The sequence below is a fragment of the Agrobacterium sp. genome (genome assembly GCF_032092815.1).
Taxonomy (GTDB): domain Bacteria; phylum Pseudomonadota; class Alphaproteobacteria; order Rhizobiales; family Rhizobiaceae; genus Agrobacterium.
The window spans coordinates 1-48,558 of the sequence record NZ_DAMDBP010000019.1 but is presented as its reverse complement, the minus strand read 5'-3'; the positions used below and the strand labels follow the sequence as shown (position 1 = coordinate 48,558).

Below are 48,558 nucleotides of genomic sequence, written 5' to 3'. Positions count from 1 at the left end.
CATAGAGCAGACGATTATCGGACGTGCGGCGATAATAATCGAGAATGTAGTTGGCATCTTCGACGCAATAATTTGCCGGCAAAAGGCTTTCAATCAACTGCGGATCGAGCGGCTCGGTTGCCATCACCTGGCTGGAAACCGGCATCATGCGGTCACCGATCTCTGGCAGCAACTTACCGAGATAGGCGTTGCCGCACACCAGCACATATTTCGCAGTAACCTTGCCGCTTGCTGTGCGCACGACCGGATTTGCACCAAACTCGACGGAGGTGACGCGCGATTGCTCAAAGATACGCGCACCGAGACTTTCAGCCGCCGCCGCCTCGCCAAGCACCAGATTAAGCGGATGAATATGGCCACCCAGCTTGTCGATCATGCCGCCGGCATAACGGTCGGTCTTCACGTATTTCGCTACATCGGCCTTGGACACCATCTCAAGACCGCTATGGCCAAGTTTTTCCCAATGCGCCTTGTGCGCTTCCATTTCACGGATCTGTTTGTCGGTGAAGGCGGCGAAGAAACCGCCATGCACCAGATCGCAGGCGATTGAATATTTTTCCACGCGGCTGCGGATGATATCGCCGCCTTCCAGCGACATCGCCGCCAGCTTCAGCGCCTTTTCCTGTCCGTAGCGGCCGGCAATGGTCTGCAGATCGCGGCTGTAACCATTGACGATTTGTCCGCCATTGCGGCCAGACGCGCCAAAACCGATCCGCTCACCTTCCAGAACAACGACGGAATAGCCGCGTTCGCTCAGTTCAAGTGCGGCAGATATGCCGGTGAAACCCGCGCCGATTATGCAGACATCGGCTTCAACATCACCCTGCAGGGCAGGCCTGACGTGTTTGTCATTGGCAGAGGCCGCGTACCATGAGGTGGTGTGCCCCGGATTGGGGTTGGCGGAATTGGAGTGGGTAGAAGAAACCATGCTCATGTCACACCGTCCTGATATAGGCGTCATATTCTACGTCGGTTACGCGCAGCGAAAACTCAGAGAGTTCCTGCTGTTTGCAGGCGGAATACAGCGTGCGATATTTCTGGCCAAAGGTCGCGTAAGCGAAGCTCGACCGGGCAAAGCGCTGCAGGGCATAGTCCCAGTTGGTGGGCAGGGGTTCGTGGTTGATGGCGTGGCTGTCACCGGCAATCGCACCGCCCGGCTGGCGTTTTTCCTTCATGCCTGTCAATGCCGCATTGAGGATCATTGCCAGCACCAGATAGGGGTTGGTGTCAGCGCCTGCGACCCGGTGTTCGATGCGGGTGGCTGGCAGGCTGGCGGTGATGACGCGCACGGCAGCGGAGCGGTTGTCAAAACCCCATGATGCATAGGTCGGCGCATGTTCGCTGGGCCGCAGACGACGGTAGGAATTGGCATGTGGCGCAAACACCGCCATGCTTTCCCCCATGTTTTCCAGAAGTCCGCCAACTGAATGCATCAGCGCATCGGACGGGCCATTGGGCCCGATGAAGATGTTGTTGCCGTTTTCATCCAGCACGGAAAAATGCACATGCATGCCATTTCCAGCCTGGGTGCCGTAGGGCTTGGCCATGAAGGTGGCATCGAGATCGTGCTTGCGCGCAACACCTTTGACGATGCGTTTCAGGAACACCGCGAAATCTGCCGCACGCAGCGCGTCGGGTACGTGGTTCAGGTTGATCTCGTATTGGCCGGGGCCGTTTTCACGCAGGGTCGTATCGGCGGCCACCTTCTGTTCACGACAGGCCGTTGCCACCTCATGAAACACGTTTTCGAAATCCTGCAATTCCGAGATCGACAGAACCTGCGTCTGGCCGGTATGCCAGCGACCTTCACGGCTCTTGGGTGGACGCACCGGATCAAGCGCAGACCGGACCGGGTCGATCAGATAAAATTCCAGTTCGGTTGCGACAACCGGTGTCAGACCCAGCTTTTTGTAACGTTCCAGCACCTGTGCAAGCACATGGCGCGGATCAGCATAAAAACCGTTCCCATCAGGGTTTTTCATGGCCAGAAGCACTTGCGCGGTCGGGCGACCGAGCCAGGTTACACGCGACAGACTTTCCGGTACGGGGTAGCAGATGCCATCCGGGTCACCGGTTCCTTCGGCAAGGCCGGCGGCGTTGACGTCACGTCCCCAGATATCCAGCGCATAAACCGACCGTGGCACGGCCATGCCCTTTTCCAGAATATCCAGCGCTCGTTCGCGCGGTATCCATTTGCCACGCGGAACACCGTTCACATCGATGACAAAGGCTTCGAGAATTTCAATGTCGGGATTGTCGTTAAAAAATGTCTTTGCGTATTCAATATTATCCATTCAGGCACCAAAGGTCTGTTTCCGTTCATGCGACATGTTCGCCTGCCGCTAACGAAAGACATCTCTTTGCTGGTAGATCAAAAACCGCGCCACCATACCCTTTAGTACCCCATTACAGACAGGGTTGAAGAAGCCCCGCCTTTCTTGATTGAGGGTATGTTACGTGCACTGCGTGCAGAAGGCCAGCCATAAAGCGCATGACGAGAGCGAGAGATCGACGATCTCTGCAATCGAAACTTTAAAAAGCAACGCCCGCAGCAATTGATATGCTACGGGCGCGCAAAGTCAGTGAAGTCGTTTAGTTTACTTCATGGTTGGCATGACAAACTCGGCACCAGACTTGATGCCTGATGGCCAGCGCGCGGTGATCGTCTTGGTTTTGGTCCAGAACTTGATGGAATCAGTGCCATGCTGGTTCAGGTCACCGAAGCTGGATGCCTTCCAGCCGCCGAAGGAGTGGTAGGCCAGCGGAACCGGGATTGGAACGTTGACGCCGATCATGCCGATGTTGATACGCGAGGCGAAGTCACGTGCGGCATCGCCGTCACGGGTGTAGATGGCAACGCCATTGCCGTATTCATGTTTCATCGGCAGGTCGAGAGCTTCTTCGTAGTTCTTGGCGCGAACAACGGAGAGCACCGGTCCAAAGATTTCCTGCTTGTAGATGTCCATGTCAGTTGTGACGTGGTCGAACAGGCAACCGCCAACGAAATAACCCTCTTCGTAACCCTGCAGCTTGAAGTTGCGGCCGTCGACGAGGAGTTTTGCGCCCTGTGCAACACCGCTGTCGATCAGACCCTTGACGCGCGCCTGGGCTTCCTTGGTGACCAGCGGGCCCATATCGGCCTTGTCGTCGGTGTAAGGGCCGATCTTGAGAGCTTCGATCTGCGGGATGAGCTTTTCAACCAGACGATTTGCAGTGTCTTCACCGACTGGAACAGCAACGGAAACAGCCATGCAGCGTTCACCGGCCGAACCGTAACCTGCACCCATCAGCGCGTTGACGGCCTGGTCGAGATTAGCGTCCGGCATGATGATCATGTGGTTCTTGGCGCCGCCAAAGCACTGGGCGCGTTTGCCGTTCATGGCGGCCGTACCGTAAACGTAACGGGCAATCGGTGTGGAACCAACAAACGACACTGCACCAATATCTGGATCGGTCAGAATGGCATCAACCGCACCCTTGTCACCATTGATGACGTTGAGGATACCGGCTGGCAGGCCAGCTTCGATCATCAGTTCTGCAAGGCGCAGTGGCAGCGATGGATCGCGCTCCGATGGCTTGAGGATGAAGGCGTTGCCGCAGGCAATGGCTGGCGCAAACATCCACATCGGGATCATGGCCGGGAAGTTGAACGGCGTGATACCGGCACCGATGCCAACTGGCTGGCGGATGGAATACATGTCGATGGCAGGACCGGCACCTTCGGTGAACTCGCCCTTGGACAGGTGCGGAATGCCACAGACGAATTCGCAGACTTCAAGACCGCGAATGATGTCACCCTTGGAATCTTCAACCGTCTTGCGTGTTCGCTTGAGATCAGGGTCGCAAGCTCATCCATATGGGTGTTGAGCAGTTCCACGAATTTGAAGAAAACGCGGGCGCGGCGCTGTGGGTTGGTGGCAGCCCATTTTGGCTGTGCCTGCTTGGCATTTTCAACGGCTGCACGGATTTCAGCTTCGCTGGCCAAAGCCACGGTTGCCTGAACTTCACCGGTCGCCGGGTTGAAGACATTGGATGTGCGCCCACTGGTGCCAGCGACGTGCTTGCCACCAATAAAATGACCGATTTCCTTCATGATAATCCTCCAGATTTTTGTGGCGGCAGCATTACGCTTTGATTTGCACAAATCAATGGCCTGGAATAATCATCTGTTGTGCAAATTTCGACATAAGGCAGGTCAATGAACTGGGATGATGTGCGCTGTTTCCTAAGCGTGGCCCGTTCCGGGCAGTTTCTGGCGGCCGCAAAACGGCTGGGTGTCAACCACGCCACCCTCAGCCGCAGGGTTTCAGCACTTGAGACAGCATTGGGCAGTCAGCTTTTTTTGCGCAGCACCAATGGCTGCGAGTTGACGGAGCAGGGTGCCCGTTTTCTGGTGTCTGCCGAGCGCATGGAAGCCGAAATGATGAACGCGCAGGCCGATCTCGGCCGCGTCGACGCCGCCGTGGCAGGCACGGTGCGCATCGGTGCGCCTGATGGTTTCGGTGTCGCGTTTCTGGCGCCGCGCCTTGGTGCATTGATTGCCAGATATCCGGCACTCCGGGTTCAGCTCGTGCCAGTGCCGCGTTCGTTTTCCCTGTCTCAGCGCGAAGCAGATATCGCCATCACCATCGAACGGCCGGAGCAGGGGCGATTGGTATCTGCCAAACTCACCGATTATTCGCTCGGCCTTTATGCCTCGCGCAGCTATCTGGACACGAAGGGCTGGCCGGAAACATTGGAGGCGCTTAAGAATCATCTGCGCATCGGTTATGTGGAAGACCTGATCTTTGCGCCGTCACTCAACTATACCGGTGAGATCATGCGCGATTGGGACGCGGCATTCGAAATCTCAAGTGCTATCGGCCAGACGGAGGCGGTGCGCTCCGGTGCCGGCATCGGTATTCTGCATGACTATATTGCCCGACAGTACCCGGAACTCGTCAGGCTCTTTCCACAACACAGTATTTTGCGCTCCTACTGGACGACCTATCATGAATCGGCCCGTGAACTGGTGCGTGTGCGCACGGTTGTGCAGTTTTTGCAGGAACTGATTGCCCAGGAGAAACGAAACTTCACCTGAAAGCAGTCTGCAACACATCAACTGCCGGTAATTCAGCGACGAAACGAGCTTGATTTAAAAAATATTACTTTTGTTGCGCACCGCAATCATCGTTGCCTTGACAGGACGGCATTAGAAAGAGACTTCTAGCGCCAAAGCTGAACATTCCTGTGCGAAACGACCGGAGGATCAATTGGCATTTGGGATTTGAAGCGTGATATGGGGGGAAATCGCAGAATTTAAGCGACAGAACCACTGGTGGGTCCACGATCCATCATGGTGTGATGACGTCTGAACCTGCGACCTCTCTCATATGCCTTCAATAGGGCGGATACCGCCTCTGAACATGCCAATATCCGCGTGGAGATCCTCTCCATCCAGTCGTTTTCCGTGTTCGGCTACAAAATCCGGCTTACGCCGCGCCTGAAACACAAATGTCGATTGGTCTGATCATGACTGCATTTTTGAACCGTTTTTCCCCATCCAGCCTTGGCGTCTGTGCCATGCTGCTTGGCATGTTGATGTTCGCGCTGAACGACGCGATGGGAAAATGGCTGGTTTCCACCTATTCGCTCGGTCAGGTCATTCTTATCCGCAGTGTCGCCGCCATCATCATCCTTTCACCGATCCTCTGGAAGGTGGGTGTCAGCGGCCTTATCAATATTGAGCGACGTGGCCTGCAGTTCGCCCGCGTGTTTTTCTCCACGGTGGAAATATTCTGTTTTTATTACGCGGTCATTTCGCTGCCCTTGGCAGATGTCATGACCTACTGGCTGGCAGCCCCGATCTACGTTGCTGCTCTCTCGCCCTTCATTCTGGGTGAAAAGGTTGGCTGGCGTCGTTGGACCGCCATCGTCATCGGTTTCATCGGCGTGATGATCGCGCTGAAACCCAGTTCCGCCAGTCTGACACCCGCGGCCTTTTCCTCGATCATCGGCAGCGCCGCCTTTGCCTTCATGATGATTTCCGGACGCCAGCTGCGCAACACCGCCGATACGACTTTGGCCTTCTGGCAGATCGTTGGTGCCCTGCTTGCCGGTGCGGTTGCACTATTCGTCTCGTCGGAAGGCTGGGTACCGCTTGAATCTACTTTCGACATGTCGTTGCTATGCCTGCTTGGCATTGTTGCCATGGGTGCGCATGTGCTTGTCAACCGTGCCTTGAAGCTGGCCGATGCGGCAGCCGTTGCGCCGTTGCAATATACGCTGCTGTTATGGGCCGTTGTATTTGGCTGGCTGTTCTTCAACGACATTCCACAAGTGTCGATTGTCATAGGTGCAGCATTGATCGTCATCTCAGGCCTTTACATCTTCTTCCGCGAAAATGCGCTGAAGCGTAAAAAGGCAATTGCCGAATATCCCAATGATCTTGTGTAAGCACATTGAGTGGTCACACCCGTAAAACGGGAAATGCTGGATAAAATGAGGCGGGAAACAGACCGGAAAACGGTTTGTTTCCCGTTTTTGATGATATGCCTTCTGCTGGGGGGACTTGACGAAATCCCAAACTTGGCAGAGTACATAGAGGCTCGCATCACGATTTGATGATCGAGCAAGAGGAACAATGGTGCCGGGCCCCTCTGGCGAGAGTTTTACGGCGCTCTCGCGATGTCGGTACCGCCTGCAAAAGTAGCCGGCGGATTTTATCCCATGAAGACAACAACCACGCTTACTGCGCGTGCCTTTTTTGGCATGGCGTTTTTTGCTGCGCATGCCAGCATGTCCATTCACGGAGAGATTTGAACATGAGCCTCTCCACCACTCAAAAAACCACGATGTCCTATTTTAAATGGGCGTTCATCGTAACCGTCATCGGCCTCATCCTTGGCGGCTATCTCGGCTGGGAGATGACAGGCACCGTCAGCGGCACTGCAACGATCTTTTTCATCTGCGCAGTTCTGGCTGTTCTTGAAATCTCGCTTTCCTTCGACAATGCCATTGTGAATGCCAACAAGCTCAAGGACATGACGCCGGAATGGCAGCATCGCTTCCTGACCTGGGGTATTCTGATTGCCGTGTTCGGCATGCGTATCGTCTTCCCGTTGCTGATTGTGGTTATCGCTGCCAATGTCGGTCCTTGGACTGCCATGGTGATGGCTGCGAGCGAGCCGGATCGATATGCGCAGATCATGCAGGACGCACATCTGCCAATCGCGGCATTTGGCGGCACCTTCCTGATGATGGTTGGCCTGAGCTTCTTCTTCGATCATGAAAAAGATGTGCACTGGGTGCGTTGGCTTGAAGAGAAGATTTCCACCTACTCTTCCATCAAGGGCATCGAGATTGCCTTCGTTCTGGTCATCATGCTGATATTTTCGCGTGTCATCGCTGACAGCACTGACCCGAAACTCGGGCCTGAAGCAGCGAACGTCTTCTTCAGTTCGGCAATCTGGGGTCTGCTGACCTTCTTGCTGGTGGAAGTTCTCGGTGGTGTGCTCGACCGTAGCCAGCAGATGATGCAGGGTGCAGCAAAGGGCGGCTTCGGCGCATTCCTTTACCTCGAAGTGCTGGATGCCAGCTTCTCCTTCGACGGTGTTATCGGTGCTTTTGCGCTGACCTCAAATCTCTTCATCATTGCCATCGGTCTCGGCATTGGCGCCATGTATGTGCGCTCCATGACGATCATGCTGGTTGAGAAGGGCACGCTGGCCGAATACCGTTACCTTGAGCACGGCGCGTTCTACGCGATCCTGATCCTCTCGGTGATCATGTACATGCAGAGCCTGTTCCACATTCCGGAAGTCATCACCGGTCTTGGTGGTGCAGCCCTGATCGGTATCGCGCTGTGGTCTTCCATTCGCTACAACCGGACCGAACGTGCCCATGAGGCCGCTGAAGAAAAACAGGCTGCTGAAGCCTGATTTTTCAAGAACAACGGACTGAAATGAAAATCCCGCCGCATTCCGGCGGGATTTTTTTAGGCAAATGCTTTTGCACTGCACAATTTTTGCCCTGTCAGATCTCGGGCATGTTTTGTCATGTGTTATGATAGTGAATTGAAAATATTGTGTTTTCTTAATCCGCTTAAAACTGGCACGGATTCTGCTTCGTAAGATGCAAGTCCAGAGGGGACGTTAAAACGCCCAATAAAAGGGTGAAATAGGCCGCCGTCGATACTTGCTTGTCGCAAGAACATCGGCGGCGGTTTTGTTTTGCTTTTTGCGCTTATCTGCGCAATCAAGAAAAACACGAACGAAGAGCCGTACCTCGATGATTGGAGGGATATTTGCCGGTCGAATTTTCCGCTTCCGAAGCGTTGGGCCTTTGGCACCGGGTCACGCTCAAACAGGTAGAAACCGAAGCGCGTGATCTCAGCCTGCGCCAGATGGCGGTTCTGCTGCATGTCTATCTCGTCCCGCCACCCCACACGGTCAGAGGCCTTGCCTCGGTCCTTGGCGTGACCAAGCCAGTGATAACCCGCGCCTTGGACACGATGGGTGACATGGGACTGATTGATCGCGTTCGCGATGACAAGGATCGCCGTAATGTCGTCATCAAAAGGACTGTTGCTGGCGCTCTTTTTCTTGAAAAATTTGGCGATATGATTATCGAGCAGGCAAGACTGCAAACAAGCCCGGAACAACATCATGATACTGGATCGTCGCCTACACGCATTTCGCCCTGATCTGGCTGATAGCAGGCTGAAGGGACAGGTCGAAGCGACCTGTTTTGTCGTCGGCGATCCCGCGCGTATTGCCGTGCCGGTCTGCGCCTTGCGTCCGTCGCCCGATCTGACCAAAGGCATCGATACCGAGCTTTTGATGGGTGAAACGGTGCGGGTTTTTGAGCGCAGCAATGGCTGGGCATGGGTGCAGGCCGATACGGACGGTTACACCGGTTATCTGCCGGAAAGCGCACTCGGGCAGGTGGAGGTGCCCACCCATCGGATCATCGCACCAAGAACATTTCTCTATCCGGAAGCAGAACTGCGCAAGCCGCCGGTTGCGGCATTGTCCATGGGCAGTGTCGTGCGTTTCGTTGGTGAAGCGGAAACCCGTGGCACCCGTTATCTCTTGACTGAAAAAGGTGAGGGGGTCATTGCCACACATTGCCTGCCAGTTGGAGAACTTGGCGGTGATGACTACGTGTCGGTTGCGGTCAGATTTATCGAAACGCCCTACCTGTGGGGCGGGCGTTCCGGCTTCGGCATCGATTGCTCCGGTCTGGTGCAATTGTCACTGGCTATGACCGGCAAGACGTCGCTGCGCGATACCGACATGCAGGTGAAATCGCTGGGCGTCGAAATCGAACGCGACGAACTGAGCCGTGGTGATCTGGTGTTCTGGAAAGGCCATGTCGGCATCATGGAAGATGCAGAAACGCTGCTGCATGCCAATGGTCATAGCATGACCGTGGCGCGGGAAAATTTTGACGAAGCCGTCAAACGCATCGGCTGGCTTTACGAGTTCCCGACCGCATACAAGCGGCTGGTGTAAACGGCAGCCGTCGTTCACGAAATCGTTGTTGCCGGCACCCTGTTTCTAACCACACCGCACCCTATATTGCGGATATGAGACGTATTGTTGAAGGTGATGACAGGTGGCCGGAATGTTCATGAAAATCTTGTCGGTTTTGCCGCTTGCCGCGACCATCGCATTTTCGTCTGGCAGCGCCAGTGCCCAGACCATCTATCAGGACGGCTTCGAGTTAAGTGCACCGGATGCCTATCACGACCTGCCTGGTGTCAAGGATCCTGCCACCGCCAAACCGAAGGTGCGTTATACCTGCCGCACCGAGTTGCAGACGGGATCTTTCGACAAACGCCGTTATCGCAACATTTTTGAAGAGGACCTTCCGGTGCGTGGTTATCGCTGTGAAGGTGGCGGTTTGACCTATTGGGGATCGCAAAATCCGATTTCAAAAGACTGGTATCCGGGCGTCAATCCAGCCGATACCTACAACTAATATGATTTATTGATGCCATTATCTCGTCCGATGGCTTGTTTCCGGCCTATGGACTTTAGTATGTCTTGTCATGTTGAGTGACTGCGAAGGCCGTTTTGCTTTCGCGATGCAGAGGGAACCGGCCCACCAGCCGGGAGAGGGAAGCCGCAGACATGACAATGACGGATATCGCCACCCGCGTTCACAATCACGCCTGGAAGCTCGATCCGATCATCCGTAGTCTGATCGACACGGACTTTTATAAACTTCTGATGTTGCAGATGATCTGGAAACTTTATCCGGAAGTCGATGCAACATTTTCCCTGATCAATCGCACCAAGACTGTGCGCCTGGCCGACGAGATCGACGAGGCTGAATTGCGTGACCAACTGGATCACGCCCGCACATTGCGCCTGACCAAGAAGGAAACCATCTGGCTGGCCGGTAACTCGTTTTATGGCCGTTCGCAGATTTTCGAACCGGAATTTCTGTCCTGGCTGTCTAGCTATCAGCTGCCGGAGTACGAACTGTCCAAGCGCGACGGCCAGTATGAACTGAATTTCCACGGTCGCTGGATGGACACGACATTGTGGGAAATTCCCGCACTGGCAATTATCAACGAACTGCGTTCACGCAGTGCCATGAAGTCCCTCGGTTATTTCACGCTGGATGTTCTCTACGCACGGGCCAAGGCCAAGATGTGGTCGAAGGTCGAACGCCTGCGCGAACTGCCAGGTCTGCGCATTTCCGATTTCGGCACACGCCGCCGGCACAGCTTCCTGTGGCAGCGTTGGTGCGTGGAGGCCTTGAAAGAGGGCATCGGTCCGGCCTTCACCGGCACCAGCAACGTGCTTTTGGCGATGGATTCCGACTTGGAAGCGGTTGGCACCAACGCGCATGAGTTGCCGATGGTGGTGGCAGCGCTTGCCAACAATGATGAGGAGCTGGCTGCAGCACCCTATCAGGTAATGAAGGATTGGAACCGCCTTTACGGCGGCAATCTGCTGATCGTTCTGCCTGACGCCTTTGGAACTGCGGCATTTCTGAAAAATGCCCCGGAATGGGTGGCCGACTGGACGGGTTTCCGCCCCGACAGCGCACCGCCGATCGAAGGCGGTGAGAGGATCATCGCCTGGTGGGAAAAGATGAACCGTGACCCGAAAAAGAAGCTGCTGATCTTTTCGGACGGTCTCGACGTCGATGCGATCATCGACACCTACAAACATTTTGAAGGTCGGGCCCGCATGAGCTTTGGTTGGGGCACCAACCTCACCAATGACTTTGCCGGTTGTGCGCCGAAAGAAATAGACGGTCTGAAACCGATCTCGATTGTCTGCAAGGTCAGCGATGCCAATGGCAGACCGGCGGTAAAACTTTCCGACAACCCGCAAAAGGCAACAGGTGAAGCGTCGGAAGTCGAGCGTTATCTGAAGTTTTTCGGTCAGGAAGACCGCAAGAGCCAGGAAGTGCTTGTTTAAGCCGGCTACCTGTCCACTGTTCAATTGAGCTTATGCGATACGCCTGCTCTTGGCAGGCCTCATTGACGTTCCTATATCGTGTTATGTAACAATAAAAGTGTCGTAATGCGGATGGGGTACGCAGATGAGTGAAAAGACCGAGACATCCTTCAAGGGACCGGCGGTAAATTCCTACAATGAAGGACCGCCGAGACAAGTGCCAGGTTACGGTGATCTGCACCGCATGATTTCGTTGCTCCTTGCGGAAGTCACGCCGCTTGAAGGTCGTGTGCTGGTTTTGGGCGCAGGAGGCGGGCAGGAAATCAAGGCGCTGGCAGATGCCCATACCGGCTGGTTCTTTGATGGTGTCGATCCCTCGGCCGACATGCTGCAACTGGCAAAGACGGTGACCGCGGCCCATGAAAATAGGATACGCCTGTTCGAAGGCTATATCGAAGATGCACCACAACAGCCATATGATGCGGCCACCTGCATTCTGACTTTTCATTTCATAACACGGGAACATCGGGCCGAAACGCTGAGGCAGATACGCAAGCGCTTGAAACCCGGCGCGCCATTTGTGGCGGTGCATCTGAGCTTTCCACAGAACGAGCCGGAGCGTTCGACATGGATCGCCCGTCACGTCGCCTATGGTCTGGCAAACGGCACGGACCCGTCAAATGTTGAAAGCGCACGACAGGCCATTGGTACCCGACTGTCAATCCTGTCGCCAGACGAGGATGTCGCCATGATGCAGGAGGCGGGGTTTTCAACCGTCTCGTTGTTTTATGCCGGCCTCAGCATCAAGGGCTGGGTGGCCTATGCGGCATAGATCGGAACACGCAGCCGTCGAAAATGGGTGTATCGGAGACCTCAAGTCTCTTTTTTCAGCACGGACGTGATGTCGGAAAACATCGAGGCCCATTCATCGTCGGAAATGTCCATCAGGCCAAACCAGCGCAATGCAAAAGCGCCTTCAGTCGCCAGAAATGCCAGCCGTGCAGCGCGTCCTTCAGGTGTCGACACATCCAGACCCGCTGTGCGGCTTTCATACCATTTTTTGGTCGAGGCCAGATATTCCGGTGAAAGCATCAGCGCCGCCATCAAGCCAGCTGCCTTGTAGTTTGCCGGTTCGTCGGCCTGCCGTGTGGCCTCCACATGTGCCCAGACCCTGGACGCTGGGTCTGCATTGTCACCTGCGATGTCCGAGAATTTCTGATCGTAACTGACGAACCAGCGCGACACCATCGCATCGATGATCGCATCCTTGCTGGAGAAGCTGTACTGAATGCCACCCTTCGTCACACCAAGGGATTTTGCCAACGCATCAATCGTCAGCGCGGCCGCGCCACGCGAGCGCACAATGTCTTCGGCGGCATTCAGAATGATCTCCCGATCGATGGTTTTCTTTCGTCCCATGCCTTGCCTCTTTTTAATTCCATACGTATGTATTTAAATAATTCACAGCTATCATTCAACTCGCTCTTGGCGACCATGGAGTTTTTATGCAGTCCAAAGCACGATGGGGTATTCTCGCGATTGTATCGAGTGCCTTGTTCATGATCGTGATCGATATGACGGTGTTGTACACGGCATTGCCGCGTCTGACTCATGATCTCATGGCATCGTCCTCGGAAAAATTGTGGATCGTGAATGTCTATGCACTGACCGTCGCCGGATTGTTGCCGGCCTCAGGTGCACTCGGTGACAAATTCGGTGCGCGCCTGTTGTTCCTGATCGGGCTGATTGTGTTTGGGGCGGCATCACTGTTCGCTGCCTTTTCGCCAAACCCCGCAATGTTGATTGCCGGCCGGGCACTGCTTGCCGTTGGCGCAGCGATGATGATGCCGGCCACGCTGTCGATCATCCGCCAGACATTCACCGAACCCAGTGAACGGGCCTTCGCCATTGGTGTTTGGGCTGCGGTTGCCTCAGGCGGTGCCGCTTTCGGGCCGGTTATCGGCGGATTTCTGCTGGAGCATTTCTGGTGGGGTTCGGTGTTCCTGATCAATGTGCCAATCGTGATCATCGCCTTTGCCGCAACAATCGCTTTTGTTGGGCCGGGTCTGCGAAACCCGGAGCGATCTTTTGATGTGATCTCGGCCATACAAATCATGATCGGCCTCGTGGCATCGACCTATGCGATCAAGGAACTCGCCAAACAGGACATTTCTCTGCCGTCCCTTGCCGTATCGGCTGGCGTCGGCGTGGCGTTTCTTGTCCTGTTTTCGCGTCGCCAGAACCGCATTCCATCACCGCTGATCGACTTCAGCCTGTTTGCCAACCGGAACTTTCTGGCTGGCGTCATTGCCGCTGCGGTCGCATCGGCTGCTCTTCTCGGCTTTCAGCTTGCCGTAACCCAGCGTTTCCAGCTGGTGCTCGACATGTCTCCATTGCAGGCCGGTCTGATGGTGGTGCCCATTCCGCTTGGCGCATTCATTGCTGGCCCATTGTCGGGCATATTGGTGGCAAAGGTCGGAGAGCGGGCGGTCATGTGGGTGTCGATGGCCATCGGCGCGGTGAGCCTCGCCGCCTATTACGGTTTCATCAATGACAGTCTGTTATTGCAGGTCGGCGCATTGTTCCTGCTCGGTATCGGCCTTGGTGCCACCATGACGGCAGCGTCAACCGCCATCATGATAAACGCGCCGGATCACCATGGCGGCATGGCAGCATCAATTGAGGAAGTGTCGTTTGAGCTTGGTGGCGCTATCGGCATCGCAACACTCGGGAGTGTGCTTGCAGCCATCTATAGTGCCTCGTTTGAGACGCCTGCCGGCATCAGCGAGGGGGCAGCCTCTGCCCGCGATAGTCTTGATGCGGCGCTGCTCTTGGCTGAAACGCTCAGTGGCAATCTCGCTGTTGCAGTTCGCACCGCTGCTGAAACCGCTTTTGGCAACGCCTTTGCTGCCGTGTCGATCACTTCAATTGTGTTGCTCGGCCTGACCAGTCTTCTGGTGCGATTGCTGGGCCAGCACAAACACGCGGACTGAGGACGAAACGACACCGTTTTGCTCGGCCCGCTGGCGCCCAAAATGGACAAAAGCCCTTGAAAAGGCGGTAGCCTTTTCAAGGGCTCTTTTTTGTCTTCATGTCTGGACAGACAAGACCGCCCGTTCAGCACTCAGCCATAGGTTCTGGCAATATAGTGGTAAAGCGCACGAATGGCCTGTGCTTCGCCACCAACCGACGAATGCGGACGTTCATTCGGCGACCAGCCGTAAATGTCGAAGTGGGCCCATTTCTTGGTTTTCGACACAAAGCGCTTGAGGAACAGGGCGGCGGTGATCGAACCGGCCATGCCGCCAGATGGCGCATTGGTAATGTCGGCGGCGCGGGAACGGATGTCCTTGTCATATCCCATGTAAAGCGGCATGCGCCACATCGGGTCATCCATGTCCATGCCGGCTTCGGCAATCTCGTGGGCGAGATCTTCGTCATCGGTGTAGTAGGGCGCAATATCCGGTCCGAGCGCCACGCGGGCAGCGCCGGTGAGTGTCGCCATGTCAATCATCAGATCAGGCTCGTCTTCGTCGGCATAGGCCAGCGCGTCGGCCAGAATGAGCCGGCCCTCGGCATCGGTATTGTCGATCTGCACCGTCAGGCCCTTGCGGCTCTGATAGATGTCGCCTGGACGGAAAGAGTTGGCGGAAATCGAGTTTTCGACAACAGGCACGATGACGCGCAAGTTAACCTTGAGTTTGGCCTCCATGATCATCAGGGCAAGGCCGAGCACGTTCGCCGCACCCCCCATGTCCTTTTTCATCAACGCCATAGAGGAAGCCGGCTTGATGTCGAGACCACCTGTGTCGAAGCACACGCCCTTGCCAACCAGCGTAATGGCGGGGTTGCCCTTTTTGCCCCAGCGCATTTCAAGCAGGCGTGGCTCACCTTCACTTGCGCGGCCGACTGCATGGATCAGCGGGAAGTTTTCGCTCAGAAGCTTGTCACCGGAAATCGCCGAGACCTCTGCCTTGTAGTGGGCGGCAAGCGCGCGGAAAGCCACTTCCAACTGATCCGGGCCCATGTCATTTGCCGGCATGTTGATAAGGTCGCGCGCCAGGAACACACCAGCCAGCGTTCGCTTGATGCCGGTTGCATCTGCATCCTGCGGAATGAGCATTTTCGCAGACGATGATTTGACGGTGCGGTAACGATCAAACTTGTAGCTGCCGAGACCAAAACCTAGCGCGAGACGATTCACGGTCAGCGGCGCGGTTTCAATATGCCAGTCTCCCTCCGGCAGTTCACGCGCCAGCTTGCCGGTTAAGAAAGGCAGTTCCGATGGGTTTCTGCCGAGGCCGAACAGCGCGCCGCCCAACGAACCATCCGCTGATGGGATCAGCAGGATCGCACCGCTTTCGGCCTTGAAACCGGCCTTGCGCGCCCAGTCCAATGCAATGGGGTCAATCGCCCCTTGCTCGATATGAGCCGGCGTTACCGCGAAAACCGGCAGGGTTTTTCCTGCCTTGGTACTGAACGGTGTTGCTCGTTCGATGAACTGATAAGGAGCCATGATCTGCTTTCGTCAACGTGGAGAATCAGTAAATTAACACTCTGTTAGGGTTAACAGATTATTGCTGGAGCGAAGATTGCGCCGCTTGAGGTGCAAAAACTCCGTTCAACGCACGCAGGGGCCATGCCATGACTGCTGTTCACTCTGTAGCCACAGCGCGAAAAGCCATAATCAACGGCGGGCTTGTGCTGGCTCTGACGCTGGCCTTGAGTGCATGCGCCTCTGGCAACAAACATGACAAGCTGACCACAGGCTCCATTCCGTCGACATCGACAGCCTCTTTGCAATCTTACGACAATCTCAATCAGTCTCAATTGCGGCAAGCGGAAGAGACCGCTGGCAAGGCCTATGAGCGCAATCCCAAGGATGCGCGGACCGGCATGAATTACGCCAACCTGCTGATGATGACGGGCAAGAGCACGCAGGCCCTTGCCGTGATGCAGCAGATTGCCATCGCCAACCCGGCCGATCGCAACGTTCTGGCCGCTTATGGCAAGGCGCAGGCCAGCGCAGGCCAGCTTGAGCAGGCACTGTCGACCATTGGTCGCGCCCAGACCCCGGACCGGCCCGATTGGCGCCTCTATTCTGCCGAAGGTGCGGTTCTTGATCAGCTTGGCCGCTCGCCGGAAGCGCGCGCAAAATATCGCATGGCGCTCGACCTGCAGCCCAATGAACCCAGTGTGCTGTCCAATCTCGGCATGTCCTATGTGCTGTCGAATGATCCGCGCACAGCCGAAACTTATCTGAGATCGGCATCACAACAGCCGGGTGCCGATAGCCGTATTCGTCAGAACCTGGCACTTGTTGTTGGTCTGCAGGGCCGTTTTGCCGAAGCAGACAATATCGCGCGGCAGGAATTGACCCAGCAGCAGGCCGAAGCAAATCTTAGTTACCTGCGCGGCATGTTGTCCCAACAAAGCTCATGGAAGCAGCTTGCGGACAAGGACAAAACTGCAACCAATTAAGCTTTTCGTTTAAGATGGGACGTGGGTTATTTCCTCGAAAAATCAAATCACTGCAATAGCTTGGCGAAACCATCAAGGGTTGTCTTTAAGTCGCTTTCGGCGCGAGGCAGATAAAAAATTACAGCCAAAAGTCGTAAGGATTTTTTAAGCACTAGGCCGTTGCGCGTTTAAAAATATTCGCTTACGTTCCTCCTGCAACGTTTCAGTGAGGGAGGAGACTCATGCGTACGCGTGCTATTGCGGCTGCTTTTGCGGCCAGTGTTATGTTGCCTGCAGGTTGGGCTGGTGCAACAGATCTTGAAGTCACACATTGGTGGACGTCGGGCGGTGAGGCAGCCGCAGTTGCCGAGCTGGCAAAGGCGTTTGATGCGACCGGTAACAAATGGGTTGATGGTGCCATTGCCGGTTCCGGCAGCACCGCGCGTCCGATCATGATCAGCCGCATCACCGGCGGTGATCCGATGGCTGCTACACAATTCAACCACGGCAGACAGGCGGAGGAGCTTGTTCAGGCCGGATTGATGCGTGACCTGTCCGACGTTGCTGAAAAGGGCAAATGGAAAGACGTTATCAAACCGGCAAGCCTGCTCGATAGCTGCACGATTGACGGCAAAATTTATTGTGCACCCGTCAATATTCACTCATGGCAATGGCTTTGGCTTTCCAACGCTGCCTTCAAACAGGCCGGTGTCGACGTTCCCAAGAATTGGACCGAATTTGTTGCCGCCGCACCTGCATTGAAAAAGGCCGGTATTCAGCCGCTGGCCCTGGGCGGTCAGGCATGGCAGGCCAACGGCCTGTTTGACACGATGGTTCTGTCGCTGGGCGGCAAGGACCTCTATGAAAAGGTCTACAAGGACAAGGATGCCGATGCTGCGGCCGGGCCTGAGATGGCCAAGGTTTTTGCTGCAGCGGTAGAAGCGCGTGAGATGTCACGTGGCACCAATGTTCAGGACTGGAACCAGGCCACCAACATGGTCATCACCGGCAAGGCTGGTGGCCAGGTCATGGGTGACTGGGCGCAAGGCGAATTTCAGATTGCCGGCCAGACCGCCGGAACGGATTATTCCTGCCTGCCGGGTCTCGGTGTCAGCGATTACATCACGACAGGCGGTGACGCTTTCTACTTCCCGCTGTTGAAGGATGACGCCAAGACCACGGCACAGGATGTTTTGGCTGAAACGATCGTTGATCCCAAGACGCAGGTTGCCTTCAACCTGAAGAAAGGTTCCTTGCCGATCCGTGGCGATGTGGACCTCGGCACGGCAAATGATTGCATGAAGAAAGGCCTTGAAATCCTGGCCAAGGACCATGCCCTCACCAGCACCGACCAGCTTGTGTCGGCCGATACGCAAAAGCAGAAAGAAGACCTGATGGCCGAATTTTTCGCCAGCACGTCGATGACTGCCGAAGATGCGCAGAAGCGTTTTGCAGGCATTATCGGTTCGGCCGATTGATCTGGCAGGCAGTCTGTAGCGCCTGATTTGGCTCTGTAGACTGCCGTTTACTCCTGTCCGGTGATGTCAGGTTTTTCTGACATTGGCGGCGACAACGCGAGCGCGGGCGGCTTGATGGCCACCCGCCTTGCGATCAACGGCAACGTTTGATGAGGAGTGATCCATGGCGGGTCAAACGCGCTCCAAGCGCCCCAATCAGTTATTCCGCAATCTCAATTCGAAGATTGCGTCCATCCCGATGATCCTGACTGCGGTCGTGATCTTTCTGGGAGGAACGATCTGGACGGTTGTTTATTCCTTCACCAACTCCAAGCTTCTGCCACGTGCGACCTTTATCGGCATCGAGCAATATGAACGGCTCTGGGCCGCACCGCGCTGGATCATCTCGATCCAGAATCTGGCGATCTACGGCGTTCTGTCTTTGATTTTCAGCCTGGTGATCGGTTTTGTACTTGCCGCCTTGATGGACCAGAAAATCCGTTTCGAAAATACATTTCGTACGATCTTTCTTTATCCCTTTGCGCTGTCCTTCATCGTCACCGGCCTTGTTTGGCAGTGGATACTCAATCCGGAATTCGGCGTTCAGTCCGTAATCCGCTCGCTCGGCTGGACAAGCTTCACCTTCGACCCGCTCTATAATCCAGACATCGTCATCTATGGCATTCTGATTGCCGGTCTGTGGCAGGGGACGGGGCTGGTCATGTGCCTGATGCTGGCAGGCTTGCGCGGTATCGACGAGGATATCTGGAAAGCTGCCCGCGTTGACGGCATCCCCATGTGGCGCACCTATATTTTCGTGGTCATCCCGATGATGCGCGCCGTGTTCATCACCACGCTGGTCATCATCGCCAGCGGCATCGTCAAGGTTTACGATCTGGTGGTAGCGCAAACCAGTGGTGGTCCCGGCATCGCCTCGGAAGTCCCGGCAAAATATGTCTATGACTACATGTTCCAGGCGCAAAACCTCGGTCAGGGATTTGCGGCATCGTCGATGATGTTGCTGACCGTCGCCATCATCATCATCCCATGGGCTTACCTCGAATTCGGAGGGCGCAAACGTGGCTAATCTCAGCACCTTGAATACAGTCGCCGCCAGCATGGATCCGGTTGCCAGAGACCTCTCCGGACCACGCGGCAAAAAGCCGAGAAAAACCCTGTCGCGTCGCAATATCGTGCTCTATGGCACCCTGTTTGTTGCCGCCGCCTATTACCTGCTGCCGCTTTATGTGATGTTCGTCACCTCGCTCAAGGGCATGCCGGAAATCCGTCTTGGCAATATCTTTGCGCCCCCGATGGAAATCACCTTTGAACCCTGGGCCAAGGCCTGGGCCAGCGCCTGCACCGGCCTCAACTGCGATGGGCTTTCGCGCGGGTTCTGGAACTCCGTGCGCATCATGGTGCCATCGACTTTGGTGTCGATCTTCATTGCATCGGTCAGCGGTTACGCCATGGCCAACTGGAAGTTCAAGGGATCGGAACTGTTCTTTTCCATCCTGATCATCGGTGCCTTCATCCCCTATCAGGTGATGATCTATCCCATCGTGATCGTGCTGCGTGAAGTCGGTATCTACGGCACGCTGACTGGCCTGGTCGTGGTGCACACCATCTTTGGCATGCCGATCCTCACACTGCTCTTCCGCAATTACTTCTCGTCGCTGCCGGAGGAATTGTTCAAGGCAGCCCGCATCGACGGGGCAGGCTTCTGGCAGATCTATTTCCGCATCATGCTGCCCATGTCGTTGCCCATCTTCGTGGTGGCGATGATCCTGCAGGTAACGGGTATCTGGAACGACTTCCTGTTCGGTGTCGTGTTCACGCGACCTGAATATTACCCGATGACGGTTCAGCTCAACAACATCGTCAACTCGGTGCAGGGCGTGAAGGAATACAACGTCAACATGGCAGCAACCCTGCTGACCGGCGCCGTTCCACTGATCGTCTATTTCATTTCAGGCAGGCTTTTTGTGCGTGGCATTGCCGCAGGCGCAGTCAAAGGGTGAATTTCATGACCTACAGTGTTTCCATTCGTGATCTTTCTCTGTCCTTCGGTGCCGTAACCGTGCTGAAAAATCTCAATCTCGATATTCACGAGGGTGAGTTTCTGGTGCTGCTCGGCTCATCCGGTTGCGGCAAGTCGACCCTGTTGAATTGCATCGCCGGTCTGCTGGAGCCAACCGACGGGCAGATTTTCATCAAGGATCGCAATGTCACCTGGGAAGAACCGAAAGACCGGGGCATCGGCATGGTGTTCCAGTCCTATGCGCTTTACCCGCAAATGACGGTTGAAAAGAACCTGTCCTTCGGACTTCAGGTCGCCAAGGTTCCGCAGGCAGAAATCGACCGGCGTGTCGCACGTGCCGCTGAAATCCTGCAAATCCAGCCACTGCTCAAACGCAAGCCATCGGCCCTGTCCGGTGGCCAGCGCCAGCGCGTGGCGATCGGTCGTGCACTGGTGCGTGATGTCGATGTGTTCCTGTTCGATGAACCGCTGTCCAACCTTGATGCGAAGCTACGCTCGGAACTGCGTGTCGAGATCAAGCGCCTGCACCAGTCGCTCAAGAACACCATGATCTACGTGACCCACGACCAGATCGAGGCACTGACACTGGCCGATCGTATTGCCATCATGAAAAGCGGTGTCATCCAGCAGCTTGATGACCCGATTGCCATCTACAACAGGCCGAAAAACCTGTTTGTGGCCGGTTTCATCGGCTCACCCTCCATGAACTTCCTGCGGGGTGAACTGGTCGAAAAGGATGGTGGTGTGGCGTTCCAGACCAACGGAGTCAGCTTCAGCCTGGCCGGTTACGAAACCTCGGAAACGCTTGCGGCCGGTCGATCCGTTGTTCTCGGCATTCGCCCTGAACACATCCGTGTTGATGAGCAGATAACCGGCGGCGAGGTGCATGAAGCCGTGGTGGATATCGAGGAGCCGATGGGCGCCGACAATCTGCTGTGGCTGAAACATGCGGGCCATACCTTGTCAGTGCGCATTGGTGGCCATCGCCGTTATGCACCCGGAACGAAGGTGCGCCTTGGCGTGGATATGTCGATGGCATCGCTGTTCGATGCGGCCACCGAAAACCGCATCTGATCCCTTTTCCTGACACCCGAAAATATTGATGACATTGAGGAGACTTGGAAATGACAACACTTGGCTTTCAGCTTTACAGCGCCCGCAATTTTCCGCCGCTTTCCGAAATTCTGAAAAAGCTGTCCAAGGCAGGGTATCGCGAAGTCGAGGGCTATGGCGGCATTTACGCCACGATGGATGATGCAGCACTCACGCAATTTCGTGGCGAGCTGGATGCTAACGGGCTGACCATGCCAACCGGCCATTTCGGTCTTGATATGCTCGAAAAGGAAACCGACCGGGCACTTGCTGTCGCTCGCATCCTGGGCATTGAAGCCGTCTATTGCCCCTATCTGCTGCCCGACCAGCGCCCGACTGATGCCGCTGGCTGGTTTGCGTTTGGGCAGCGTTTGCAGGCGGCCGGCAAACCATTCCGTGATGCTGGTCTGACCTTTGGCTGGCACAACCATGATTTCGAGTTTCACACGCTGGCAGATGGTTCGACACCGCAGGAACAGATCCTTGCCGGTGGTCCTGAACTGAGCTGGGAAGCGGATATTGCCTGGGTGATCCGTGGTGGGGCTGATCCATTTGCGTGGATCGAAAGCTATGGAAAACGCATCACCGCCGTCCACGTCAAGGATATCGCTCCGGCAGGCCAGAATGCCAATGAAGATGGTTGGGCAGACCTCGGGCACGGCACGGTGGAATGGCAGAAACTGCTGGGCGTGTTGAAAAACACCTCTGCCAAACATTTCGTGCTGGAGCACGACAATCCGTCCGATGTCGACCGCTTGATGGAACGGTCGATCGCATCCTTCAAAGCCTACTGATTTTCATACTGGAGCATCATCATGGCCAAAGAACTTGGCGTCGGCATCATTGGATGCGGTAATATCTCGACCACTTATTTTTCCCTCGCTCCGCTGTTCAAGGGGCTGAAAGTTCTGGCCTGCGCGGATTTGAACCGCAATGCAGCCGAGCTGAAAGCCGAAGAATACGGCGTGAAGGCGCAGTCCATTCCGGAACTGCTGGCCAACAGTGAAATTGACGTCATCGTCAACCTCACCATTCCCGCCGCGCATTTCTCGGTTTCCAAGGCCATTCTTGAAGCGGGTAAACACGTCTACTCCGAAAAACCGCTGGTTCTGACACTGGAGGAAGGCGAAGAACTTCGAAAAGTCGCCGCTGAGAAAAAACTGTCGGTCGGCTGTGCACCGGATACATTCCTGGGCGGTTCCCACCAACTTGCCCGTAAATATATCGATGAAGGTCGTGTCGGGCGCATTACCTCAGGCACATGCCATGTCATGAGCCCCGGCATGGAAATGTGGCACCCCAATCCCGGCTTTTTCTTTGTGGCCGGCGGCGGGCCGATTCTTGACCTTGGTCCCTATTACATCGCCAATCTCATCAACCTGATTGGTCCGGTAAAACGGGTGGGTGCCCTGACCTCGATGGCCAACACCACCCGCACCATCACCAGCCAGCCGCTGGCTGGCCAGACGATCCCGGTGGAAACACCAACCAACATTCATGCGCTGCTGGAATTCGTCAATGGCGCCACCATCACACTGTCGGCCAGTTGGGATGTCTGGTCGCATCGCCATGCCAACATGGAGCTTTATGGCACGGAAGGCTCGCTTTATGTGCCGGATCCCAATTTCTTTGGTGGTGTGGTTGAAGCCAGCGGCCAGAACAAGGACATTCAGCCGGTTGAGGAATGGGATCATCCATTCGGCAAATCCAACCAGGAAAGCCCGCAAGGTCCACGCGCCAATTATCGCACCGCCGGTCTGGCAGACATGGTCATGGCGGTGATTGAGGGGCGTGATGCCCGCTGCTCGCTCGAACGGGCGCTGCATGGCATCGATGTCATGACATCGATCCTCAAATCGGGCGAAGAAGGCCGTTTTATCGACATGACCACCACCTGCACACAACCGGCTGCCCTTGGCATTGAAGACGCCCATAGGCTGCTTCGTTAGGCCGTCAGTTCGGCGGGAGGAAAACATGATCCGCAATCCTGTTTTGTCGGGGTTCAACCCCGACCCATCCATATGCCGTGTGGGTGAGGACTATTACATCGCCACATCCACCTTCGAGTGGTATCCCGGCGTGCAGATCCACCACTCACGCGATCTGGTCAACTGGACGCTGGTGCGCAGACCGCTGGAGCGGGCAACCCAGCTCGACATGCGCGGCAATCCGGACAGTTGTGGCATCTGGGCGCCGTGCCTGTCCCATGCCGATGGGAAGTTCTGGTTGGTCTATACCGATGTCAAACGGTACGACGGCAACTTCAAGGACGCCCATAACTACATCGTCACATCAGGCACCATTGAGGAGGAATGGTCGGATCCGGTCTACGTCAACTCATCCGGTTTTGACCCGACGCTGTTCCATGATGATGATGGGCGTAAATGGTTCCTCAACATGCAGTGGAACCACCGCACGGAAAGTTATGGCGGCGCGCCAAAACATCCGGCGTTCGACGGCATCCTGTTGCAGGAATGGGATGCCGCAAATGGCAAGCTGGTTGGTCCAGTCAAAAACATCTTTCCCGGCAGTCCGTTGGGCCTCGTTGAAGGACCGCATGTCTTCAAACGCAATGGCTGGTATTACCTGACGACGGCAGAAGGTGGCACCGGTTACGACCATGCTGTCACCATGGCACGCGCTCGTTCGCTGGACGGACCCTATGAGATGCATCCGAATGTGCATCTGATTACCTCCAAGGACAATCCGGAGGCGGTGCTGCAAAGGGCGGGGCACGGGCAGTATATCGAGACCCCAGACGGTGAGGCCTATCACACGCATTTGTGCGGCAGGCCGGTGCCGCCCAAAAGACGCTGCACGCTGGGGCGAGAAACGGCGATCCAGAAATGTGTCTGGCGCGATGACTGGCTGTACCTGGCGCAGGGCGGTGTTGTACCCGCTGTCGAGGTGCCGTCTCCAACCTCCGCCACGCGCAAACGTGAAGATGCCAGTCACCACTATGATTTCGACCAGCCGGCGCTACCACAGGACTTCCAGTGGTTGCGATCACCCTATCCGGAGCGCCTGTTCAGTCTTTCCGCGCGGCCCGGTTATTTGCGATTGTTTGGACGTGAAAGCATCGGCTCCTGGTTCGACCAGTCACTGGTAGCGCGTAGGCAGCAACATCATTCATTCCGGGCGGAAACGGTGGTCGAGTTTTCACCCTATACCTATCAGCAGGTGGCGGGCCTCACCCACTATTACAATCGCCACAAGTTTCACGCTCTTGCCGTGACGCTGCATGAAAAACTCGGGCGAGTGGTGACTATACTGTCGTGCCCGGGCGACTTCCCGCATGGCCGCTTGAGCTTTCCGATTGGCGGTGGTGTGTCGGTGCCGGAAGGGCCAATCCATCTGGCGATGGAGGTGGAAGGCAATGACCTGTTGTTTTTCTGGCGAAGCCATTCGGCGCCCGCCTGGCAACCGGTCGGTCCGGTTCTCGATGCTGGCGTTGTCTCGGATGAGGGAGGGCGTGGCGAACATGGTTCCTTTACCGGTGCCTTTGCCGGCATGTTCGCCTTCGATACATCTGGCCGTGGCCAGCCTGCCGATTTTCAGGGCTTCACCTACAGGCTAACAGGCAAGGACTAGACATATCGGGGTAGCCTGCAAAACAGGCTACCCCTGTTTTTCACACTTACGCTGGAACGCCGGCTCTCAGCTCATTCAGCATGGCACGCAAATCAACCAGCAGGGCAGCCTGAACTGGTAGGCCCTTGTCCTTGTTGCGGTCGCGCGCTTCATAACGGCGCTGCGAAGGAAGACGCGCACCCTGATCGGTAATCGAACTGAACAGTTTTTCAGCCCGTCCCATGCTTTCCGTCATGCTTGCGCCAAGGAAGGACTGCGGATCAAGCGCAATCAGCAATTCGCCGTGGCACGGGGTTACGCCCGCACCATCGTCAAATTCCATCGATTCCGAACTCATCATGTCGTTGATCAGTGGACCGGCCAGCAGTTCGACCATGGCCGAAAGGGCAGAACCCTTGTGCCCGCCGAAGGTCAGCATGGCACCATTGAGGGCAGCTTCTGCGTCCGTGGTCGGGTTGCCTTCGGAGTCGATGGCCCAGCCAAGCGGGATCGGTTTTCCTGCCCGGCGATGCAGCTCGATTTCACCACGCGCTGACGCACTGGTGGCAAAGTCGAAGATGAACGGATGTTTGCCCTCCCGTGGCCAGCCAAAGGCAAAGGGATTGGTGCCGAAGGATGGTTTGGTACCACCAGCCGGCGCAACCCAGCAGTGGCTGGGGGTTACGGCAAAAGACACAAGACCTGCGTCCGCCAGCGCTTCAACTTCCGGCCACAGCGCGGAAAAATGGAAGCAGTTGTTGATTGCCATGGCGGCAACACCCTGCTTCTTGGTTTTTTCGATGAAATGCGGCAGGCCGGCATGAAAGCCCATCAGCGAATACCCGTAATTCGAATTGACCCGCACGATACCGGGCGTTTCCGTATCCACTGTCGGTTCGGCATTAGGATCAACCTTGCCGATTTGCAGGGTTTTGACACAGCCCATCAAACGGTAGAGACCATGCGAATGGCACTCATCCTGCTGCGCCTTCAAAACGGATGCAGCAATCGTTTCGGCATGTCCTTTTGAAAACCCGGCAAGTGTCAGCAATTCAAGGCTTAGGGCGCGGGCATCTTCAAAGGAAATATACTCGATTGCTTGGGTCATCTGTCACTCCTGCAGACTGAATTTCACGAGATTTTTCGTGGGCATACAGTACTGCTTCGCCGCATAAATGGAAGCGAAGCAATACGGTATTCAGCGCTGTTTTACGGTTAGGCGAAAGGCTCGGCCGGGCCCTTGGCAGGTTGGGTAAACCAGTGCGCGCCGTCGTCTGCCATATAGATGTGATCTTCGAGGCGAATGCCGAATTTTTCAGGAAAGACGATCATCGGTTCGTTGGAAAAACACATGCCGGTGGCGAGTTTGGTTTCGTTGCCACGAACGATATAGGGCTCTTCATGGATCTCGAGACCAAGGCCGTGGCCGGCCCGGTGTGGCAGTCCCGGCAACTGATAATCCGGTCCCAGCCCATGGTGGGCCATGACGGCACGTGCGGCGTCATCAAGGCTTGCGCAGGAAACGCCAAGCATGGCGGCGTCGAAAACAGCCTGTTGAGCCTCGCGTTCAATTGCCCAGCCGGCTGCAAATTCCTTGGTCGGTTCATCGATCATGTAGGTGCGCGTCAGATCAGAGTGATAACCGTCAATACGTGTACCGGTATCGACAAGGATCACGTCGCCTGCGGCAAGCGTCTGGTCGCCATCGGCGCCATGTGGCAGCGAGGTGGCGGAACCGAACGACACGATGCAGAAGGTCGAGGCGTGCCCGGCCATTGCACGATGGCGTTCATCGATAAACCGCACGACTTCCGATGCCCGGATACCCGGTTTCATCATCGCATGCGCCTGCCGGTGAATGTCCAGTGTCAGGTCCATTGCATATTGGATGATGGCAATTTCTGATTTGGATTTGCACAAACGCAGATCACGGATCAGCCGTCCACCATCGGCAAGGCGTTCAGCGCCAAGGCTCCTGGCGAGCGCATGGTAGATGAACAAAGGCAGCGCATCATCCAGCGCCAATCGATCTGTTGGCTTCAGCACGGAAGCCACCAGATCAGATGGCGCCTGATCTTCTTCCCATGTCAGGATTTCACCAGCCAGATGCGGCAATGTCTCAACGCGGCTTTTTTCGAAACCGGGCACGATGTAAAACAGCCCGTCACGGGTCACCAACGCCCCCAGCATGCGTTCGCTCTGATGCCAGGTCAGACCGGTGAAATATAGCAGGCTATCGGATGCGCCGAGCAACACGGCGGCGAAACCCTTGGCGTCCATGGTGTCACGCAGCTTTTTCAGCCGTGAATGGCGTTCATCGGACGTTATAAAAGGCTGCTTTTTTTGGGTGGGCATTTTAACAATCATCAGAGACTAATCGTCAGTTTTGAAGAAAACATACTTGTGTCACGCGTTTGGACTGGTTGCCGGGAACGTATTTGAAATCCAGTTCTCGATGCCATCGATAGCCACTCTTTCGGCTTTAAAAGAACTATCTATTTTCCAGGCTTTTATATTTCCAATCGCGGATTTTAATAGTTCGCGATAGGACGTGTCCAAATGCGAATTTCGTGACAGAAGATGCAATTCGTAGCGAAAGCCCGTGGAGATGATTGCGTTACGAACGGTATCATCGACTTTGTCGCAAACGACAAACACCACAGGGTCTCGCTCTCCAAGATTGATATTGGTCAATACAGTAGAGACATCGATTGAGGGGTCTACATCTAGGATGAAAGAAGTCGTGAAAGGCTGCGTATTCAAAATCGACACTGGATACATCGTCGATAGGACTTCATCCTGACGCTTTGAGCTGTCGTAACGATTACCAGAGCCTTGACGCGACTGTTCGTAGATAGTCTGCCTTTTTACCTCAAGGGGGATCAGCCAGTTACGAGGGCGCGGCACAACATAAGACGCAATCCCATTTTTCACCAGGTATTCAGCAAGCCATATGTCGGCCATGTTTGGCGCACGAAAATCAGAGAGCTTTATTTGAACGACACTGGAATGAAAAACGCACGTGCCGGTTCCTGCCACATGCGCAAGCCTTCTGCGGATCAGTGGGTTTTGAAAATGGAATACAGAACGGCTTGCATTTGCGTTATATTCAACAGCGGGCTGTAGAATCAGCGAGCCATGCACAGCTTGTACGCTGCGACCGCCGGTTTGCGCCAGTTCAGAAACCATATGCTGAACAAAATCAGGGGGATATATGATGTCATCATCGCAAGTGACATAAATAGCATCCTTGACTTGTTCAAGGCCCCAGAATTTACCGGCATCGCCATATTTCGTGCCATCTTCATCAATGAAGTAGGTGATCTTTGGATTGTTCTCACAAAACTCCGGAGCTTTAGAGAAGCCATTCAAATATACGAACAGCCGATCGACCTGTGGCAGAAGCGACATGATTGCTGCACGCAATGCAACTTCGTTGCCCGCAACGGATGCCATGCCCGCATGGACTCCGGTTGTTGGTGGTAGAGATGCAAGTAATGCAGGTGAAATATGTCTCAAGGCAGGGCTCGTGTCGCGAGCAGGAAAAGCAGCCTTGAACAAATATGTTGGCGTATGATTGTAAACCTTTATCTTGCGATAGCCAAACGGACGCAAGATTTCCTCAATATTGTTCAGTTCCTCAACTGTGGCGGCCTCTACAAATAATGCAGGCTTTGAGCGCTCAAGTATCTTAAGGGCACCCTTTAGAACTTCACATTCCATGCCCTCAACATCAATTTTGATCAGGTGAACATGTCTGTTTCCAACAACATCGTCCAGGCTGCGAATAACGATATCGCCTTCCTGACTGTGAACGACTTGAGCCATTCCGACGTTATCGGCTCGCTGATCGGAGATGACGCCCGTGCCGTCGCTGGCTCCCAACGCGACCGGATGTATTTCGATCTGTGTGTGAAGACGATTAATCTCAACGTTTGTTTGCAATAACGCAACCGTTGTCGGGTTTGGCTCAAAAGCGAGAACCTTGGCGCCGAGGACCTTTGCAAAAAACAAGGTGTGGTTGCCTATGTTGGCACCGGCATCAATGATAAGCGCGTTGTCCGGGACGAGAGGTCCTGCTTCTTCCAACATGGACTGCTCGTAAAGGCTCCTGTTACGGAGAATATGCTTTTGAATGTGATCTTCTGGATTGGGAAGATGGAATGCGATTGGTGTACCAAAAGCATTGATTTCGCATGTAACTGTTTGAGACTTATCCATTGTGTAGTTCCGTGGTTTCTGCATGGCCCAAGGTCGCGGAATAGATTTTATCTTCCGCCGATTACAACGAGACCTGTCCCGCCAATTCCATTCAAACAAAATTTGAGGCCGGAACTCATCCTGCTCCAAGCATTGGCCGCAGATGATACGGCAGTTTTGTCACGAGATAGTATGTTGAATTTGAAACCCGTTGGCTCCAATAAACCCGCAATTGAAGACAATGAGACTTCAACGAAATCACGCTCATTTTCTTCTTCCCGGGAATCCAGCAGGACAATCGAAAATTTATCGGTACCGCCCAAAGGTGCCATATTCAGGAATGGACCCGTTTTATTGCCTATCGTCACTGTACCCATTGATGATTCGACAATCGTTGCGACGTGGAGGAAGCCGCTTCCGGCCAGAAGTGCTTCAAGTTCACGGGTCTGTTCAGACGAGCTTGTGATGCATGTGAGTGATATTTCTGGCATGCCAGAAGCAATAGCGGCCAAATATATTGCAGAGTTAGGTTTACCAATGTGCAATATATTGCTTCCCGGTTTTTGCATGATGCTTTGGTAAAGCGACCATATCTGCATCGGCGATAGAGAATCCTCTCCAATAACCGCCTGAGCGTTTAACAACATCGGGCAGGCAACAACCAAAAGTTCCGCCGCCTTGTGTGCCCATATGGCTTCTGCGGAATTTGCGCCCCCTGTAATGGCAACGTTTTGTGCTGAGCTGTCTCTGGAATCCGCGACCTTGTAGAGCAACGGAAGTGGCTTCTTGTTGAAAACTTCCTGAGCGCATTGCCGCTGTATCGTGGAGTTCAGCCCCTGAGAAGCTGCATCAAGGTTGTGATGTGAATAAGGATTGAAAGAGGTATAACGGTAGGCGTTTACAGGGATAAACTCATACTTCCGTGTTTGGTCGAGCATTGGTAAGGCCAATGCGATGTCACACGCTGCTGGAAACCATTCTCCAGCCTGATTCTTGAAATAGCTTTCAGGCACGTTGTCCAAGAGTTTCGCGCGAAAACTGAAAAAGTGGCTCGTTTTCCAACCCTGCGTACGCGGGTTCTTGTGCGGGTCTAATGCGGAGTTTCCACCGACCATGCCGCCATCAGTTACGTAATTCGTCCAGACAATATCTTCGCCTGCACTATAACTGGCAGCCATACGCTCAAGAATTTCAACATCGATGAGTTGATCATCACCGTCTAGTACTGCAATGAACTCGGCATCTTTTGCGCGAGGTCCAAGGTGTTCCCACGCGTTTCGCGCCTTTCCGTAACGTGTGGCGTTGCGAATGTAGGTATGTCTGTCTGGAAAAAGATCTGACAAATATTGCTGTGCAATATCGCCTGTCGCGTCGTCTGAGCAGTCATCGATGTAGAGAACATGCAAATTGTCATGCGTTTGCCGTGCAAGGCTTGCAAGTGAACTTGCTGCATACATTTCGCAGTTTCGAGCCGTCATAAAAATCAGCGCTTTTCCAGAAAGTATGTTTTCAGACATGCGTAAGAAGCCTCTAATTTCAAAGGCATCATACCGAATAGCCGGATATGTATGCGCTTTTTCGCGATGTACTTTAGTGTTGAGTGTTGCAGGTATTTCTTGAGGCGGATAGCCTCAAGAAATACGAGAAAAACCCTCATTCGGAACCCAGGGGTGATAAGGGTAATTCAATATCGTACTGCCGGATGTGAGATTATGTTACAGGCTGGCTCACTTGGCGTGTCACAAAACGGGCTTCACGCATGCTTCTTTTCAGAAACTCCGTGTTGACATCAGGGTTATCCGATGGATTCTGGAACGATATGTGATTGATGTCGATAGCAGCAAACTCATCGGCAAGGTGCAGTTGCGCGTAAACCGTAACCCCGATCGGTTTCAGCTCAAGATCAAGCACCACCGTGGGAACGCCGTCCCACTCGAGCTTGTATTCTCCGCCTGCACCGAAATTCACCGTGCCGGGGTGGAAATACAACTCGGCTGCAGACGCCACCAGATCGGCAAGGCTTCCGTAGCACTCGAAGCGCAGCAGCGAGATCAAATCCGCTGGATCGAGGAGCCGTAGTTCCGAAGCGACCGGGCTAAGGGCTTCAGCAACAATCTTTTCTCGTTGTTCTGTGTAGGGGCATTTTTTCATTCGTATTACTGGACCCGCTTTTTCGCTGACCTTTGTGCAAAAACCCGATGAACGAGTTCCGCAACAGCCTTATAAAAGGCTGGTGGAATCACACTATCTACCGAGACTTGCGCAAACATGGAGCGAGCGAGTGGTGGGTCCTCAAAAACGGGAATTCCGTTTTTTTCTGCAATTTCACGAATTTTCAATGCGATAAGGTCTTGCCCCTTGGCAACAACAACCGGCGCATCGTTCTCATCACGGACATATCGCAGGGCAACAGCGTAGTGAGTCGGGTTGGCAATCACAAGCGTTGCGCGTGGTACGTTGTTGATCATGCGCCGGCGTGCGCGATCACGGGCAATCGACCGCTGGCGTGATTTGACGATCGGGTCACCCTGGGTCTGCTTGTGTTCGTCCTTCACTTCCTGCTTGGTCATGCGAAGCTGCGAGAACCAGTGATGTCGTGTCCAGAAAAGGTCGACGGCGGCCAGCAGTGCCGTACACATCAAAATGACGATCATCATTTTTTTGACGATCGACACCAGGCGCACAAAAATCGTCTGCGGATCCGAGAACATTGCGTCGATTGTCGCGTAATATTCGTTGCGCAGCGCAAAGAACATCACCATCGACACGATCATGATCTTGAATATCGATTTGCCGAATTCGACGAAACCCTGAACGCTGAATATCCGCTTGAAACCCTTCATCGGAGAAATACGCGAGGCCTGCGGACGTACGCGCTCCAGCACGAAGGATGGCATGTTCTGCAGGATGGATGATGAAATACCGAAGATGATGAACATCAGCATCGCGGGCAGCAGCATGTAGGCAATGGCCAGGCCAAGATGCATAAACAGTGAAAACGCATCCGGCCGGTTCAACAATTGCCATTGTTCCGGCTGTCCGAACAGGTCTTTCAGGGTTTCGCCAATCTGGGCAGTGCTCGTCGGCATGAAAAAGACGAGGTACAGGTAAAAAGCGAGAGCAGACGCGAAAATCGGAATTTCGCGAGACACAGGCAAATTGCCTTTCTCGGCCGCATCACGGAGTTTTTTCTCCGTGGGGTTTTCTGTTTTACTCTCTTTATCCTGATCGTCTGACAAGACGCCGGTCCCCGACATAAAGCAAACCCGCCAGCATGGCGGGTTGGTCGGTTAAGGCTAGACTGTGGTGGGGTGCGGGGCAATAGTACAAGCCTGCCCCGCAAAGGTTTTCAACATGCAGCTTCGGCAATTAAGCCGCTGCGGCATTCGCATCGGCTTCCTTGAGCAGGATTTGACCCGAAGCGGCCAGACGAATGGCTTCCTGTGCAACAGCGCGGCGGGCGATAGCCACTTCGCGTGTGTTGAGTGTTGCGACCGGAACGGACAGGTCGGATTCGATCATGCGGCGCTGACGCGGGCTGATGGCCGAAAGGACACATTCCTTGATTTCGTTGGTCGCACCACGCAGAGCCATGGTGAGAATGTCTGCGGACACGTCGTTGAGCAGAAGAACGCGGCTGCGCTGCGGCATGGCAAGCATGTCTTCGAACAGGAAGATCTTCGGCTTGACCTTGTTGGCGGATTCCTTGTTGAGGGTTTCCAGCGAGCTCAACAGCGTATCTACCTGCGGCTTTTCCAGCTCGTTCATCAGGTCTGCAACCTTCGCAGAACCGCTGGCGTTTCTTTCCGCTTCGATCTCTGCAATCAGCGCCATGACGCGCTTTTCGATGATCTGTGCGGCCGCCGGGCTGACATCCTTCATGTTGACCGTACGGTTCATGATGTCGGCACGCTGTTCATCAGGAATGGTCAGGAGAACCTTGGCACCAAACGCGGATGGCAGCATGGAAAGAATGTATGCGATGGTCTGCGGATGTTCCTTGGCCAGGAAGTTGCCGATGAATTCGGGGCTGGCATCCTGAAGCTGGTCCCAGATGGATGCTTCATAGGCCTGGAATGCTGTTCTGCGGCCGAGCAGACCGTCAACTTCTTCCGGTGTCAGGCCTTCTTCAAGAATGCTTTCAATGGCCTTCGCGTTATCCATCAGGCCTGTGCCTTCCGTGAACAAATCCTCGAATTCGTTCACGATGGCAGCAAGTTCATCAGGTGGAATGACGCGAAGGGTCTGAGCAGATGCAATAATGAGCTGCAGTTCATTCTGCGTAAAAAATTTAAGTAGTTTACCCGCTACGCCTTTTCCCATGGCAAGCAGCACGGCGGCAGCTTTATCTGCCTGAGACAACGGCTTCCCTTCAATTGGGTTACCGAAATCCTCAAAGTCCATCATGGTCTTTCCTCTCTGCCCCAAAACCGGGATCAGGCTTTCTTGATGCTCATCACTTCAATGAGTTTAACACCAAAACGTGAGTCGTCATTCTCAAGAACGGTAATTTCACCGCGTGCGATGCGTCTGCCATTCACCATTATTTCAACCGGTTCGCCGATCTTGCGGTCCAGTGCAATGGTTGCACCCTCTTCAAGATCCATCAGACCGGAAACCAGCATGCGGCTGGTACCAAGAACGATCTGGACATCAATCGGGATGTCCATGATCAGGTCCATATTGTCGGACAGACCGCTGCCGATCTGCATCTGGGCACCTGCTGCAGGGCCGGCTGAAAAGTCGTCCATGCCGAAATCGCTGGAGCCGCCGCCGAAATCCATTGCGTCTGCGCCGTCTGTCGCAGGAGTTGCATCAGCAAAATCACCGAAATCGCCAAAGCTGCCTTCAGCGTCCGTCTTCAGGACACCGCGCAGGTCGCCAATCGCTTGATCCAGATCGGCAGGTTCGCCGATGGAAAGCGCGTCATCTTCAGTCAAAGGTGTTTTCTTCGTAGCCATGCCGTAATTATTCCTTTTGAAACTTGCGTCAAACTGCCTTCGCTCAATTTGAGCACGACAAGTTTTAACCCATCAGATGTCTCAATATCTCATCATCTGTGCTGACGTTGTTCTTCACGCGAACCATGTAGCGATCTCCCGCCTTTCCAAATTCGCAATTGTAGATGTCGCTGCCATTCGCGCTGACCTCGACAGTGATGTCGTCGCGGCTGATATCCCGGAAGGGAATGACGTCGCCTTCTGTCAGACGCGCCAGGTTGCGCAGGGTCATTTTCTGAAGCCGGATACGGGCTTCAAGCGTGACCTGTGAACGCTTGACCTGTTCCTTGATCAGGGCAACCCATTCTTCGTGTTTCTTGATGGCGCTTGCTGATGCCTTTGGTGCAACGATCTGTGTCTTGAGCATGATGCGTTGCGGGATCACCAGAGCGAACTCCGAGGAGATCTTGCCGAGATCCACTTTCAGGCGAATCAGAACACCGTACTGGCCGGTAATCTCTTCGTCGAAGCCGCACTTGCCCTTTGAATTGTACGGCGGATCGATTGTCGCTTCAAAGCCACCCGGTGCGTTGACGCCCGAGCGCAGAACACTGGCCATGCGGCCGATGACCAGGGCTGCAAGATCAAGCTCGATATTCGACAGCGAGCGAACTTCCGGCTCTGAAATCGTCTCAGGCAGGGCACCCAGCATGCGTTCCATCAAGGTCATGATGAACGCGTTGCCACAGGCCATGACGAAGGTCGGAGACCAGTTGCGCAGCGAGCAGTCGGCCACGGCAAACTCCGGGCCGATGCTGCGCACCAGATCAGTCATCAGGCCGGATTGGCACCCGATGTACTCGACATCGATGGTGATGCCGGTTTCGCTGTGAAAAATATCCGGAAGAAACTCGCTGTAGAGATGCCCGAGTTCGCTGCCGATCTTGAGTATCGTTTTCTGGTCACCAAGCCCACCTGTGAGCTTGGCCAGTACCGCATGGTCCATTGCAGGAGCTGTGTCTGTTGTTGCCATGGTCTATCAAGCCGCCTTGTTTTCGCCGCCAGGGTTCATCATTTCCTGTTCGACGGCGTCGATCGACGGACGCTCGTAGTTGGAAATGGTCTTGCGGCCATATTCGAGAGCAACCTGCGGCACAGAACCGTTCATGTAAGCAATCAGGGTCTGCTTGACGATGATGTAGAGACGGTGCTGCTTGGTGCGAACGATCTTGACCTGGGCGGCAAGCGGGTTGGCAATCGAATAGGACAGAATGATCCCGAGCATCGTGCCCACGAGCGCCGCACCGATAAGACCGCCGAGAACAGCCGGTGATTCGTTGATCTTGCCCATCGCCTTGATAACGCCGAGAACGGCGGCAACGATACCGATGGCCGGGAACGAATCGCCCATGGCGGTAATCGAGTGGTAAGGCTTGAGCTTGTCGTGCAGGATGGTGTCGATTTCTTCATCCATCAGCGCTTCGATTTCGTGCGAGCGTGCATTGCCGATGATGATGAGGCGGACGTAATCGCAGATGAACGCGGTCAGTTCCTTGTTCTTGAGAACGGAAGGCGCGGTCTGGAAAATGCTGGATTCGGCCGGGTTGTCGATATGGGCTTCGATTTCGTTGCGTGACTTGGTACGCAGGTCGCGCATCAGGGAATAAAGCACGCCCAGAACGTCGAGGTAATCGCGCTCCTTGGGGACCGAATGCTTGAAGGCTTCGCCCAGTGCCTTACCCGAATCTTTCACCACTTTCATGGGGTTGGCCATGATAAAGCCGCCAAGACCGGCGCCGCCGATGATGACAAGCTCGAAGGGCTGAACCAGAACGTCCAGGTGGCCGCCCATAGCCATGTAGCCGCCGATAACGCAGCCGAAGGTGATGATTAACCCGATAATGATATTCATTGTCCACTCGCACCTGACCGTTGTCTTATGTCCGGGTTGTAGAAAATGTGGCTTGCGTGAACCTGTAGGATAGCCGCGGAAAATACATCAGGAACAAACAGTTTCGCGCAAGCAATGACCGTCATCATCCTGTCGAGGCACATCTGTGCGCAAAAGGATTCGAGCAACGGCGGCGGACATAGCGTGACAACGACCTATACCAGTTATCGGCTTATCAGCCAGGATATCGGCAAGTCTCTTGATCGTATATCAAAGCAACCTGATGTTGCGCGGGAGACGGAATATTATCTTTCCAAGATTGGCTCGATCAAATCCATCGATGCCTTCATGGACGATACAAGGCTTTATAACTACGCGCTGAAGGCGCATGGCCTGGAAGATATGGCCTTTGCAAAAGCCTTTATCCGCAAGGTTCTGACGGAAGGCGTTTCCAGTGACGATGCCTTCGCCAACAAGCTGTCCGATACCCGCTACAAGGATTTTGCGACATCCCTGAACTTTGCTGCTTTCGGTGAAGCTGCGACGTCTTTTGATCGTGCGCAGAAGGATATTGTTGCCCAGTACAATCGCCAGACCCTGGAGCAGGAAGCCGGCACCGATAACACCGGTGTGCGTCTTGCGCTTTATTTCGAGCGCATGGCGCCGTCGATCACCTCGGGCATGGGCATCATTGCCGATGAGGCCCTGTCGCAGGTGTTTCGCACGACATTCCAGCTTCCGGCCGAGTTTGCCGGTACCGATATCGACAAGCAGGCAGCCCTCGTCGAAAAGGCGATCAAGATGGAGGATCTGCAGGATCCCGTCAAAGTCGGCAAGCTGCTCGAGCGTTTCACGATCATGTGGGAGATGGAAAATCCCTCACAGGTCAACACGTCACCGACCATCCTTGGGTCGTCCGCCGGTTTTGGAATTTCTTCCGACCTTCTTCTTTCCATCAACACCCTGAAACTCGGAGGCAAATGATATGCAGTCCGGACTGTATGTGGCCCTTTCGTCGCAGATGGCGCTTGAGCGTCGTATTACCACCATCGCTGACAACATGGCGAACATCAACACCACAGGATTTCGGGCAACCGAGGTCAAGTTTGATGAGGTGCTGAGCAAGACCCGCAACGACATGAACGCGAAAGTCGCCTTCGTATCGCAGGGCAACGACTACCTTTCGACCCGCAGCGGTTCGCTCGACAGAACCGGCAATCCCCTCGACGTTGCCGTCAAGGGCGATGCATGGCTGGCGATTGACACGCCAGATGGTCAGGTGCTGACCCGTGATGGCCGTCTGACCATCCGCGAAGACGGCATTCTGGTGTCGACCAATGGTTACCCTGTTCTGGATGCCGGTGGCGGACAGATCGAACTCAACCGCGCTGGTGGTGAAATCAAGATTGGTGCCGATGGCGGTATCGTTCAGGATGATCGCCAGATTGCACTGCTTGGCCTTTATAGCGCCGATGTCTCGCAAGGTTACCTGCGCCATGACAACAGCGGTATCACCACTGTTGCCGCGCCGCAGCCTGTCGTGAACCGTAGCGATGCCGGCGTCATGCAGGGTTACACCGAGCAGTCGAACGTCAACGGTATCTCTGAAATGATGCAGCTCATTCAGGTCAACCGGGCATTCGAAAGCATTTCCTCCGTAATGCGCGATACCGAATCCACATTCGGTGAAGCAATCAAGACACTCGGCGGTAGCCGCTAAGGATATAGGCCATGATGGCTGACATTGGTTCCTCTTCCAAACCGTCCACCTCCAAGCTGGCGCAACTCGCCAGTCTGGTGGAACGCTATGCCGACCCTGATGTGGCCGTTGCCCATGGCGGGCGGGTCACCGCAATCGCGGCTGGCCACTACACGGTGTCCGGCCTGTCGCGGCATGTGCGGTTGGGAGAATTTGTCGCCCATCGAAGCGAGACCGGCATTCATCTCGGTGAAGTCGTCCGGGTTGAATCCGATTTTATCTTTGTCTGCCCCATCGAACCCGGTGAACCGATCGGCATCGACGATACGGTGATCTACAAGGGGGCTTTCCGCGTGGCACCGGAAGCCAGCTGGTGCGGTCGCACCATCAATGCACTTGGTGATCCGATCGATGGGTTGGGCCCATTGTCGTCAGGCACTGATCGCCGCTCCATTTCCAACACCGCGCCGCCGTCTATGACACGCAGCCGTGTTGAAAAGGCCTTCAAGACGGGCGTTCGCGCCATCGATATCTTCTCGCCTTTGTGCCTTGGTCAGCGCCTTGGCATTTTTGCGGGTTCGGGTGTGGGTAAATCCACCCTGCTGTCGATGCTGGCGAAAGCCGACGCCTTCGACAAGGTTGTCATAGCACTAGTGGGCGAACGCGGCCGCGAAGTGCGTGAATTCATTGAAGATACGCTTGGCGAGAACATGGCCAAGTCCATCGCGGTCGTTGCCACCAGTGACGAAAGCCCGATGTTGCGCAAGATGGCGCCGCTGTCTGCCGTGACGATTGCCGAACATTTCCGCGATCAGGGTGACAACGTGCTGCTGATCATCGACAGTGTCACCCGTTTTGCCCATGCCATCCGCGAAGTCGCGGTTGCGTCGGGTGAATTGCCGGTGGCACGTGGTTATCCGGCATCTGTCTTCACCGAACTTCCGAAACTGCTGGAACGGGCAGGGCCGGGCGTCGAAGGCACCGGCACGATTACCGCCATCATTTCGATCCTCGTCGACGGCGACAACCACAACGATCCGATTGCGGATTCGACCCGTGGTATTCTCGACGGCCATATTGTTTTGGAGCGCAGCCTCGCTGAAGAAGGGCGCTACCCGCCGATCAATCCGCTTGCCTCGATTTCCCGTCTGGCCAAAAAAGCCTGGACACCTGATCAGGAAACGCTGGTGTCGCGCCTCAAGGCGCTGGTGCATCGCTTTGAAGAGACGCGAGATCTGCGATTGATCGGTGGCTATCGAGCTGGCACCGATCCGGATCTTGACATGGCGATCAAGCAGGTGCCGATCATTTACGACGTTCTCAAACAGACACCGTCCGAGCCGCCAGCGGCCGACGCCTATGCCGATCTGGCAATTGCCTTGCGCAATGCCATTACCGGCAACGCGCCGCAGGCAAACAATCAAAGACCAAGAGGATGACCATGCTCGACAAGCAACAAGAAGAACGTATCGAGATGGATAAGAAGGAAAAGGCCTCCATTACCAGTACGGACCGTGCTCTGGCACTCTGTGGTGTGACGCTTGCGGCTGCGGCTGCTTTTTTCCCATGGTATGTGTTCTTCAATGAAGACAAGTTTGGTGTAACCACGCCAATCTTCGACATGACCCGTGACCTGCCACATACCGGTCCGAAAGAGGTGTTCAGCGTTTCACCACTTGCCATGGTCAACCGCAACAAGGACGACCGCCCGGATATTCCTCCGCTGCCGTTCGATCCACTGACCACGGCGACCGTGTCGGATTCCGGCAAGGAAAGACAAAACAGCATCGCGGCGCGTGAAGAACAGCCCTTTCCGGGTCACGGCGCCAATTACCGGCTGCTGCATGTGGCCAATGGCCGCGCGCTGATTGAAGACAGCGCCGGCATGTATATGGTCAAGGTCGGTTCCGTTTTGCCAGACAATACCAAGCTCGCCAAAATCGAGCAGCGGGATGGCCAGTGGGTGATCGTCACCTCAAGTGGCGATGTTTATCAAAACGAAGGCCATTGATTCTTCGGGAGATAACCTCTCTTCCATTTTTTGCAGGCGCGGCCACAGGCTGCGCCTGTTTCGTTTGGCACGAAAAGCACTGACGTGTGGGATTTGCGATAACAGCCCTGGCAACGGATTTACCGTAAGTCTGACGCAAGATTAGCAGCATAGGTTTTGTCCATAAAATATGGAGAAATCTATGGAACCGATTCAACTGTTCGATCTTGCAGCCCGTCAAGCGGAGTGGCTCAGCGTTCGTCAGGAAGTCGTGGCGACCAACATCGCCAATGCCAACACTCCTAAATACCGCGGCAAGGACATCAGTCCTTTTGAAGCAGTGATGCAGTCGACCGGCACCACCATGGGCATGGCGAAGACACATCCTGCGCACTTCGGTGCAAGCACGCTCAGTGAAAATATCGAAGTTCGCGACTCCAACGTGAACAACGAAATCGGTGTGCAGGAGTCGGGTAACACCATCGCTCTTGCGGAAGAAATGACGAAAACCGGTGAAATCAAGCGGCAGTACGAACTCAACACCAACCTGGTGAAGACGTTCCATCGCATGATGCTGATGACTGTGAAGAGGTAAAAACCATGGATCCTTTAAGCGCTGCCAGCAAGATCGCAGGAAGCGGTCTGGAAGTTCAGTCCACCCGCCTGCGTATTGTATCGGAAAACATCGCCAATGCGCGTTCGACCGGCGATACCCCCGGTGCTGACCCTTACCGCCGCAAGACGGTGACGTTTGGCATGGAGCTGGATCGTGCGACTGGACTTGAAAAGGTTGCCGTCAAGAAGCTCGGCGAGGATCGCGGCAAGTACATCGAGGAATATGATCCAGGCAACCCGGCCGCTGATGCAAACGGCGTGGTGAAGATGCCAAACGTCAACATCCTCATCGAAATGGCAGACATGCGCGAAGCAAACCGCAGCTACGACGCCAACCTGCAGATGATTAAACAGACGCGTGAACTTGTGAGCGCGACAATTGACCTTCTGAAAGCTTCACAATGATCGATAAAATTAATCAATTAAGCTCCCTTTCTCTGACGCGCGATCTTGATGGTATCTCCTCCATCGCCACCGATCTGACCGGTGCAACGCGTGAAAAGACCCCAGGCGAACAGACCGGCATGAGCTTTGCCAGCGTGCTGGGCAACATGTCTGTCGATGCCATGAACAACCTCAAGAAGGCCGAAGTTGCGTCTTTTGAAGGTATTCAGGGCAAGGCCAACACCCGTGAAGTCGTCGATGCCGTTTTGAGTGCCGAACAGTCGCTTCAGACTGCCATTGCGCTGCGCGACAAGATTGTCAGCGCATATCTCGAAGTATCGAAGATGCAGATTTAGCACCATTAAGGAAACGTAGACATGAGAGCACTTGCTATCGCCGCGACCGGTATGGATGCGCAGCAGACCAACCTCGAAGTTATCGCGAACAACATCGCCAACATCAACACGACAGGTTACAAGCGCGCCCGCGCCGAGTTTACCGATCTTCTCTACCAGACGGAACGTGCGCAGGGCGTGGCCAATCGTGCCAACCAGGCCATCGTACCGGAAGGTGCCAACATCGGTCTCGGTGTGCAGACATCTGCCGTGCGTAACATCCACACACAGGGTAACTTCATCGAAACTGGCAACGATCTCGATGTCGCACTGGTTGGTCGTGGCTGGTTCCAGATTGAAGCAGCCGACGGTTCGACACTCTATTCGCGTGCCGGCGCCTTCAACAAAAACGCTGATGGCCAGCTCGTCACCATCGATGGTTACAACGTCATTCCAAACATCATCATTCCGATTGATGCGACGGAAACAGTCATCAGCCGTACCGGTCAGGTGACTGTCCGTCTTGGCAATGACACCGAGTTCACGGAAGTCGGCCAGTTGCAGATTGCAAACTTCGTCAACGAAGCGGGTCTGAAACCGCTTGGCGACAACCTGTTTGCCCAGACACCGGCCTCGGGTGATGCCATCGTCGGCGTGCCTGATGATCCGGGCTACGGTTACATCAAGCAGAACTATCTCGAAGGCTCCAACGTCGATCCGGTCAAGGAAATCACTGACCTGATTACCGCGCAGCGTGCCTACGAAATGAACTCCAAGGTTATCACCACCGCAGACGAAATGGCCTCGGTGGTCAGTAAGAACCTGAAGTAAAAAACGGGAAAGGATGGGCGAACATGAAGTTTAGCCGGAAGGAAAGCAGATTTAATAACGGACTTGTCCGGTTATGCGTCGCGTTCGTCTCATCCGTGATCGCGACCTCATCCTTTGCGCAGGCTCCGGTTGCTCTGGTGCCAACGCGTATCATCTATCCGGGCGAGGTCATTTCTGCCGACGCCCTGAAAGAGGTTGAGGTCACAAATCCCAACATTACAACGGGTTATGCCAGCGAAGTTGGCCAGATCGAAGGTCTGATCTCAAAGCAGACCCTGCTTCCAGGCCGCACCATTCCGGTGGCAGCCTTGCGTATTCCCTTTGCTGTGACCCGTGGCGCAAGCGTCCGCCTGACCTTCACGGTCGGACACATGACGATCTCTGCCGCGGGTACACCCATGCAGGATGGTGGCGTGGGCGATGTGGTGCGTGTGCGTAACATTGATTCCGGCGTGATCGTTAACGGTACGGTCATGCGGGACGGCTCTATTCAGGTGATGGCGAAATGAAAGCCTTGCAATCGATTGCGATCCTCGTTCTGGCTTTGAGTGTGCAGGTGTTCGGCACCTTGCCGGCCCATGCCAATACATCGCGCATCAAGGACATCGCCTCCCTGCAGTCGGGTCGTGAAAACCAGTTGATCGGTTACGGTCTGGTTGTTGGCTTGCAGGGCACGGGCGACAGCCTGCGGTCCTCGCCCTTCACCGAACAGTCCATGCGCGCCATGCTGCAGAATCTTGGCATCACAACGCAGGGCGGACAGACCAATGCCAAGAACCTTGCAGCCGTTATGGTCACAACCAATCTGCCGCCATTTGCCAGCCCCGGCAGCCGCGTTGACGTCACCGTCAGCTCGCTGGGTGATGCGACTTCGCTGCGTGGTGGTACACTGATCATGACCTCGCTTTCCGGTGCCGACGGCCAGATTTATGCCGTTGCCCAGGGTGCTGTCATCGTCAACGGCTTTTCCGCACAGGGTGATGCTGCCTCGTTGACACAGGGTGTCACGACCTCGGCACGCGTGCCCAACGGCGCGATCATCGAGCGTGAACTTCCGTCCAAGTTCAAGGATGGCGTCAACCTCGTTCTGCAATTGCGCAATCCTGACTTTTCGACTGCCGTGCGTGTGGCCGACGCAGTCAATGCCTTTGCCCGCACCCGCTACGGTGGCGTTGTTGCAGAGCCGCGTGACAGCCAGGAAGTCATTGTTCAAAAACCACGCGAAGCAGATCTCACCCGCCTGATGGCAGAGATCGAAAACCTTCTGGTGGAAACCGATACGCCTGCCAAGGTTGTCATCAATGAGCGAACCGGCACGATTGTGATCGGCGCGGATGTCCGCATTTCGCCAGTGGCGGTCAGCTATGGAACGCTGACTGTTCAGGTCACGGAAACGCCGCAGGTCATTCAGCCCGCACCGTTCTCGCGTGGTGAAACCGCTGTTCAGCCGCAGACCGACATCATGGCGATGCAGGAAGGCGGCCAGGTGGCCATTATCGAAGGACCTGACCTGCGCACGCTGGTGTCCGGTCTCAACAATATCGGGCTGAAAGCCGACGGTATCATTGCGATCCTGCAAGGTATCAAATCGGCCGGCGCTCTCCAGGCGGAGCTTGTTCTGCAATGACGATCCAATCTGAAACGCCAAAACGCTCTGTCTATGAAACGCTTGGCCGCTTTGCTGCCGTCGCTGCTCTGGTTCTGCTTGTTCCGGCTGTCAACGCTGAAAGCCAGCAGGCCATTCTGACGGAAATGAGCACACAGGAAGAAATCCAGAAATTCTGCACCAACATTGCAGATGCTGCCCGTGATCAGCGCTACCTGCTGCAGAAGCAGGAGCTTGAAAAGCTGCAGGCAGAAGTGAATGAACGTATTACCACCCTTGAAAACCGCAAGGCGGAATATGAGGACTGGCTGGCACGTCGCAACCACTTCCTGGCCCAAGCCAAGGCAAACCTGGTCGATATCTATAAGACGATGAAGGCGGATGCCGCTGCACCTCAGCTCGAGGAGATGCATGTCGAGATCGCTGCTGCCATCATCATGCAATTGCCGGCGCGTCAGTCCGGCCTGATTTTAAGTGAAATGGATGCGCAGAAAGCCGCGATCGTCGCGGGGATCATGTCAAGCGCAACCGATCCGAACACCTCGAAGGATCCGTCATGACAATGCGTATTCCGGCCCTGATCTTGCCACTGATGTTGCTCGCGAGCTGCCAGAACAGCCAGACACTGAAGGAAATTGGCAATGCGCCGGCCATGAGCCCGATTGGTACCGGCCTGCAATTCAGCCAGACGCCGCAGATGGGCATGTATCCCAAGCAGCCAAAGCACATGGCCAGTGGCTATTCCTTGTGGAGCGATTCTCAAGGTGCGCTGTTCAAGGACCTGCGCGCGCTGAATATCGGTGACATTCTGACGGTCAACATCCAGATCAACGACAAGGCCGATTTCGACAACGAAACCGAGCGTAACCGCACCAATTCCAGCGGTCTGAACTGGAAGGCACAGGCGGAAATCCTTGGCTGGACGCCAAATGCGGATTCCAGCATCAATTACGGTTCCGACACTGACACGCAGAGCAAGGGTAAAACCAAGCGCTCCGAAAAGCTGACGCTGCTTGTTGCAGCCGTGGTGACCGGTATTCTCGAAAACGGCAACCTCATCATCAGCGGCTCGCAGGAAGTGCGTGTGAACCACGAAATTCGTATCCTCAACGTCGCGGGTATCGTGCGGCCGCAGGATGTGGACGCCGATAACATGATCTCTTACGAGCGCATCGCCGAAGCCCGCATCTCCTATGGAGGCCGTGGCCGCCTGACGGAAGTGCAGCAGCCACCGGTTGGCCAGCAGATCGTCGATCTGTTCTCGCCGATCTGATGACGTCACAAAACCGGCGGGCTTCGAAGCGGGGGCTGCCGGTCAATGCATGAAACAATTGGAAAGTCCGGAGTAAGGCAAGGTCATGGATAACGCACAGACCGGTGACGAGAAGCCCAAGAAGTCACCTCTTGTCATGACGATAGCAAGCGTTGCAATCCTGACGCTGGTCGGTGCCGGCGGCGGCTGGTTCCTTGGCGGAATGATCGCTCCGAAAATTGGCAAGGTGGTAGAAGAACACGCTGCTGCCGAAGCCAAGGAAGGCGAAAAGGACGCTGGCCTCCCGAAGATCGATCCCAAGGCAAACGGTATCCTGCAACTGGATCCGGTAACGGCAAATCTTGCCTATCCCTCGACGAACTGGATCAGGCTGGAAGTGGCGCTGATGTTCAACGGCGAGCCTGACGTCAAGATGGCAGAAGATATCCACCAGGATCTGATGGCCTATCTGCGCACTGTTTCGTTGCAGCAGCTCGAAGGGCCGCGCGGCTTTCAATATCTACGGGATGACGTTCAGGAACGTGTTGACCTGCGTTCAGAAGGGCGAGTATCGAAGGTTATGTTCCGAACCTTTGTGATCGAATGATTCGATTTTTATTGACCATCGCTGTCCTCTTGGTTTTGCCGGGCCTTGCCAACGCCCAGCAATTGCCGACCGATTTGCTGAATACGCAGATCGACGGTTCCGTTGCAGCATGGATCATCAGAACATTCGGTCTTTTGACGGTCCTGTCCGTCGCGCCGGGCATTCTGATCATGGTCACAAGCTTTCCGCGCTTCGTGATCGCATTTTCGATCCTGCGTTCGGGCATGGGTCTGGCAACAACCCCGTCAAACATGATCCTTGTCAGCATGGCGATGTTCATGACCTTTTACGTCATGTCGCCGACATTTGACCGCGCCTGGACGGAAGGTGTGCAGCCGCTGCTGCAAAACCAGCTGACCGAGCAGGAAGCTGTGGTCAAAATTGCCGAGCCGTTCCGCACATTCATGACGGCCAATACCCGTGACAAGGACCTGAAACTGTTCGTGGATATTGCCCGCGAACGCGGCCAGGAAGTGCTTACGGAAAATGTGATTGATTACCGCATTCTGGTTCCGGCTTTTATGCTTTCGGAAATTAGACGCGGATTTGAAATCGGCTTTCTGATCATCGTGCCATTTCTGGTGATCGATATCATCGTGGCAACGATCACCATGGCCATGGGTATGATGATGTTGCCGCCAACATCGATCTCCCTGCCGTTCAAGATATTGTTTTTTGTTCTGATTGATGGCTGGAACCTGCTTGTCGGCAGTCTGATACGATCGTTTTCTTGAAAACGCTCTTCGAAACGCTGTAACAATCCGGGCATGGATCACGAACTGGGCCGATGCTTCCGATGGAGCATCAGGAACAGCCTGAAATTTGATAAGTAAAATGACCGGACAACCAGCAAACGGCGAGTTTGATTGCGATGCAGCCTAAAGACCTTCCAGAGCAGGCCGATACAGCAAAGGTAAGAGGTTCGGGCACGCAAACCGTTTACAGCACCTTGCGCAATGAAATCCTGTCCATGGCGCTACCGCCGGGCAGTCCGCTGGACGAAGTGCGGCTTTCTGAACGCTTTGGCATGTCGCGCACGCCGGTTCGTGAAGCGCTGCTACGCCTTGCAGCCGATGGTCTGGTCACCACGTTGCCCAACAGAAACACCATTGTTTCGACGATCGATTTTGCGTCTCTGCCGACCTATTTCGATGCGCTGACACTGATGTACCGCGTGACAACACGCCAGGCGGCCAAACATCCCAATGCCGAGGGCATGCAAACCATTCTGGCCTATCAGAAACAGTTCGCAGAAGCCGTGGAAGCCAGAAACGCCTACGCCATGATCGAGGCGAACCGCGAATTTCACGTGGCGATCGCGGAACTCGGCGGCAACGCCTATTACACGGCGTTTTTTGCGCGGTTGCTGGATGAGGGCCGCAGAATATTGCGGCTTTATTATTCGACATTCGATGACCGTCTGCCACGGCAATATGTCGATGAGCATGAAGAAATGATTGCCGCCATCGCGGCCGGCGACGTCGAAAAGGCAGATGAACTGGCCATTGCCCATGCTGCGCAGATCGTGGGCCAGATCCAGGAATATGTCGCGCGCGACATGAACAACGCGGTCGAAATCAAGGGCATCTGAAGCGTGCGCAGCCTGCGTCGAGCACCTTCACGCCCGATCAACAGGGCGTGAGCTTGTACGTCTTTAGTCGTATTTGACGTTTTGCTGCGGCAACCAATTTATATTTTATGCATTATCCCAGGGCCATTACTGATCTGATTAATCTTTAAAGGGGGTAACCCTGATGTCGATTTCTGATAAGCCCAAAACCCTTTCAGGCGCGATCATTGACGAAATACGTCAGGCTATCCTTTCCGGATATTATCCCGCTGGCAGCCAGTTAAGGCAGGACGCTCTTGCCGAGACCCATGGGGTCAGCCGCATTCCGGTGCGCGAGGCACTTTTTCAGCTTGAAGCAGAAGGACTTGTGCGCATCGTGCCGCAAAAGGGGGCGGTCGTGTCAGACCTGTCGGTGGCGGAAATCAACGATGTTTTTGAGTTGCGGGCAATGCTTGAGCCGCGCCTGCTGCTCAGTTCCGCACCACAACTTGACGCGCAGGATTTCAAACAGCTCGATAACATTCAGGAGGTGTTTCTGGAGGCGACCAGCCATGGAAGGGTGGAGTTGTACGGACAGTTGAATGCGCAACTTCATATGGCGCTTTATCAGCGGTCCAACCTCCCCAAAAGCCGGCAGATCGTGATATCACTCTTGCAGACCAGCGAGCGTTACACCCGGCTGCAATTATCTAGTCCTGAAGCCATGAACCGGGCGATGCGAGAACACAGGGATATGATCAATCTGTGTCGCACTAGAGAGTTTGACAAGGCGGCGTTTTTTCTGCGCGGGCATATCGAAACGGTCCGGGAAGATCTTCTGACGGTGATCGAAAGCCACGAAGCTGCCAAGGTCTCAAAACGTTAGCACTCTGCAAGATCACGACAATTTTCCCTATGTTGACATTGTTTTGAGGGGAAAAACCTCTCTTCGCTGCTCTGTCGGGACAAGGGATGTATGATTTTCCGCTTGTTCGTGGCACTAACACACGGATGAGGAGAGCAAAATGATTGTCGGAATTGTAGCAAGCCTTGTGTTGGCGCTATTTGCCTTCGCGTTTCCGCAGCGCATGAAGCTGGTTCTCGCCGGACTTGTGATTGTCTGGGTGGGAAGCGCGATTGCCATTTACTGGGAGACGGTAAAAACCGGCGAACGCCTTGCAAAGATCGTTGCCACAGCCGTCTGGGATGAAACCTGCACGGATCCCAAGGCACCGTTGCGCATCACCTTCAAAAACGACAATGCATCGCCAGTTCTCAAATTGAATTACACGCTGGAAGGTTTCGAACCGGCGTTTCGTGCCTCCGTGGCCTATGACGGTTATCAACGCAGCAACGTGCGGATCGCTGCGGGGGAGAGTTACACCGCATGCCGTGCATTCCGAATGCGCAGCAGCGAGAATGCCGAGCCCTCAGGTCTCAATTGGGTCGTTACTGTCAACTCTGCGGAATTTGAATGAGTTGAATGCATTCGACGGGGAAGACTTCTGCGGTTGGTTTCATAGAAAAAGCCGCGCTTTTGGCGCGGCTTTCTTTTTGTGAGCTTTAATCCGTCTATTAACGGAAGAGCTGAAGAATGTTTTCCGAGTTGCTGTTTGCAATCGACAGCGACTGGATGCCGA

The 48,558-nt window shown here is 54.8% G+C and carries 48 protein-coding genes and 1 pseudogene; 34 read left to right on the top strand and 15 right to left on the bottom strand.

Annotation, left to right across the window (positions count from 1 at the left end):
- The 3 genes and pseudogenes from RT613_RS13370 to RT613_RS13360 form a co-directional block, all read right to left on the bottom strand.
- A partial coding sequence (locus RT613_RS13370) for an FAD-binding oxidoreductase (protein WP_313616099.1) occupies nt 1–928 on the bottom strand: 928 nt, incomplete at its 3' end.
- 7 nt (nt 929–935) lie between these two features.
- The gene (locus RT613_RS13365) at nt 936–2,294 is read right to left on the bottom strand and encodes a glutamine synthetase family protein (protein WP_313616057.1); all 1,359 of its coding nucleotides are present in this window, start codon (nt 2,292–2,294) and stop codon (nt 936–938) included.
- Nucleotides 2,295–2,597: 303 nt separating this feature from the next.
- Nucleotides 2,598–4,093, bottom strand: a pseudogene (locus RT613_RS13360) (CoA-acylating methylmalonate-semialdehyde dehydrogenase).
- Between the two features lie 105 nt (nt 4,094–4,198).
- On the opposite strand from RT613_RS13360, the gene RT613_RS13355 reads away from it, so the two are divergent.
- From RT613_RS13355 to RT613_RS13320, 8 genes are all read left to right on the top strand, one after another.
- Nucleotides 4,199–5,080, top strand: a complete 882-nt coding sequence (locus RT613_RS13355) for a LysR family transcriptional regulator (protein ID WP_313616055.1) — start codon at nt 4,199–4,201, stop codon at nt 5,078–5,080.
- Between the two features lie 413 nt (nt 5,081–5,493).
- Nucleotides 5,494–6,435: a DMT family transporter gene (locus RT613_RS13350; protein WP_313616054.1), complete on the top strand. Its 942-nt coding sequence runs from the start codon at nt 5,494–5,496 to the stop codon at nt 6,433–6,435.
- 368 nt (nt 6,436–6,803) lie between these two features.
- On the top strand, nt 6,804–7,919 hold the full coding sequence (locus RT613_RS13345; protein WP_313616053.1) for a DUF475 domain-containing protein: 1,116 nt from the start codon (nt 6,804–6,806) through the stop codon (nt 7,917–7,919).
- Nucleotides 7,920–8,284: 365 nt separating this feature from the next.
- On the top strand, nt 8,285–8,683 hold the full coding sequence (locus RT613_RS13340) for a MarR family winged helix-turn-helix transcriptional regulator (RefSeq protein WP_313616051.1): 399 nt from the start codon (nt 8,285–8,287) through the stop codon (nt 8,681–8,683).
- A complete protein-coding gene (locus tag RT613_RS13335; RefSeq protein ID WP_313616048.1) occupies nt 8,646–9,494 on the top strand; it encodes an NlpC/P60 family protein in 849 nt (282 codons plus the stop codon). Before RT613_RS13340 ends, RT613_RS13335 begins: the two co-directional genes overlap by 38 nt.
- Before the next feature lie 112 nt (nt 9,495–9,606).
- Nucleotides 9,607–9,963, top strand: coding sequence for a hypothetical protein (locus tag RT613_RS13330; protein ID WP_313616046.1), 357 nt, complete (start codon nt 9,607–9,609; stop codon nt 9,961–9,963).
- Between the two features lie 152 nt (nt 9,964–10,115).
- Entirely contained in the window at nt 10,116–11,420 is a 1,305-nt protein-coding gene (gene pncB, locus RT613_RS13325) for a nicotinate phosphoribosyltransferase (protein ID WP_313616044.1), read from the top strand.
- 124 nt (nt 11,421–11,544) lie between these two features.
- Nucleotides 11,545–12,231 (top strand): class I SAM-dependent methyltransferase, encoded by a 687-nt coding sequence (locus RT613_RS13320; protein WP_313616042.1) that lies wholly within the window; start codon nt 11,545–11,547, stop codon nt 12,229–12,231.
- Nucleotides 12,232–12,272: 41 nt separating this feature from the next.
- On the opposite strand, the gene RT613_RS13315 is transcribed toward RT613_RS13320, so the two are convergent.
- Complete coding sequence (locus RT613_RS13315) at nt 12,273–12,818, bottom strand: TetR/AcrR family transcriptional regulator (protein ID WP_313616040.1); 546 nt, start codon at nt 12,816–12,818, stop codon at nt 12,273–12,275.
- An 86-nt stretch (nt 12,819–12,904) separates the two neighbouring features.
- On the opposite strand from RT613_RS13315, the gene RT613_RS13310 reads away from it, so the two are divergent.
- Nucleotides 12,905–14,392: an MFS transporter gene (locus tag RT613_RS13310; RefSeq protein ID WP_313616038.1), complete on the top strand. Its 1,488-nt coding sequence runs from the start codon at nt 12,905–12,907 to the stop codon at nt 14,390–14,392.
- Between the two features lie 131 nt (nt 14,393–14,523).
- On the opposite strand, the gene RT613_RS13305 is transcribed toward RT613_RS13310, so the two are convergent.
- Nucleotides 14,524–15,915: a M17 family metallopeptidase gene (locus RT613_RS13305; RefSeq protein WP_313616036.1), complete on the bottom strand. Its 1,392-nt coding sequence runs from the start codon at nt 15,913–15,915 to the stop codon at nt 14,524–14,526.
- A gap of 242 nt (nt 15,916–16,157) precedes the next feature.
- Here RT613_RS13305 and RT613_RS13300 point away from each other — a divergent pair, with 242 nt between their 5' ends.
- The 8 genes from RT613_RS13300 to RT613_RS13265 all read left to right on the top strand — a co-directional run bounded on the left by RT613_RS13300 (nt 16,158) and on the right by RT613_RS13265 (nt 25,040).
- A complete protein-coding gene (locus RT613_RS13300) occupies nt 16,158–16,880 on the top strand; it encodes a tetratricopeptide repeat protein (protein ID WP_409558825.1) in 723 nt (240 codons plus the stop codon).
- A gap of 221 nt (nt 16,881–17,101) precedes the next feature.
- Nucleotides 17,102–18,337, top strand: a complete 1,236-nt coding sequence (locus tag RT613_RS13295; protein WP_313616032.1) for an ABC transporter substrate-binding protein — start codon at nt 17,102–17,104, stop codon at nt 18,335–18,337.
- Between the two features lie 163 nt (nt 18,338–18,500).
- Complete coding sequence (locus RT613_RS13290) at nt 18,501–19,403, top strand: sugar ABC transporter permease (protein ID WP_313616030.1); 903 nt, start codon at nt 18,501–18,503, stop codon at nt 19,401–19,403.
- Nucleotides 19,396–20,337 (top strand): carbohydrate ABC transporter permease, encoded by a 942-nt coding sequence (locus RT613_RS13285; protein ID WP_313616028.1) that lies wholly within the window; start codon nt 19,396–19,398, stop codon nt 20,335–20,337. Before RT613_RS13290 ends, RT613_RS13285 begins: the two co-directional genes overlap by 8 nt.
- Before the next feature lie 5 nt (nt 20,338–20,342).
- A complete protein-coding gene (locus RT613_RS13280; protein WP_313616026.1) occupies nt 20,343–21,431 on the top strand; it encodes an ABC transporter ATP-binding protein in 1,089 nt (362 codons plus the stop codon).
- Nucleotides 21,432–21,481: 50 nt separating this feature from the next.
- Nucleotides 21,482–22,243, top strand: coding sequence for a sugar phosphate isomerase/epimerase (locus tag RT613_RS13275; protein WP_313616024.1), 762 nt, complete (start codon nt 21,482–21,484; stop codon nt 22,241–22,243).
- A gap of 21 nt (nt 22,244–22,264) precedes the next feature.
- The gene (locus RT613_RS13270) at nt 22,265–23,398 is read left to right on the top strand and encodes a Gfo/Idh/MocA family oxidoreductase (protein WP_313616022.1); all 1,134 of its coding nucleotides are present in this window, start codon (nt 22,265–22,267) and stop codon (nt 23,396–23,398) included.
- Between the two features lie 25 nt (nt 23,399–23,423).
- On the top strand, nt 23,424–25,040 hold the full coding sequence (locus RT613_RS13265) for a glycoside hydrolase family 43 protein (RefSeq protein ID WP_313616020.1): 1,617 nt from the start codon (nt 23,424–23,426) through the stop codon (nt 25,038–25,040).
- Between the two features lie 46 nt (nt 25,041–25,086).
- On the opposite strand, the gene RT613_RS13260 is transcribed toward RT613_RS13265, so the two are convergent.
- The 10 genes from RT613_RS13260 to motA form a co-directional block, all read right to left on the bottom strand.
- Complete coding sequence (locus RT613_RS13260; protein ID WP_313616018.1) at nt 25,087–26,127, bottom strand: Ldh family oxidoreductase; 1,041 nt, start codon at nt 26,125–26,127, stop codon at nt 25,087–25,089.
- 107 nt (nt 26,128–26,234) lie between these two features.
- Nucleotides 26,235–27,374: a Xaa-Pro peptidase family protein gene (locus tag RT613_RS13255; protein ID WP_313616017.1), complete on the bottom strand. Its 1,140-nt coding sequence runs from the start codon at nt 27,372–27,374 to the stop codon at nt 26,235–26,237.
- Nucleotides 27,375–27,425: 51 nt separating this feature from the next.
- Nucleotides 27,426–29,240 carry an FkbM family methyltransferase gene (locus tag RT613_RS13250; RefSeq protein WP_313616016.1) on the bottom strand — a complete coding sequence of 605 codons (1,815 nt, stop codon included), beginning with the start codon at nt 29,238–29,240 and terminating at the stop codon, nt 27,426–27,428.
- A gap of 47 nt (nt 29,241–29,287) precedes the next feature.
- Nucleotides 29,288–30,736, bottom strand: a complete 1,449-nt coding sequence (locus tag RT613_RS13245; protein ID WP_313616014.1) for a glycosyltransferase family A protein — start codon at nt 30,734–30,736, stop codon at nt 29,288–29,290.
- 193 nt (nt 30,737–30,929) lie between these two features.
- Nucleotides 30,930–31,370, bottom strand: a complete 441-nt coding sequence (locus tag RT613_RS13240; RefSeq protein WP_313616013.1) for a hypothetical protein — start codon at nt 31,368–31,370, stop codon at nt 30,930–30,932.
- Nucleotides 31,371–31,375: 5 nt separating this feature from the next.
- A complete protein-coding gene (gene flhB / locus RT613_RS13235) occupies nt 31,376–32,476 on the bottom strand; it encodes a flagellar biosynthesis protein FlhB (protein ID WP_409558821.1) in 1,101 nt (366 codons plus the stop codon).
- A 112-nt stretch (nt 32,477–32,588) separates the two neighbouring features.
- A complete protein-coding gene (gene fliG, locus RT613_RS13230) occupies nt 32,589–33,626 on the bottom strand; it encodes a flagellar motor switch protein FliG (RefSeq protein WP_313616012.1) in 1,038 nt (345 codons plus the stop codon).
- A gap of 29 nt (nt 33,627–33,655) precedes the next feature.
- The gene (fliN, locus tag RT613_RS13225) at nt 33,656–34,180 is read right to left on the bottom strand and encodes a flagellar motor switch protein FliN (protein ID WP_313616009.1); all 525 of its coding nucleotides are present in this window, start codon (nt 34,178–34,180) and stop codon (nt 33,656–33,658) included.
- Between the two features lie 64 nt (nt 34,181–34,244).
- Nucleotides 34,245–35,192, bottom strand: a complete 948-nt coding sequence (locus tag RT613_RS13220; RefSeq protein ID WP_313616007.1) for a FliM/FliN family flagellar motor switch protein — start codon at nt 35,190–35,192, stop codon at nt 34,245–34,247.
- 6 nt (nt 35,193–35,198) lie between these two features.
- Nucleotides 35,199–36,071 (bottom strand): flagellar motor stator protein MotA, encoded by an 873-nt coding sequence (gene motA / locus RT613_RS13215; RefSeq protein WP_192486921.1) that lies wholly within the window; start codon nt 36,069–36,071, stop codon nt 35,199–35,201.
- Nucleotides 36,072–36,254: 183 nt separating this feature from the next.
- Here motA and RT613_RS13210 point away from each other — a divergent pair, with 183 nt between their 5' ends.
- The 17 genes from RT613_RS13210 to RT613_RS13130 all read left to right on the top strand — a co-directional run bounded on the left by RT613_RS13210 (nt 36,255) and on the right by RT613_RS13130 (nt 48,396).
- On the top strand, nt 36,255–37,034 hold the full coding sequence (locus RT613_RS13210) for a DUF1217 domain-containing protein (protein WP_313616005.1): 780 nt from the start codon (nt 36,255–36,257) through the stop codon (nt 37,032–37,034).
- 1 nt (nt 37,035) lies between these two features.
- On the top strand, nt 37,036–37,770 hold the full coding sequence (flgF, locus tag RT613_RS13205) for a flagellar basal-body rod protein FlgF (RefSeq protein ID WP_313616003.1): 735 nt from the start codon (nt 37,036–37,038) through the stop codon (nt 37,768–37,770).
- 14 nt (nt 37,771–37,784) lie between these two features.
- On the top strand, nt 37,785–39,188 hold the full coding sequence (fliI, locus tag RT613_RS13200) for a flagellar protein export ATPase FliI (RefSeq protein WP_313616096.1): 1,404 nt from the start codon (nt 37,785–37,787) through the stop codon (nt 39,186–39,188).
- A gap of 2 nt (nt 39,189–39,190) precedes the next feature.
- Entirely contained in the window at nt 39,191–39,760 is a 570-nt protein-coding gene (locus RT613_RS13195; RefSeq protein ID WP_409558820.1) for a hypothetical protein, read from the top strand.
- Nucleotides 39,761–39,941: 181 nt separating this feature from the next.
- Nucleotides 39,942–40,334, top strand: a complete 393-nt coding sequence (gene flgB / locus RT613_RS13190) for a flagellar basal body rod protein FlgB (RefSeq protein WP_313616002.1) — start codon at nt 39,942–39,944, stop codon at nt 40,332–40,334.
- A gap of 5 nt (nt 40,335–40,339) precedes the next feature.
- Nucleotides 40,340–40,759 (top strand): flagellar basal body rod protein FlgC, encoded by a 420-nt coding sequence (gene flgC, locus RT613_RS13185; protein ID WP_313616000.1) that lies wholly within the window; start codon nt 40,340–40,342, stop codon nt 40,757–40,759.
- Entirely contained in the window at nt 40,756–41,094 is a 339-nt protein-coding gene (locus RT613_RS13180; protein WP_313615998.1) for a flagellar hook-basal body complex protein FliE, read from the top strand. The genes flgC and RT613_RS13180 overlap by 4 nt, the downstream gene beginning before the upstream one ends.
- Nucleotides 41,095–41,115: 21 nt before the next feature.
- Nucleotides 41,116–41,904 (top strand): flagellar basal-body rod protein FlgG, encoded by a 789-nt coding sequence (gene flgG / locus RT613_RS13175; RefSeq protein ID WP_313615997.1) that lies wholly within the window; start codon nt 41,116–41,118, stop codon nt 41,902–41,904.
- A 23-nt stretch (nt 41,905–41,927) separates the two neighbouring features.
- On the top strand, nt 41,928–42,413 hold the full coding sequence (gene flgA / locus RT613_RS13170) for a flagellar basal body P-ring formation chaperone FlgA (protein WP_313615995.1): 486 nt from the start codon (nt 41,928–41,930) through the stop codon (nt 42,411–42,413).
- Nucleotides 42,410–43,531, top strand: coding sequence for a flagellar basal body P-ring protein FlgI (locus RT613_RS13165; RefSeq protein ID WP_313615994.1), 1,122 nt, complete (start codon nt 42,410–42,412; stop codon nt 43,529–43,531). Before flgA ends, RT613_RS13165 begins: the two co-directional genes overlap by 4 nt.
- The gene (locus tag RT613_RS13160) at nt 43,528–44,070 is read left to right on the top strand and encodes a MotE family protein (protein WP_313615992.1); all 543 of its coding nucleotides are present in this window, start codon (nt 43,528–43,530) and stop codon (nt 44,068–44,070) included. Before RT613_RS13165 ends, RT613_RS13160 begins: the two co-directional genes overlap by 4 nt.
- Nucleotides 44,067–44,783, top strand: a complete 717-nt coding sequence (flgH, locus tag RT613_RS13155; RefSeq protein ID WP_313615990.1) for a flagellar basal body L-ring protein FlgH — start codon at nt 44,067–44,069, stop codon at nt 44,781–44,783. The genes RT613_RS13160 and flgH overlap by 4 nt, the downstream gene beginning before the upstream one ends.
- Nucleotides 44,784–44,868: 85 nt before the next feature.
- Nucleotides 44,869–45,369 (top strand): flagellar basal body-associated FliL family protein, encoded by a 501-nt coding sequence (locus tag RT613_RS13150; protein ID WP_313615988.1) that lies wholly within the window; start codon nt 44,869–44,871, stop codon nt 45,367–45,369.
- Nucleotides 45,366–46,103 (top strand): flagellar type III secretion system pore protein FliP, encoded by a 738-nt coding sequence (gene fliP, locus RT613_RS13145; protein WP_313615986.1) that lies wholly within the window; start codon nt 45,366–45,368, stop codon nt 46,101–46,103. The genes RT613_RS13150 and fliP overlap by 4 nt, the downstream gene beginning before the upstream one ends.
- 137 nt (nt 46,104–46,240) lie before the next feature.
- Nucleotides 46,241–46,960 (top strand): GntR family transcriptional regulator, encoded by a 720-nt coding sequence (locus tag RT613_RS13140; RefSeq protein WP_313615984.1) that lies wholly within the window; start codon nt 46,241–46,243, stop codon nt 46,958–46,960.
- Between the two features lie 163 nt (nt 46,961–47,123).
- The gene (locus RT613_RS13135; RefSeq protein WP_313615982.1) at nt 47,124–47,804 is read left to right on the top strand and encodes a GntR family transcriptional regulator; all 681 of its coding nucleotides are present in this window, start codon (nt 47,124–47,126) and stop codon (nt 47,802–47,804) included.
- 139 nt (nt 47,805–47,943) lie between these two features.
- Nucleotides 47,944–48,396 (top strand): hypothetical protein, encoded by a 453-nt coding sequence (locus RT613_RS13130; RefSeq protein WP_313615980.1) that lies wholly within the window; start codon nt 47,944–47,946, stop codon nt 48,394–48,396.
- Nucleotides 48,397–48,558: the final 162 nt, after the last annotated feature.

What these genes read in the sequence shown, in the direction of transcription:
- RT613_RS13365 (WP_313616057.1), bottom strand. Translation starts at nt 2,294, where the DNA reads ATGGATAATATTGAATACGCAAAGACATTTTTTAACGACAATCCCGAC.
- RT613_RS13355 (WP_313616055.1), top strand. Translation starts at nt 4,199, where the DNA reads ATGAACTGGGATGATGTGCGCTGTTTCCTAAGCGTGGCCCGTTCCGGG.
- RT613_RS13350 (WP_313616054.1), top strand. Translation starts at nt 5,494, where the DNA reads ATGTCGATTGGTCTGATCATGACTGCATTTTTGAACCGTTTTTCCCCA.
- RT613_RS13345 (WP_313616053.1), top strand. Translation starts at nt 6,804, where the DNA reads ATGAGCCTCTCCACCACTCAAAAAACCACGATGTCCTATTTTAAATGG.
- RT613_RS13335 (WP_313616048.1), top strand. Translation starts at nt 8,646, where the DNA reads ATGATACTGGATCGTCGCCTACACGCATTTCGCCCTGATCTGGCTGAT.
- RT613_RS13330 (WP_313616046.1), top strand. Translation starts at nt 9,607, where the DNA reads ATGTTCATGAAAATCTTGTCGGTTTTGCCGCTTGCCGCGACCATCGCA.
- pncB (WP_313616044.1), top strand. Translation starts at nt 10,116, where the DNA reads ATGACAATGACGGATATCGCCACCCGCGTTCACAATCACGCCTGGAAG.
- RT613_RS13320 (WP_313616042.1), top strand. Translation starts at nt 11,545, where the DNA reads ATGAGTGAAAAGACCGAGACATCCTTCAAGGGACCGGCGGTAAATTCC.
- RT613_RS13315 (WP_313616040.1), bottom strand. Translation starts at nt 12,818, where the DNA reads ATGGGACGAAAGAAAACCATCGATCGGGAGATCATTCTGAATGCCGCC.
- RT613_RS13310 (WP_313616038.1), top strand. Translation starts at nt 12,905, where the DNA reads ATGCAGTCCAAAGCACGATGGGGTATTCTCGCGATTGTATCGAGTGCC.
- RT613_RS13305 (WP_313616036.1), bottom strand. Translation starts at nt 15,915, where the DNA reads ATGGCTCCTTATCAGTTCATCGAACGAGCAACACCGTTCAGTACCAAG.
- RT613_RS13295 (WP_313616032.1), top strand. Translation starts at nt 17,102, where the DNA reads ATGCGTACGCGTGCTATTGCGGCTGCTTTTGCGGCCAGTGTTATGTTG.
- RT613_RS13290 (WP_313616030.1), top strand. Translation starts at nt 18,501, where the DNA reads ATGGCGGGTCAAACGCGCTCCAAGCGCCCCAATCAGTTATTCCGCAAT.
- RT613_RS13280 (WP_313616026.1), top strand. Translation starts at nt 20,343, where the DNA reads ATGACCTACAGTGTTTCCATTCGTGATCTTTCTCTGTCCTTCGGTGCC.
- RT613_RS13275 (WP_313616024.1), top strand. Translation starts at nt 21,482, where the DNA reads ATGACAACACTTGGCTTTCAGCTTTACAGCGCCCGCAATTTTCCGCCG.
- RT613_RS13270 (WP_313616022.1), top strand. Translation starts at nt 22,265, where the DNA reads ATGGCCAAAGAACTTGGCGTCGGCATCATTGGATGCGGTAATATCTCG.
- RT613_RS13265 (WP_313616020.1), top strand. Translation starts at nt 23,424, where the DNA reads ATGATCCGCAATCCTGTTTTGTCGGGGTTCAACCCCGACCCATCCATA.
- RT613_RS13260 (WP_313616018.1), bottom strand. Translation starts at nt 26,127, where the DNA reads ATGACCCAAGCAATCGAGTATATTTCCTTTGAAGATGCCCGCGCCCTA.
- RT613_RS13255 (WP_313616017.1), bottom strand. Translation starts at nt 27,374, where the DNA reads ATGCCCACCCAAAAAAAGCAGCCTTTTATAACGTCCGATGAACGCCAT.
- RT613_RS13250 (WP_313616016.1), bottom strand. Translation starts at nt 29,240, where the DNA reads ATGGATAAGTCTCAAACAGTTACATGCGAAATCAATGCTTTTGGTACA.
- RT613_RS13245 (WP_313616014.1), bottom strand. Translation starts at nt 30,736, where the DNA reads ATGTCTGAAAACATACTTTCTGGAAAAGCGCTGATTTTTATGACGGCT.
- RT613_RS13240 (WP_313616013.1), bottom strand. Translation starts at nt 31,370, where the DNA reads ATGAAAAAATGCCCCTACACAGAACAACGAGAAAAGATTGTTGCTGAA.
- flhB (WP_409558821.1), bottom strand. Translation starts at nt 32,476, where the DNA reads ATGTCGGGGACCGGCGTCTTGTCAGACGATCAGGATAAAGAGAGTAAA.
- fliG (WP_313616012.1), bottom strand. Translation starts at nt 33,626, where the DNA reads ATGATGGACTTTGAGGATTTCGGTAACCCAATTGAAGGGAAGCCGTTG.
- fliN (WP_313616009.1), bottom strand. Translation starts at nt 34,180, where the DNA reads ATGGCTACGAAGAAAACACCTTTGACTGAAGATGACGCGCTTTCCATC.
- RT613_RS13220 (WP_313616007.1), bottom strand. Translation starts at nt 35,192, where the DNA reads ATGGCAACAACAGACACAGCTCCTGCAATGGACCATGCGGTACTGGCC.
- motA (WP_192486921.1), bottom strand. Translation starts at nt 36,071, where the DNA reads ATGAATATCATTATCGGGTTAATCATCACCTTCGGCTGCGTTATCGGC.
- flgF (WP_313616003.1), top strand. Translation starts at nt 37,036, where the DNA reads ATGCAGTCCGGACTGTATGTGGCCCTTTCGTCGCAGATGGCGCTTGAG.
- fliI (WP_313616096.1), top strand. Translation starts at nt 37,785, where the DNA reads ATGGCTGACATTGGTTCCTCTTCCAAACCGTCCACCTCCAAGCTGGCG.
- RT613_RS13195 (WP_409558820.1), top strand. Translation starts at nt 39,191, where the DNA reads ATGCTCGACAAGCAACAAGAAGAACGTATCGAGATGGATAAGAAGGAA.
- flgB (WP_313616002.1), top strand. Translation starts at nt 39,942, where the DNA reads ATGGAACCGATTCAACTGTTCGATCTTGCAGCCCGTCAAGCGGAGTGG.
- flgC (WP_313616000.1), top strand. Translation starts at nt 40,340, where the DNA reads ATGGATCCTTTAAGCGCTGCCAGCAAGATCGCAGGAAGCGGTCTGGAA.
- RT613_RS13180 (WP_313615998.1), top strand. Translation starts at nt 40,756, where the DNA reads ATGATCGATAAAATTAATCAATTAAGCTCCCTTTCTCTGACGCGCGAT.
- flgG (WP_313615997.1), top strand. Translation starts at nt 41,116, where the DNA reads ATGAGAGCACTTGCTATCGCCGCGACCGGTATGGATGCGCAGCAGACC.
- flgA (WP_313615995.1), top strand. Translation starts at nt 41,928, where the DNA reads ATGAAGTTTAGCCGGAAGGAAAGCAGATTTAATAACGGACTTGTCCGG.
- RT613_RS13165 (WP_313615994.1), top strand. Translation starts at nt 42,410, where the DNA reads ATGAAAGCCTTGCAATCGATTGCGATCCTCGTTCTGGCTTTGAGTGTG.
- RT613_RS13160 (WP_313615992.1), top strand. Translation starts at nt 43,528, where the DNA reads ATGACGATCCAATCTGAAACGCCAAAACGCTCTGTCTATGAAACGCTT.
- flgH (WP_313615990.1), top strand. Translation starts at nt 44,067, where the DNA reads ATGACAATGCGTATTCCGGCCCTGATCTTGCCACTGATGTTGCTCGCG.
- RT613_RS13150 (WP_313615988.1), top strand. Translation starts at nt 44,869, where the DNA reads ATGGATAACGCACAGACCGGTGACGAGAAGCCCAAGAAGTCACCTCTT.
- fliP (WP_313615986.1), top strand. Translation starts at nt 45,366, where the DNA reads ATGATTCGATTTTTATTGACCATCGCTGTCCTCTTGGTTTTGCCGGGC.
- RT613_RS13140 (WP_313615984.1), top strand. Translation starts at nt 46,241, where the DNA reads ATGCAGCCTAAAGACCTTCCAGAGCAGGCCGATACAGCAAAGGTAAGA.
- RT613_RS13135 (WP_313615982.1), top strand. Translation starts at nt 47,124, where the DNA reads ATGTCGATTTCTGATAAGCCCAAAACCCTTTCAGGCGCGATCATTGAC.
- RT613_RS13130 (WP_313615980.1), top strand. Translation starts at nt 47,944, where the DNA reads ATGATTGTCGGAATTGTAGCAAGCCTTGTGTTGGCGCTATTTGCCTTC.